This window comes from Bacillus pfraonensis, assembly GCF_050768835.1.
Taxonomy (GTDB): domain Bacteria; phylum Bacillota; class Bacilli; order Bacillales; family Bacillaceae_G; genus Bacillus_A; species Bacillus_A pfraonensis.
In genome coordinates this window covers 1-57,671 of sequence record NZ_JAHCDO010000024.1, presented here as the reverse complement: position 1 = coordinate 57,671, position 57,671 = coordinate 1, and the positions used below count along the sequence as shown (strand labels likewise).

Genomic DNA, 57,671 nt, shown 5'->3' with positions numbered 1-57,671 from the left:
TGATTGGATATTTTATCCCGGGAGTACGCCATTTGACAGCATATTTTGCGGGAATGTCTAATTTAACTGTATGGCGATTTTGTTTATATGCATATAGTGGTGCATTTATTTGGATTAGCGTTTTCATTGGGCTTGGGTGGAAGTTAGGAGAGAAGTGGCGCTTTGTTGAATATAGTTTACATCACTATGGAATATGGATTTTAATTATTACAGTAGTGGTTATAGTTCTTGTATGGCTATACATAAATAAGAAAAAAAACCGCTCATGAAGCGGTTTTTTAGCTAAAAGCGATAAAAAGGACACCTGCTGTAATACATACAACACCCATTCCAGTCATGAAATTTAATTTTTCACCTAATATAATCATTGCAAGAATAATTGCAAATACAACGCTTAATTTATCTACAGGAGCAACTTGTGAAACCTTTCCTGTTTTCAAAGCGAGAAAATAAAAGAGCCATGATGAGGCACCAGCTATACCACTTAAGGTGATAAACAGCAGTGCTTTTTTATTCATTAGAACGTCACCGATATTTTGAAATTTTCCTTGTATCATAATGACGCCTATCATGAATAGTGCCATGATGATTGAACGGATAGTTGTTGCCACATTGGCATCGATTCCTTCTAAACCAAATTTCCCGAAGATGGATACAAGTGCTGCAGCAATTGCTGATAATAATGCGAATAATAGCCATGAACTCATAGTAAAATTCCTCCAGTCTTGTATCATTATACATGAAAATAATTCTCAAACATAACATGTATTAATAAAATTTGCATACAAAGATATTTAAATGTATAAGCTATTGGTATGAAAACAAAAGGAAATATCTTCGTTGGCTCCTTTTGCTTTCACTTGGCGCGGGCCCTTTTTTACCCTGCTTTAACGGGCTGTAATACTCCCACCTCAAAACTTAAGAGTATGCGAAGAAGTTTAGGTGGGAGATAAACAGCCCATAGAAGCCCGATTGGTGAGGGCCGACAATCAGTGGAGGATGGAGAAAGCCCCCACTGATTGAAGTTTCACTTTATCTAAAAAGAAAAATTTTGAATTTATATAGAAATATAACTATAAAAATAGCAAAAGGCTCACCTGTTAGGTGGGCCTTTTGCTCTATTATTCTGCAATTTCTTCATATAAAAAGTACGTTACATTGTAAATATGTTCTACTTCATCATCTGTCATAAATAAAAGTTCATCACGCTCAATTCCTTTTTTCTTTTCGATAAACTCAATCATGTTTTTCCGTTCTTCTCTTTTCATCATTTTTATTTCTCCTCCCAATCTGTTTTAATACAGTTTATTTAAGTTAATGCTATTATATAACAGAATCTTTAGAAAGTTCCAGCTTTTTTATATTTTTTTACTAAGAACTTTTCGACAAAACAAGCCCTGTTAACAGAGCTTGTTTTCGTACTACAGTCGTAAAAACTCTGGTTGAGTCGTGCCATCGCTATCGATGTAGTAAATTGTATTTGGATTAATTTTTATCAGTACGTAGTTTGGATCTTCAGCTCCTAGCAGCCAACGTTTTAAACTATTATTCCAAAATTTATGTTTTAATGTTGGGTCTTCTTCAATTGAGGCAGTGCCTTCTACTTCAATATAATCTTCATCCCATTTCTTTCCTTCTCGTCCAAGCAGTACATGAACATTTGGGTTCTTCTCAATATCTGTTAATTTTTTTGAATTACGATCTGTTGCGACGTATAGCACAAAATCTTCATGAAAAAACATCATAAAACAGCTATGGGGTTTATTCTCACGAATGGTGGCTAACACACCTGTTCTTTGTCCTTGAATAATAGTTGCGATTTTTTCTTTTAAGTGCATTTTTTTACCCCTTTCTATTATTTGAAAGTTTTGTGTGAAAAAATTTATGATCTTATATACTTTTTTCTTCAATCCCATTTTTTAAACGTATTTGTGATGAAATGGGACAAGTTAGGAGAAGAATAAGAGTAGTAGTGAGGAGAAATACATACGATGGAAGGATGGAGGATATGTTCAATAAAATTTTCTTAATACTTGCATTGGCTGGTGTACCGCTTTCTATTCTTGGAAATACATTGCATTGGCCACAAACAATTATGTTTGCTGTATATTGCGTTACAATTATTGCTCTTGCTGCTTTCATGGGAAGAGCGACAGAAAGTTTAGCTATTGTTTCTGGACCAAGGATTGGTGGATTATTAAATGCAACGTTCGGGAATGCAGTTGAGCTTATTATTTCAATTTTTGCATTGCGAGCAGGATTAACGGAAGTTGTACTTGCTTCACTAACAGGTTCTGTTCTTGGAAATTTATTGTTAGTTGGCGGTCTTTCCTTTTTCGTAGGGGGACTCAAGTATAAAAGGCAAAGCTTTAATGTTTATGACGCAAGACATAACTCTGCCTTACTAATATTTGCAGTTGTCGTGGCATTTGTTATTCCCGAAGTTTTTTCGATGAAGATGGGGATAGAGAAAACATACCAATTAAGTATTGGAGTTTCAATTATCATGATCATCATGTATTTAGCAGCACTGTTTTTTAAGCTAGTTACACATCGTGGTGTATATCAGCATAAAAGTGATGAAGTAGAGCATGAAGAAGAACCAGAATGGTCAAAGGGGAAAGCCTTGCTTATTTTGGCGATTGCAACAGCGGCTGTAGCTTATGTATCAGAGGCACTTGTTCACACATTTGAAACAGTTGCACAATCATTTGGCTGGTCGGAATTATTTATCGGAGTTATTATTGTTGCCATTGTTGGGAACGCAGCTGAACATGCCTCTGCAATTATTATGGCTTATAAAAATAAGGTAAATATTGCAGTTGAAATTGCAATCGGTTCTACATTACAAATTGCCATGTTTGTTGCTCCTGTACTCGTATTATTATCGATGTTCTTTACAATGAAAATGCCCCTTGTATTTACAATGCCAGAACTTGTAGCAATGATTACCTCTGTCTTTTTAACAATTGCAATTTCAAACGATGGAGATACGAACTGGTTTGAAGGAGGAACATTGTTAGCTGCTTATTTCATTATGGGAATTGGTTTTTACTTGTTATAAAAAGTTTGGATAACAATGTCATGGAGAGAAAACAATAGAGGTAATTAATAGTTATTTAAATGATTTATATATTCTTAAATTAGGAAGGAGTAAAGCAGGTGAAACGAGTATGTAGCATATGTCTTTCAACTATGGTCTCGTTTATTTTATTATTTCCTTGCAGCGGTTTTGCAAAGACAACAGTAAATGTAAAGATGCCTTCATCTGTTTTGAATATTTCAAAAGGAAATACCTATCCAAATACAGTGCAAGATTTGCCGCATTTGCAGCCAAGTCAACTTGCGAAAGAATTGCTGAAAACATCGGATATTCGTATTGAAAATCCACACTTAATTCGAATGTTTAATGAAACTTCGATTTCAAATGCCCCCCTTGCAGTGGGATATAGGGCGAAAATTTATTTGGGACAATGGCCTTTAAATTATGAATCAACAGATACAACAATGAATTGGGAATATAAGCAAGTGAATCGTAATGTGTATGACAACCGTGGTGTAGAGAAATTATATCCACTTCGCTACAAACAAGAAGCACAAAAAACTGTAGAAGGCGGTTTAACAGCATATATTAAAGATGCGGAAGATGTTAAAAAAATGATTCTTTTAAAGGCAATGGAAAAGGTGCAGTTACCGCTTTCTTTTAAAACAACCATTGGTTATGGCACCGAGAATGAGCGTGTATACAATATCAGTCCTAAACAACTTGGATATTTATATGCATATACACCAGCAGTAAATGAAAAAGGAAAAGTTACATTTGGAGAAGTATACCTTGTTTTAAAAGGAAATCAAAAGAGGCTTTTGATTAAAAATATTACGTCACAAGGAATTGGGGCTGCAATTCCAATTCAAGATTATTTGTCATTTAAATTTATTTCTTCACCTCATCCACAATAATAGGATAAATACAAAAACGTCAGCGCAATTAGCTGACGTTTTTGTATTAAAGTGTAATATTTGTTTCTTTTGTTAAGAAATCTTCGGTTGGATAGTAGCTGTTTTTTACAAGGATATTCGGTCCAAGGCATTTTACAGCAGGACAGTGACAGCTTAATGACTTTGCTGTTTTTGAGCTGCACCATTTGTCATATGCTTCTTGTAATGTGTTTGTTTGTATATTACCAAGTAGTGGAATATCCCCAAAATCTGTTACGATAATATTGCCATCAAAAATATTTACATTTAAGCGGGAACGTCCATCTGGGTCATTTCGGACAGTTACATTTTTGCTTGTGTGTAATTTTTTTAATGTAGCTAAATCACATTCATCATCACTACATGCGTAGAATGGGAGTGTGCCAAATAGCATCCAAACGTTTTCATCACGAATATCTAATAAATGTTCGATCGCACTTCGAATTTCATCTTTTGTTAAAATTTCAAGGTTGCTAGCAAAATCACTTGGATACATAGGGTGTACTTCATGACGTTTACAGCCCATTTCTTCGACGATTTGACGGTGAATGTGTTCGATATGTGGTAAAGTACGTTTGTTTAACATTGTTTCTGCTGATACAAGAACACCTGCATCTGATAAAGCTTTACTATTTGTAATCATTCGCTCAAATAGTTTCGCACGTTGTTCATAAGTAGGTTTGCGATCCATCATGGCAAATCCACCTTCAACGAAATCATCAATTGTTCCCCAGTTATGTGAAATATGCAACACATCTAAATAAGGAATAATTTGTTCGTAACGGGCTAAATCTATAGTTAAATTTGAGTTGATTTGAGTGCGAACGCCTCGTTCATGGGCATATTTTAAGAGTGGTGTTACATAGTTGTCGACGGATTTTTTTGAGAGCATCGGCTCTCCGCCCGTAATACTTAGAGAACGTAAATGAGGAATCTCATCTAATCGCTTTAATAAAAGTTCCATTGGAAGCGGATTTGGATCTTTCGGCTGTAATGTATAACCAACAGCACAATGCTCACAGCGCATATTGCATAACGTTGTCGTTGTAAACTCAACGTTTGTTAATAGTAATTTGCCGTACTCTTCAAGGTCCATATACGCTTCCCATGGATCGTAAGAAGGAGTAATCGGCTTCATTGTTTGTGATATACTCATCTGAAATACTCCTTTGACTATTGAAATAACAATTTGTCCATCCTCTATAATAGAAGAATATAGACGTTTTATAAAGTGAAACTTTTTGTAACAAGAATTTCTTGATTTTCTTATTTCGTTTTAAAAGAGAAAGAAATCGCATTACATTTCTGTTTATATAGAATAAAGTACTGTGACAAAATTGATGAAAATTCATGTTCATGGTGATCATTTTTGCGGTATAATAAAAGCAACTCGAATAAAAAGGAGAGTGCCTTCGTGGGAAAAGCAATTCAAGATAAAGATTCACAATTAGTATATTTGAAAGAACGTTTAAATATGTTCATCGAAGTAATCGATACAATTGAACCAGAAGAAGTAGAATTAGAAGATGTAGATCGTCTTCTTGCAATGTTAGATGAATTAGAACTGAAATGTGAGCAATTTAAAAAAGACGAATAATATAAAGTGAAACTTTAATCGGTGGGGCTTTATTATCTCCCTCTGATTATTAACCTTCACCAATCGGGCTTTTACGGGCAATCTCCTGCCTAGCTTCTTTGTTTCCGCCAAATTTTGAAGTAGGAATTATTGCCCGAAAATAGCGGGATAAAACGGCTGCCAATTATATATTGGTAGCCGTTTTTTGCAAGTGTGCCGTTTAAATTAGAAAATATCTCGATTTCTATCCTATTAAATAGAAGGAATATGGAAAAAAGGGTATAATCAAGTTGTGAAAAATTCCATTTGATCTTAAGAGTCATGAGATAAAAAAGAAAAGACTCTAGAGAATGAAGAGTGGAAATTTCATTTCGTAACGTTTTGGTAGCGTTCACAATTGAGGGGGAAGTAACAATGGAAAAGCTTCAAGAAAGTATGTATCAACTAATTGTTGAAACATCGACGAATTTGCCGAAAGATGTTCGTCGTGCAATTCAACGAGCAAAAGAACGAGAAAATGCAGGGACTCGTTCAGCGATGGCACTTGGCACGATTACAAATAATATTAAAATGGCAGATGAAAATATCTCGCCGATTTGCCAAGATACAGGGATGCCGACGTTTAAAATCTATACACCAGTTGGTGTGAATCAATTGAAAATGAAAGAGGCCATCTATAGTGCGCTTGAGCGGGCGACAAAGGATGGGAAACTTCGTCCAAACTCTGTTGATTCTCTTTTTGGAGACAATAGTGGTAACAACTTAGGACCAGGTACACCTGTGATTAAGTTTGAGCAGTGGGAGAAAGATTATATTGATGCTCGTTTAATTTTAAAAGGAGGCGGCTGTGAGAACAAAAATATTCAGTACAGCTTACCTTGTGAATTAGAAGGACTTGGACGAGCAGGTCGTGATTTAGAAGGAATTCGTAAATGCCTTCTTCATGCAGTATATCAAGCACAGGGACAAGGATGTAGCGCAGGTGTAATCGGTGTTGGTATCGGGGGAGACCGCACGTCAGGTTATGAGTTAGCAAAAAATCAATTATTCCGTACATTAGATGACATGAACCCAGTTCCTGAATTACAAAAGCTTGAGGAATACGTATTAGAGAATGCGAACAAGCTTGGTATTGGTACGATGGGATTTGGCGGTGAAACAACTTTACTTGGTTGTAAAATTGGCGTATACAATCGTCTGCCAGCTAGTTTTTATGTATCTGTTGCATACAATTGTTGGGCGTATCGTCGCCTTGGTGTAACCATTCATCCTGAAACAGGTGAGATTATCGATTGGTTATATCAAGAAGGTGAAAATACACTTCAGCAAGAAGAAAGTCAAGAGAACAGTGAACAGCGTGAAATTGTATTGCAGGCACCAATTACAGAAGAGCAAATTCGTGAACTTCGCGTTGGTGATGTCGTTACGATTAACGGAATGATGTACACAGGTCGTGACGCAATTCATAAGCATTTAATGGACAATGATTGTCCTGTAGACTTAAACGGACAAATTATTTATCACTGCGGTCCGGTTGTTGTGAAAGATGAAAACGACAATTGGAAAATTAAAGCGGCAGGTCCAACGACAAGTATTCGTGAAGAGCCATACCAAGGTGACATTATGAAAAAGTTCGGTATTCGTGCTGTCATCGGTAAAGGTGGAATGGGAGCAAAAACATTGGCGGCACTAGCTGAACATGGCGGCGTATATTTAAATGCAATCGGTGGTGCTGCACAGTATTATGCCGAATGTATTAAAGAAGTGAAAGGTGTAGACTTCTTACAATTTGGTATTCCAGAAGCAATGTGGCATTTGCGTATTGATGGTTTTAAAGCTGTTGTAACAATGGATTCTCACGGTAACAGCTTACACGCAGATGTAGATAAAACATCACTTGAAAAATTAGCAACCTTTAAAGAACCCGTATTTAAATAAGTAAAAAATGCATCTCGAATCATTCGAGATGCATTTTTTGTTGGCATATATGGAAAAACATGCTCAGCATGAAAGAAATATTGAAAACAGAAACTACAGGTACGATGATATATGGAAAGGAGACTATTTATGAAGCATAAATGGTTATATATAGGTCTCATTTTTTCAATTATAATGGCACTTGTTCCAGTTTCGACTTTCGCGTATACGAATGCACCAAATCACTGGGGGATTCCACGAGCGAAAAATGAGACACCACCAGATGCAGGGGAAAAATTTACTAATTTAGTCCACAATAATGGTGGCTTTTATCTGGGAGATACAAAGAAAAAGGATATATACTTAACATTTGATAATGGATATGAAAATGGATATACTGCAAAAATCTTAGATGTATTAAAAGAAAAGAAAGTACCGGCCACATTTTTTGTAACAGGTCATTATATAAAAGGGCAAAAAGATTTATTGAAACGAATGGTAAATGAAGGGCATATTGTTGGTAATCATTCACAGACTCATCCAGATTTTACAACAGTAAATGATGCAAAACTTCGTGAAGAATTGCAAAGTGTAACAGATGAAATTAAGAATGTTACTGGACAAAAGGAAGTAAAATATTTACGACCACCCCGTGGGATTTTTAGTGAACGTACATTAGCGCTTGCAAAAGAAATGGGCTATTATAATGTATTTTGGTCACTTGCTTTTCTTGATTGGAAAGTCGATCAACAACGAGGATGGCAGTATGCGCATAATAATGTTATGAATATGATTCATCCGGGAGCAATTATTTTATTACACGCAGTGTCAAAGGATAACACGGAAGCATTAGCGAAAATCATTGATGATTTACGCGAGAAAGGGTATCATTTTAAAAGCCTAGATGATTTAGTAAAAAGCAATCAACCGTAAGCATGTATGCTTACGGTTTTCTCATGATATAATGATGTGTAAAAAGGATGGGGAAACGTATGTGGAGCGAACATGTTACGTTAAAGGATCCGTACCATTTTGAAGAGGTGCTCAGGCGTTTGTCTTTTGACCCACTAAATGTTGTTCAATTAGAAGAGAAAATCGTTTATATCCCACTTCTTATGGGTGAAGAACAAATTGTTGTCCGCGTACAAGGAATTGGTACGCTTCAAAATCCGCAATTTTGGATTTCAAGCCAGACAGGTGAACAAGAAAAAGTTATGAAACGCATCTATTCCATTTTTCAATGGAATGAATCTTTTCAAGATATACAAACCCATTTCAGAAACACATCATTACGTCCACTTTTTGAAACATATGCCTATACACCGCTTATTTTAGAGTTTGATTATTTTGCTTGTCTTCTTCGTTGTATTATTCATCAACAAGTTCATTTAAAATTTGCTACGGCTCTTACAGAACAATTTGTAAAACGATATGGAACCGAGAAGAATGGTGTTTTCTTTTTTCCGACACCAGAAAGGGTATCAAAAATTTCAATAGAAGAGCTCAGAAATCAGAAGTTTAGTCAGCGGAAAGCGGAATATATGGTAGGGCTAGCAAAACATATTGTGGAAGGTAAGTTAAACTTAGTGGAGCTAGAAAATCAAACAGACGAAGAAGTATCAGCACAATTGTTACCAGTGCGAGGTATCGGTACATGGACGGTGCAAAATTTTTTATTATTTGGACTCGGGCGAAAAAATATGTTTCCGAAAGCAGATATCGGGATTCAGCGTGCGCTTCAAGGTGTATTTCAATTGGAAAATAAGCCAGATGATGCACTGTTAGAACAAGTGAAACAAGAGTGTGAACCATACTGCAGTTATGCAGCGTTATATTTATGGAAAAGTATAGAGTAGAGGTGTAACAATGGTACAAAAGCAACAAGAGAGTAAGTTGGAAGTTGGCCAAACGTTTCCTGTGACAATTAAACGTCTTGGGATTAACGGAGAAGGCGTTGGTTATTTTAAGAGACAAGTTGTCTTCATTCCAGGTGCATTACCAGGGGAGGAAGTTGTTGCAGAGACAACGAAAATTCAGCGTGGTTTTGCAGAGGCGAAAGTAAAAACGATTCGTAAAGCTTCAACGCATCGTGTGAAAGCGCCATGTCCAGTGTATGATAAGTGCGGTGGCTGTCAGCTTCAGCATTTAGATTACAAAGAACAATTAAATCAAAAGCGTGATATTGTTGTACAAGCGTTCCAAAAGTATATGAATCATAGTCTGGAAGAGAAAATTCGCCCAACACTTGGCATGGAAGACCCATGGCATTATCGTAATAAAAGTCAATTACAAGTGGGACGAAAAGATGAAAAGGTTATTACGGGACTATATGAGCAAAACTCACATCGTTTAATTGATATTGCTCATTGTATGATTCAGCATAAGGCAACGAATGAAGCAACAAAAGTTGTAAAACGTATTTTAGAGAAATTAAATATTTCTATTTATAATGAGCGTAAAGGAAAAGGTCTTGTACGTACAATTGTAACGCGCGTAGCAGTTCAAACGGGGGAAGTGCAAGTTACATTAATTACAGCAAAAGACGAATTCCCGAATAAAGAGCAATTTATTGCAGAAATACAAAAACAAATGCCATCAGTAAAATCGATTATGCAAAACGTAAATGGTCGTAAAACATCCGTTATCTTTGGAGATAAAACGTTCCGCTTAGCTGGAAAAGAAGTCATTCAAGAAACACTTGGTGATTTATCATTTGAATTATCAGCACGTGCATTCTTCCAGTTAAACCCAGAACAAACTATTGTCCTTTATAATGAAGCGAAAAAAGCTGCTGCGTTAACAGGAAAAGAAAAAATCGTTGATGCATATTGCGGCGTTGGGACAATTGGACTGTGGTTGGCAAATGATGCAGCAGAAGTACGTGGTATGGATGTGATTCCAGAAGCGATTGCAGATGCAAGGAAAAATGCGAAGCGTCACGGATTTACAAATACGAAGTACGAAGCTGGTAAAGCAGAACAATGGTTACCAAAGTGGGTTAAAGAAGGCTGGCGTCCAGATGTAATTGTGGTTGATCCACCTCGTACAGGTTGTGATGATAAATTATTGGAAACCATTTTAAAAGTGAAACCAAAAACGGTTGCATACGTCTCTTGTAACCCTTCGTCATTAGCGCGTGATGTGAAAACATTAATGAAGAGCTATGAAGTGGAGTATGTACAGCCAGTGGATATGTTCCCGCATACAGCACATGTTGAGAATGTGGTTAAGCTTGTTAGAAAATAAAAAATAAAGAGCTACAAATGTTTATACATTAGGCTTTCCGAAGTTTCTACACTTTACGTGGTAATTTCGGGAAGCCTTATTTTGTATTTTAGTCGATTTCCATTAAAAGCTATTTAAAGTTTCCTTGCAGTTGATTTTAACAACTAAAGTCAACTTTAAATCTATGGTTAGAATGTTATGAAAACATATAATTATAAGTGAGGTGACGAAATGAAAGAAATTAATATTGCTAAAACACTTATTGCAAAGCGTAGAGAAAAAGGAATTACACAAGAAGAACTGGCGGCATATATCGGTGTTACAAAGGCGTCTGTTTCAAAATGGGAAACATATCAAAGTTATCCGGATATCACCTTTCTGCCTCAGCTGGCAGCATATTTCAATGTTAGCATAGACGAACTAATGGGATATGCACCGCAAATGACACAGGATGATATTAAAAAGTTATATCACAAACTGGCATCAGATTTTGCTGAAGAGCCTTTTGACGAAGTAATTGAAGAATGCAGAGCGATTATAAAAAAATATTATTCCTGCTTTCCTTTATTGCTTCAGATGGCCGGGCTGTTTGCAAATCACCATATGTTGGCGGCAGAATCGGAAAAACGGATAGAAGTTCTTGAGGAAGCTATCAGTTTATGTATTCGGGTAAAAACAGAAAGCGAGGATGTTTCGCTTGCAAAAGAAGCGGTCTCATTGGAAGCTATCTGTTATCTCGTTTTACAAAAACCACAGGAGGTCTTGGGGTTACTAGGTGAAACCATTCGTCCGCATTCTCCGGATGATGAAATGGTAGCACAGGCGTATCAAATGATGGGAAACGTGAAAAAAGCTAATGAAGTTATGCAAATTAGTATGTATCAGCACTTGATACGACTGGTTGCAGTAATACCACCGTATCTACTGCTAAATGCGCCAAATGCAGAAAAAATAGAGGAAATCTTACAACGTACTTTTGTCCTTGCAGATACTTATGGCTTAGAGAAGCTACATCCCAATACGATGGTCAAGGTATATAATACGGCTGCACAGGTGTATTGTATGCAGGGAAATTATGAAAAGGCATTGGATATGTTGCAAAAGTATTCGGCTGTCTGTACTTTGAATTTTTCCTTATATAATTTACATGGCGATTCTTACTTTGACGCTATTGATGATTGGTTCGAGGAATTTAAGCTAGGATCAAAGACTGTTCGGAACAAAGAGACTATCAAAGCAAGTATGCTGCAAGGGATTATAGAAAACCCTGCATTTGCTATTTTGGCGGAAATACCAAGATATAAGAGCATCGTTGGGACCTTAAAATTTAAATTGGGGATGAACGAATATGAAAAAAATTTATAAGAGCGCATTAAAATTTTCACTTTATATGTTACCAATAGGTATTATTGGCGGAGTACTAAGTGGATTTTATAGCTTTTTATTGATGAATCAGGAAATGCATAATCAGATATTAGCTCAGACGTCGAAAGAAATGTATATTTTGATTGTAAGTATACAAAGTGGTATTTTATACGCTGGCATTATGGGGTTTTTTGGGTATGTTTTAGCGGATAAGGTAAACCTGCTAAAAAAATTTAATTTTGCTAAGAGGAACGTTCTAATTACGGTAGGCATTAGCACTGTAGCTAGCTTGTTTTTTATAATATTGGATAACTTTATTTTTGCCAGAATGATGCCTGAAGTTGCAGCAACTTATACGAAAGATAATTATTCACTGCTTTATTTAGTAACGTCTGTTATTTATGGCGGAGTACTAGAAGAAATTATGGTGAGATTATTTATTATGTCATTGATTTCTTTTATCTTATGGAAACTGTTTGCCCGTAGTAAAGAAAAAGAAAATATCCCAGTTTGGATATTTGTATGTGCCAATATTTTATCAGCGCTATTATTTGCAGCAGGGCATATTCCGGCAACAATTCTAACCTTTGGAGCTTTGAATACTCTCCTTCTGATACGTTGCTTTTTACTCAATGGTATTTTTGGAATGATTTTTGGTTGGCTATATCAGAAGATGGGGTTGCAATATGCAATAATAGCACATGCGTTAGTGCATGCTATTCGTTATATTATACTTGCTGGCTTCCTTCTATAAAGGATGAAAGATTAAGTGTCTGATTATTCTGTTTGTTGATCGCGTTGTTAAAGAAAATAGAATATGATTGCTACCGTTTTCCGAGCGTAATTGAAATGTTTGTAAATCAGCTTCTTTACTTGCTGTTCAATAAGAAAAGTTATGAATGTATATAAGAGAATGGAGCTTGCAGTTATACTACTTTCATGTGTAGAATGTAGAGAAGCTTATTTGCAAGTAGACTTAAGTCATAAAAAGATATGATAATTTATTTAAAATAAGGATACGTTCCCTCACAAAGTAGGAGTTATGTGAGGGATTATATTTTATTTAGCCATTAGAAAGCAAGGAGAATATAATGAATAACTACAAATTAACAATTCAATACGACGGTGGACGCTATAAAGGTTGGCAGCGACTTGGAAATAATGATAATACGATTCAAGGCAAAATCGAAAGTGTATTATCAGAAATGATCGGACAAGAGATAGAAATCATTGGTTGCAGCAGAACAGATGCTGGTGTACATGCTCTTAATCAGGTAGCTAATTTCAAGATTGAAGAGAAATTATCAGAACCGAAAGTTAAAAAGTATTTAAATCAATACTTACCAAACGATATTAGTATTACTGATGTAGAGTTAGTTCCAGAACGCTTCCATGCTCGCTACAACTCAAAATCGAAAACGTATTTATATAAAATTTGGAATGAGGAACATACAAATCCGTTTATGCGTAAATACAGTATGCACGTTCCGAAAAAGTTAAATATTGAAAGTATGAAGAGAGCAGCTCAATATTTCATTGGTTCACATGATTTTACTGCTTTTTCGAATGCCAAATCGAAAAAGAAATCTATGGTTCGAGAAATATATATGCTTGATGTCACGGAAAGTGAAGGTTTTATCCAAATTCGAGTGAGCGGAAATGGATTTCTTCACAATATGGTGAGAAAGATCGTTGGAGCATTAGTAGAAGTTGGCTTAGGTCAGTTAGATGCAGATGCGATCCCGCAAATTTTAGAGGCGAAACAACGAAATCAAATTAATTGTCTTGCAGATGCAAGTGGATTGTATTTGGAGAAGGTAGATTTTTAGATAATTTTGTAGTTGATATAGATATAAATCAAAAAAGGAAGGGGGAACAACCCTTCCTTTTTTTGAGTGTACTTATAGAAATTGTAAAGAAATCAATATGATATATAGGTCTTCTTAGCTGTTTAAATTATATTTTTTTAATCGATATTGCAGGTTTTGCCTACTAAGTCCTAAAAATTTTGCTGTTTGTGAGATATTCCCTTTATTTTCTTTAAGAATTTGATCAATGTATTCCTTTTCCATTTCTTTTAGTGTGTTCTTCAAAGGTTTAGGTGTATCATTGGTATTCTGACTATTTATTGGCGGATGGAAGCCATATTCTCTTTTGGTTAGTTCATAAAAGCGTGTAGGGATATGGACTGTTGTGATGATTTCTTCCTCTTCTATTAAGTTCATAGTGCCTTCAATCATATGTTCTAACTCCCTTACATTACCAGGCCAATCGTAGTTATAAAAGCAGTCTTTTACGTTTGAATCTATTCCTTTTACTTTTAAGCCAAATTCGATATTATATTTTTCAATAAAATGATGAACAAGCATGGAGATATCTTCTTTTCGCTCTCTTAAAGGTGGAAGAAATAAAGTTACAACGCTTAATCGATAATATAGGTCTCTCCTTAATCGATTGTGTGTTATAGCTTCAACAGGGTCTTCATTAATGGTTGCTATGATTCGGACATCTACTTCTTTTTCTTGTGCTCCTCCGACTCTGCGTATTGTTTTATCTTGTATAGCACGCAATAATTTAGCTTGAAGAGCTGGACTTAATGAGTTAATTTCATCTAGCAATAAAGTCCCACCATTCGCTTCTTCAAATAAACCAGGTTTATCTATTGCACCTGTAAAAGCGCCTTTGTTCGTTCCGAATAATAGACTTTCCATTAGGGTCTCTGGTATAGCAGCGCAATTTTGTGAGATAAAAGGCTTTGTTGAACGATGACTTTTATTATGAATACTTTGCGCAAATAATTCTTTCCCAGTTCCTGTTTCTCCTACGATAAGTATGGAGGATGATGTACGTGTGACTTTTTTTGCTTCGGTAATGATCGATTGAGTTTCCCTAGAATTACCTATTATATGATTAAAGGTAAACTTAGTATTTTGTCTTCGAGTAAGACTTGTTTTCATCATTGGCTTTAATTGGGTAATGTCTTTTGAAATTTCAACAGCCCCTTTGATTTTTCCATTTTCTATTATGGGGAAGGTATCATTAATTGTTGTAATCTCTTTTCCTTTATTATTAAAATAAGTCTGTTTTACGTTTTTTTTAGTTTTTCCGAGTTTTAGTGCCTCTATAAGAGTGCTAGTTTGATTCTCTTCAAATGCAAATACCTCCAAAGGATTTTTATATAGTATGTCTTTACGATCCATCGATTCTATTTCCATCATTTTCCGATTGTAGATTATCGTTTTACTTTCCTCATTAATAATATGGATCCCAATATCAAGTTCATTGAGTAAATTTTCATATAGCATATTCATCTCAACTAATTTTTTGAAATTGATTTCTTCTGTATGCATGTATCATCTTCTCCTCGTTATACCCTATGAAGACTGACTTTTTATAATTTTATTAAAATTCTTGTAAAACCGCAAAATTTTTTTGCACTTTTTCTATTAAAAATTTTAAAATGCTAGAAAAATTTTTGCGCTTATTAAGCTTTTTACCGTATGAAATTCTAATTTTATATAAAAATTGGGGTTGGTATGTATCTTGCATGAATAGAAGTTAACAGCACTAAGTTTAAAGATTAGGGTTGAGTTGAAAGTTCTATAGGATGTGCAACTTTTCAGCAGCACTTAATAAGAGAGAGGAGGTTATAAAATGAAGGCGGTCATAGAAAACGTGTACAGTCCTTGTTATGGGAAAGTAGAGAAATTGTTTGTTAAAGAGAATTCCTATGTATATGAGTGGGAGAAATTAGCGTTAATTGAAACAATAGATAAAGAGAAAGTAGAAGTTAAAGTGGGAATCAGTGGTGATATCGTATTGTTAGAAGTAGAAGAGGGACAAAGTATTACTAATAAAACACGATTAATAGCAGTAAGAGATGACATGTTAATAACAGGTAGTGATTAATACAGCCTTTAGACATTACTAGTTTCTAGTATCCTTTATATTTTTTTAAAAAAATTAAAGCGTTTACATAAATGTGTCCTTACAAAACTAAAAGGGGGATTTATATGGCAAATCAAAACCATGAATTAAAGCGGGAGTTGAAAAGTCGACATTTATTTATGATTGCACTTGGGGGAGTTATTGGTACCGGACTTTTCCTAGGGTCAGGTTATACAATTCATGAGGCTGGACCTGGAGGAGCAATTGTAGCTTATCTTGTTGGGGGATTTGTAATGTATTTGACGATGCTCTGTCTTGGAGAGCTGGCGGTTGCTATGCCTGATGCAGGATCTTATCAAACATATGCTACAAAGCATATTTCACCTGCGGTTGGTTATGTAGTGGGGTGGATGTCATGGTTAAACTGGTCCGCTACGATAGGAATTGAGTTGATAGCAGTTAGTATCTTAATGAAACGTTGGTTTCCAGATGTATCATCGTGGATTTGGTGCGTAGTTTTTGCTGTTTTGCTTTTTGCTATTAATGCACTATCTTCAAGAAGTTTTGCAGAGGTCGAGTTTTGGTTTGCAAGCATTAAAGTAATTACGATTATTGCATTTATTATTTTAGGCGGGGCAGCTATGTTTGGTTTCCTAGATATGAAAGGAAATGAACCAGCGCCAATGCTTTCTAGCTTTACTGATTATGGAGGATTGTTTCCAAATGGGTTAACAGCTATTTTAATTACAATGATTGCAGTTAATTTTTCCTTTCAGGGAACAGAATTAGTTGGTATCGCGGCTGGAGAGAGCGAAAATCCAGAGAAAACCATTCCAAAAGCTATTAATAATACAGTTTGGCGTATACTCGTTTTCTTTGTACTGTCCATTTTTATACTTGCGGGACTATTCCCTTGGCAACAAGCAGGAGTGATAGAAAGTCCATTCGTAGTTGTATTTGATAAAATTGGTATTCCTTATGCTGCAGATATTATAAATTTCGTTATTATTACAGCGGTACTATCAGTAGCAAATTCTGGATTATATGCAACTTCTCGTATGCTATGGTCTATGTCTAATCAAGGGATGATTAGTCCGGTTTTTGGTAAGTTATCTAAAAATGGTGTTCCAATTTATGCATTAATTGTAAGTACCATTGTTGGTTGTCTCTCTTTATTATGTGGTATATATGCAGAGGATACAGTTTATTTATGGCTTCTTTCCATTGCAGGATTCGGTGCAATATTGGTCTGGGCATCTATTGCTTTATCTAATCTCTTGTCTAGAAGAACATACTTAAAGCAAGGGGGAGATATTAAGGACTTGAAATTTAAAACACCATTGTATCCATTTGTTCCACTTCTTGCTTTGGGATTAAATTTAACGGTAATTGTTAGTATGGCGTTTATTCCGGAACAACGAATGGCACTGTATTGTGGTATTCCATTTATGATCGTTTGTTTATTGTTTTACCGTGTTACGAAAAATAAGAAAAGTAAAATGGAACGTATTGAAAAGACGGATACAACAGAAGTGCAAAGTTTGTGAGGAGATTCTAATTTATGAATGAGTAAGAGAAGGTTTATCTTAAGTTATAGATTAAAAGAGACAGTTAAATTGTAAACTGTTTCTTTTTTTGTGAGAATAAAGTTGGAAACATACTTTATATGTAAAGGGGAACTAGCAATGGATCAAGTAGTTTTACAGCTATTAAAACAAATCGATTCACGAAAAGAAGAGCTACTAGAACTTACAAAAACATTAATCCGCTTTGAAACGCCAGCACCACCAGCAAGAAATACAAGTGGAGCACAGCAATTTGTCACTGATTTCTTGAAAAAACGTGATTTTACAATTGATAAATGGGATGTCTATCCGAATGATCCGAATGTTGTTGGTGTAAAAAAGGGGACAGCTAGCGATTCGCATAAAAGTTTAATCATTAATGGACATATGGACGTGGCAGAAGTATCAGTTGATGAGAACTGGGAGACGAGCCCTTTTGAACCATTTGTGAAAGATGGATGGCTAGTTGGGCGTGGTGCAGCTGATATGAAAGGTGGATTAGCTGGAGCCTTATTTGCGATTCAACTTTTGCAAGAAGCTGGAGTTGAATTGCCTGGAGATTTGATTTTTCAGTCAGTAATTGGAGAAGAAGTAGGAGAAGCAGGTACACTTCAATGTTGTAAACGTGGATATGATGCTGATTTTGCAGTAGTTGTGGATACGAGTGATTTACATATGCAAGGCCAAGGAGGCGTCATTACAGGATGGATTACAGTAAAAAGTCCACAAACATTTCATGATGCAACGCGCAGGCAAATGATTCATGCTGGTGGCCGTTTGTTTGGAGCAAGTGCGATTGAAAAAATGATGAAGATTGTACAAGGTTTGCAAGAGTTAGAAAGGCACTGGGCGGTAATGAAAACATATGAAGGGTATCCATCAGGAATAACAACGATTAATCCAGCTGTTATTGAAGGTGGGCGTCATGCGGCTTTTATTGCAGATGAATGCAAGCTCTGGATTACAGTACATTTCTATCCGAATGAAACACATGATCAGGTTGCAAAGGAAATTGAAGAGTATATTGGCAGGGTGGCTGCGGCTGATCCATGGCTTCGTGAAAACCCACCACAGTTTAAGTGGGGCGGAGAATCGATGATTGTTGACCGGGGTGAAATATTTCCTTCACTAGAAGTAGACAAAGAGCATCCAGCAGTACAGAAACTTGCTGCGGTACATGAATCTACATTACAACGCAGTGCAACTCTAGATATGTCAGCAACAGTAACAGATGGTGGGTGGTTTAGTGAGTTCAATATTCCGGCTGTCATTTATGGGCCAGGTACGTTAGAAGAAGCGCATTCTGTAAATGAAAAAGTTCAAATTAATCAATTAGTAGAGTTTACGAAGGTTATTACTGCTTTCATATATGAATGGTGTCATACACAAAAATAAGAAAAATTTAAGGTTTTGCTAATAAAACGGTAAGGTACATCATGTAAGATAAGAAGTACCTGTCGTGGAGACGTACAAACTGGGTGTTTGTACGTTTTTTTAGTCCCTAAAATATATGAATGATAAAATAATACTAAATATAGTAAAGGGGAAATGTAAGTGAATCTGAATCAACAGGCAATTAAGTTACTCGAAAAAAATGAATATGAAGAGTCGCTTGAATTGTTCAAAAGGGCGGTGCAAGTATCAAGAGATGTTCAATCGTTGAACAATCTTGCTTGGATTTATAGCAATGAAGAAGATGATATTGAAACTGCCTTTGAATTGATGACAGAAGTTATAGAGATGAAGCCATCCTCGCATTTTCCATATAATCTTCTAGGGGAAATTTATATAAAGAAAAAAATGTGGGAAGATGCTTCTAATATTTTGCTCCAGTCTATTGCAATTCACCCATCCATTGAAGCATACAAAATTTAGGTATAGCTAAGTATTATCTTGGAGAGTTAAAGGGTGCTTCGGAATATTTTCTTATGGACGCAAGCAACTCAGGTTATTATATGTACAGCCATGTTAAATGCTTAATTGAACTTGGGAATACGGCAGAAGCAAAAAAAAAATTAGATTTGTTTTCAGAGGAAGATAATGATTTTGTAGGAGAAATTGAAGTGGCAGAATTATATGTAGAATTGGGATATTTCAAAGAAGCAATCACGTGGTTTGAAAAAGGGTGGAAAGATTATTGGAAAGAGCCTAGTTGGATAAGCAGATATATATATTCCCTACTGAAAATGGGTTCCATAACTTATGCTGAAGAAATAATCAGTAAAGTAATTGAACAAACGGATGAATACATTCAGTCTACTTTAGACGAGGTATGTGATGCAGGGTGGACAGAAGATGATAAAGAAGAGTATGTTGGAGAGCTAATTTGTAATAAGAGAAAATATGATCATATGATAGAAAGGATTATGTCAGGGGATATTCCACGAATGAAATTTGAAGTACCGATTGCCACAGGATGCTATCTATTTGGCTGTCAACGTCATAATCATCCCGAATATCGCGGATAATCAATCATTATAAGTTGAAAAATGAAAAGAACTATTTCAAATGTTAGTGAAACTAAAAAATTTGGAATAGTTCTTTTTGTCTTTAATAAAAGTTTTAAGTTTTCTTTTTTATTTCAGCCAATTTCTCTTTTGCTAACTCCACCGCAATTGCATCGTCTAAATAGCCGATAGGGAATATATAATCTGGAATAATATCTGTTGCTAAAACAAAATAAAGTAGGGCACTGCCAATAATAGCGTGTTCTTCTAAAGAAATAGATTCTTTACAAAATTGACGATACATATCAGTTAATTGCTCAATGAAAGGTCCTGTACTATCAATTTGTTCTAATTTTGTTGAAAAACTCTCATGAATACGCCTTTGGCCTTCTGTTGTTTGTGCGTACCGTTCATAATTTTCAAGTTCTTGTTTCACCCGAGTTGTTGTGTACTCATAATCAAATAAGTTAGAGGATTGTAATATTTGTTGGATTGAATCAAGCGATGTATACATATCTGTTGTTTCTTTTTTTTCATGAGGAGGTTCTGTATACATTGCATCAAATAATATTTGCGGTGGAACTTGCAAACATTTTGCAAATTTTTGTAGATGTTTTTGTTTTGCCTGTTGTTTTCCATTTATAATTCTTGAAATTGTTGAAGGATCAATGTCCGTAAGTGTTCCTAATTGGCGCATAGAAAGGGCGCGTTCTTTTAATAATTTTTTTAATAAAGCACCAAGTTTATCATTTTGATTTTGAGTGGACATAACCTGAGCACTCCTTTTGTTTCTAAAATGTTGAAAAAGTGTAGAGCTTTTTATTACAAGTATATGAAGCTGACAGGCACAGTTGCTCAACATTTGCATAATATGCAATGAAAAGTGAACAGAAGGAGTGAGTGTTGATGAGTACGGCTAGTTTATTTTCAATCTTTCTAATTGGGATTGCTTCTAATTTAGATAATGCAGGTGTAGGAATTGCATATGGTATCCGTCAGGTTCGAATTTCTTGGTTTAATAATTTTATCATTGCTTTTTTAGGATTTCTCTTTACCCTATTAGCAGGCTTTTTTGGAAATTGGATTTCATTGTTTATCTCAGATTTTATGGCGAATCTTATTGGAGCGATTGTACTTAGTGTAATTGGGGTATTCGTTTTATGTCAGCCATTACTAAGTAAGCAAGATGATGGAACGCAGAAGAGCGGGAATATGTTTATGGGGATATTACGTAATCCAGAAAGTGCTGATTTTGATAAGTCCAAAACAATTAGTTTTTCTGAAGCACTTGTACTAGGTGTTGCATTATCAATTAATAATATAGCTGGGGGATTTGATGCAGGAGTAACCAATTTGAATCTTTGGTGGACTGCAATTGTTTCTGGAGTTTTTAGTTTCATATGTATCAGTGGTTTTTCATATGTAGGGAAGAAATTTTTGGCGGAATACTTAGGAAAATGGGCAACAATTATTGCTGGGATTTTATTGATTCTGATTGGAATCGATCAATTGATGTAAAATGAGATTGGAAACAATATTTGAGTATTTCCTTGGAAATATAACAAACCACTGCATATATCGACATACTTTTCTTCATACTAACAGTGATTTCTCTTTAAGAAAGGGGTATGAATATGGGACGTGGTAAAGCTTTTGACCATAAGAAAAAAGGGCATGATCATCAACCGCCTAAAGGAGCATTCATTCATAAAGATGTGAATGAGCATACATTAGAAGAGGAAGAACTGCCGGTTAATATTGAAACGTATAAAAATAGCTTAAAGAAACATTAAAGCACCTATACAGGTGCTTTTCACCGTATATCTTCGATTAGCTGTTGTGATTCTTCATACATTTCATATTCACCAAGCACTTGAATACAACGCCATTTTAACTCTTCAATACTTGGCTCAAGTTCTTCGGGGAGGACATGATGAATGTCTTCAAGCCCCATGCCAAAATGAATAAGCTCTAGAACTTGATCATCAATATTTCGATCCATTAATAATTCTAATACTTCTAAATTGAATATGTATCGATAAGCTTCATCGGGGGAAACAACTTTTAGTTTTAAGCTTTCTACAATACTAAGTATAAAAAGAAGAATGGTTTTCTCTAGGACAGGTTGTTCCTCCATTTGAAAAATGAGTTTCATTTCTTTTACACCTCCACCGTATAGCGTTAGGTTGTACTATATTATTCGGGAAGGGGGAGCAAATATGCATAATAAAAAAAGTTATCCTATCGAAGTGGGGGAGGATAACTTTTTTATTTGTTGGAATTTGAAATTTAATTATAAATAATGACGAAAATCGTCATTAGGAACCCTTTTTAAAAAATACTCCAACCTTCTTGAGCAGAAAGTAATTCCAATATTTTAAATCCAGCGATACTATTTCCATTTGCATCTAGAGCTGGTCCGAAAATACCGATGCCCATTTCTCCTTTGACGCAGCCGAAGATCCCACCAGCAACACCACTTTTTGCGGGGATTCCAACACGAATCGCAAATTCTCCAGATTCATTGTACATGCCGCAAGTCACCATAAACGTTTTACAAATTTTTGTGATATGTTTTGGGATGATTTGTTTTTTCTTATATGGATCGTAGCCATCCATTGCAAAAATTAAACCAATACGTGCTAAATCAATGCAAGTTACTTCAATTGCACATTGGCGTGTGTATAAGTCCATTAATTCTTCGATATTACCATCAATGATGCCGTTTTGCTTCATATAGTAGCAAAGAGAGCGATTTAAGTAAGCAGTTTCTAGTTCAGAGATGGCTACTTTGGAAGAGTAGTTAATTGTAGGATTGTCTGTAATATCACGTACAAAGCAAAGAATTCGTTCCATCTTCTCTTCGTTACTATCTCCTGTAAGCATACTTGTAATAGCTAACGCGCCTGCGTTAATCATTGGATTAAGAGGTTTAGAAGGACTAGTTGTTTCTAGCTTAATAATAGAATTAAATGGGTCACCAGTTGGTTCCATTCCAACTTTAGAGAATACATATTCTTCACCACAATCTAAAAGTGCAAGGGCGAGTGTGATTACCTTTGAAATACTTTGAAGAGTAAAAAGTGTCTGCGAGTTACCAGCATGGACGTATTCGGTCTCTTTATGGTAGATAGCAATCCCTAAATCGTCTGGATTTGCATTTCCTAGTTCGGGGATATAAGTAGCAAGTTTCCCTTTTTTTGTATAGGGTTTTACTTGTTCTAGCAACTGTTGTAAGTTGTTTGTCTCGATGCACTGCATAATACCAACACTCCTGTTCCTTTTTCACTAAGTTTACGTTTCCCAATAAACTCGGAAATAAATAATAACATGAAAAAGTGGAATGATAAAATGAAACTTTTATCTTGAAGACAAATTGAAAAATAGATATAAAACCTTTTTTAGGTAGGAGAGAGGATCGGGCCACACATAGAAGCGTTCAGAGCTTTTCCCTACCCCATGCAAAAAACACAGAGAGAAAACGAAAGCGGGTCATTTGTTTGTTCTGTGGAGTAGTGGACTACATGTTAAAAAATCAAAATGGTTATATATTTCGTCCTCATTTTTTTATTTAAGTCATTAATTGAAAGGAGAATTTTCCTTTTATATAACAGTTTGGAAATAGAAAAGATATCCATAAAAAGTTCATAAATAAAAACTACACATCTATACAACTATATGTTATTATGATTATGTGATAGAAAGCGTTTTCTAAACGTATTTATAATGGTAACGATTTCATAAATTGAATAGGAGGAATTACAATGTTGCAGTTTTTACAACGTATTGGTAAAGCATTAATGCTTCCAATCGCAGTGCTACCAGCAGCAGGATTATTGCTTCGTTTAGGACAACCAGACGTGTTCGATATCCCTGTTATGGCACAGGCCGGTGCAGCAATCTTTGATAACTTAGCACTTATTTTTGCAATTGGTGTTGCAATCGGTTTGTCGGTTGATGGTAGTGGTGCTGCAGGTCTTGCAGGCGCGATTGGTTATTTAGTTATGAAGAATACAACTGATACATTAAGTAAAGGGTATTCTGCTGCAGAGCTAAATGATAAATTAAAAGGTGTTCAAGACTTATTAGGATCAGTTGATCCAAGTAAGTTAGCGGATACAATGACAAAAGTTTCAAAAGCGGCAGCGTTAACGCCAAAGATAAATATGGCCATACTAGGCGGTATTATTGCTGGGGTTGTTGCTGGATTATTATATAACAAGTTCCATAAAATCAAATTACCAGAATGGTTAGGGTTCTTTGCAGGAAAACGTTTTGTACCAATTATTACTTCTATTGTTATGCTTCTTCTAGGATTGGTATTCGGTCAAATTTGGCCAACAATCCAAAGTGGTATTGATGCAGTAGCACACGGCATTGTAAACTTAGAGGCAATTGGTGCAGGGTTATTCGGTTTATTAAACCGTCTACTAATTCCAATTGGTTTACACCATGTAATGAACACATATTTCTGGTTTGTACTTGGTGACTTTACAAATGCAGCCGGCGATGTTGTTCATGGTGATATTGCACGCTTCTTTGCACAAGATCCATCAGCTGGTATGTTTATGACTGGTTTCTTCCCAATCATGATGTTCGGTTTACCAGCAGCATGTTTTGCAATGATTGCAGCAGCTAAACCAGAAAAACGTAAAATGGTTACAGGTATGTTAGGTGGTCTTGCCTTAACTTCATTCTTAACTGGTATTACAGAACCAATTGAATTCTCATTCATGTTCTTATCTCCAGTATTATACGGTATTCATGCTGTATTAACAGGTATTTCATTATTTGTTACTACAACGCTTGGCATTCATGATGGATTCTCATTTAGTGCCGGTGCGATTGATTACTTCTTAAACTTCGGTATTGCAACAAAACCGTTATTATTAGCGGGAATTGGTTTAATCTATGCAGCAATTTACTTCGTAGTATTCTATTTCTTAATTAAGAAATTCAACTTGAAAACTCCAGGTCGTGAAGATGACGAAGAGTTAGCTGAAGAGGGAGATGCTCCAGTTGCAGGTTCTATTGGTGAAACTTATGTTGCGGCATTAGGCGGAAAAGACAACTTAACAGTTATTGATAACTGTGCAACTCGTCTGCGCCTACAAGTGAAGGATGCAAACTTAGTAAATGAACCAGCATTAAAACGTGCTGGTGCAAAAGGTGTTATGAAATTAAGTAACACAAGCGTACAGGTTATCGTAGGTACAAACGTTGAATCTGTAGCTGATGATATGAAAAAACATGTATAAATAATGGTGAAAGAGGATGTTCAAAAAGGTTGATAAAATCGCCCTTTTTGAGGGCATCCTCTTTTTTATAGAATTTTTATCGCCAATCTTACTTTTGAAAATTTTCTTTTTCCTTTTTTGTACATATTTGTTGGTAATATGTTCGTCACATGATAAAGTAAGGATGATATAAAATGAAATTTCCATTAGTTAGGAAAATTTAGAGGTCATACTTTTTTATGAAGTGATTAAATTATTGGTGAATAAGGGGAAAAAAGAACCATGAATGAAGAAAAAGATAGTGTCAGTATGAGAGCTCGTCGACCGATTACATACATAAAAAGAACGGTCATTCTCATTGTATTGTTTTCGCTTGTATATTTCGGATATACAAAAATTACTGCACATACTAAAAAAGAGAATACGTTAAAAGCAACGACAGAAGTAAAGAAAGAAACGGAACAAAAACCATCAGAACAAAAACCATCAGAACAAAAGCCATCAGAACAAAAACCATCAGAACAACCTCTAGAAGACACGCAGCAAGCCAAGGCTGCGGAAAAACCTGTCGAAGAACCGCCACAAGAAGTTAATGAGAATGCTGAGTTAGATGAGTATTTAAAGAGCAAAAATTTTAGTGGAACAGCAGTTGTTGTGAAAAATGGTAAAGTACTTTTAAATAAGGGATACGGGATGGCAAATCAGGAGAAAAAAATACCGAATAATTCACAAACAACATTTTATATTGGTTCAATTTCAAAGGCATTTGTAGCTACAGCGATTATGCAGCTAAAAGATCAAAATAAAATTCAAACAGAGGATACAATAGCAAAATATATTCCTGATTTTCCGAGGGGTAACGAAGTAAAGTTAGTTCATCTATTGACACACACATCAGGAATTCCTGAATATGAGGCAGGAGAAGATGATATTTCTCATGAGGAATTGTTGAAGCGAATTGGGCAGCAAAAACGTTTATTTAATCCAGGTGAAAAATGGAAGTATTCGGATTCAAATTACTCAATACTTGGTTACATCGTTGAAAAAGTTAGCGGGCAACCGTTAGAAGAGTATATTAAACAACATATTTTTGATGTTGTAGGGATGAAACAATCAGGTTTCGGAACGGAATTAGAGAAAACAAAGTATCCGTCGACTGGTTACAAGGTTGTAAATAATAATATGACAGTTCCTGCTATTCCAAATATGTCACAATTATATGGAAATGGTGATATATATACGAGTGCAAATGATTTATATTTATTTAATGAAGCGCTATTTTCTGGGAAGCTAATATCTAAAGAAAGCTATAATCAAATGTTTACAGCATTTAAAAAAGATTATGGATTTGGTTGGTATGTAAATCCGGGAAGTTACTCTAATCACGGTGTAATGCCTGGATGGAATTGCTTAAATGGATTTAGTAGAAGTGGGAATGTGTATGTTATTTTATTATCTAATATTCAAAATAACATTAAATCATTTGGTACGCTTAATAATGATATTTACACAATGCTACAGCATATTGAAGTGTAAGAGATTATCCTTGGGGGTAGTCTCTTTTTTACGAGTTGAGGAAGGATATATTTATTGAGATAATGGAAAAAATGGGGAGAAGGGTGATGTTATGAGTATTCATAAGCACCATGCACGAAATGCGAGACGAACTTTATATTTAGCTATTATTGTATGGATTATTATCATGATTGGATTTGTAGTGGAATATCAAAGCGGAACACTTTTTAGTTCAGAAAAGGAGAATCTGAAAGTAATAAGTGTTGTATTACCAGCATGTATGTTCCTGATTTATAGTTTGATAGAAAGAAGCAGAGCGAAAAAAATAGAAAGAATCATTCAAGATAAAGAAAGCTCTCTATTGTTGGATCAGCGGAGGTTTGTCGTTCGTAGGGAAACTAATTTTTTTACGACAATTACATACTTTGGACTAGATGGAAATACAATGGGGATGCTCAAAGAAAAGTATGATTCCCAGATTCAAACGATATGGAAAAGTATCTTATCCTTTTTCTTTAAAGGAATGTATGAGCAACAATTTTATTTATTCAATGAATTAGGAGAAGAGCTGTTAGTAATCAAGAAAAAAAGAGGTGTACGAAACTCATATACCTTTTATAGCTTAATGGGAGAGAAAATTGGGGAAATCAATCAATTGTTAAGTTTAACAAGATGGGAATGGTGCTTCTTATCAGTTGAAGGAAAAGAGATTGGGAAAGTAACAGGAGATTTATCTGCGACATTGCAACAGGGGAAATGGCAAGATGGCACTTATATCGATGTGAAAGAGGATGGCATTCCATTAGAAGCGGTTCAATATTTCTCAGCAAGTGGAGGATCACTTATTACAGTATCTGTAGCGGAACATGCGGAATTAGAATCAGCGATATATTACGCTGTGGCTGCAATTATAACTTTGAAAAATTAAAAACATCTAAAACGTTATCTTCGTTATTCTAGATTATGCCTTAATTTAATCACAAGCTATATCTTATTCATTATGAAAAGAAGTGTACCAAACAGGTACACTTCTTTCTATTCTGTTTTAGAAAAAATATAACAGAATAAGATATAAGGGTATTACAGTTTGAAATGGGTATGACTCTTTATACCACAGAATAGGATTCATTTATAAGGATACCAAAAAAATACAATTAAGGAAAGTGTTAATTTAAAAGAGTTTTAATTGGAGTTAACACTATGTGTATAGTAATTTGCTCAATATTTCACAAACATGTCACAACTATCTCGTTCGCTTTTTCAAAAAAGTAGTATTCTAAATGTGTAAGCTGTTATATAAAAAATCTTAGTCCTGTACTAATCAAAAATGGAGGAGATTAGGATGACTCAAGTATTAGAAACTGTAAAAAATGCATGGACAAACTTTAAAGGTGAAAAATGGAAAGCAGAGATTGATGTTCGTGATTTCATTTTAAATAATGTAAACGTTTACGAAGGGGACGAATCTTTCTTAGCGGGAGCAACAGAAGCAACAAAACAACTTTGGAATCAAGTAATGGATTTAACGAAACAAGAACGTGATAATGGCGGCGTCCTTGATATGGATACAAGCATTGTTTCTTCTATTACATCTCACGGTCCTGGATATTTAAATAAAGATACTGAAAAAGTAGTTGGTTTCCAAACAGATAAACCATTTAAACGTTCTTTACAACCATACGGTGGTATTCGTATGGCAGAGCAAGCTTGTGAAGCTTATGGATATGAAATGGATAAAGAACTTAGTCGTATTTTCAGAGATTGGCGTAAAACGCATAACCAAGGTGTATTCGATGCATATACACCGGAAATGAGAGCGGCTCGTAAATCAGGTGTTATTACTGGTCTTCCAGATGCATATGGCCGTGGGCGTATTATCGGTGACTATCGCCGCGTAGCGTTATACGGTGTAGATCATTTAATTGAAGCGAAAAAAGCAGATTTGAATTTAACTGGCGGTGTAATGAGCGAAGATACAATGCGTTTACGTGAAGAGCTATCTGAACAAATTCGCGCACTGCAAGAATTAAAACAAATGGCAGCTTCTCATGGTTTTGATATTTCTAAACCAGCAACAAATGCACAAGAAGCATTCCAATGGTTATATTTCGCTTATCTTGCAGCGATTAAAGAGCAAAACGGGGCAGCAATGAGCCTAGGTCGTACTTCTACATTTTTAGATATCTTCATTGAAAGAGATTTAGAAAAGGGTACATTAACAGAAGAAGAAGCGCAAGAAATTGTCGATCATTTCATTATGAAATTACGTCTTGTAAAATTCGCAAGAACACCTGATTACAATGAATTATTCTCCGGTGATCCAACTTGGGTAACTGAATCTATTGGTGGTATTGCACTTGATGGTCGTCCATTAGTAACGAAAAATTCATTCCGTTTCTTGCATACATTAGATAATTTAGGACCAGCACCAGAACCAAATTTAACAGTTCTTTGGTCTAAACAACTACCACAGAAATTTAAAAACTACTGTGCGAAAATGTCTATTCATACATCTGCAATTCAATATGAAAATGATGATATTATGCGTCCGGAATATGGCGATGACTATGGTATTGCATGCTGTGTATCTGCAATGAGAATTGGCAAACAAATGCAATTCTTCGGAGCACGTGCAAACTTAGCGAAAGCATTATTATATGCGATTAATGGTGGTAAAGACGAAAAATCAAAAGCACAAGTTGGACCTGAATATGCACCAATTACTGCTGAAGTATTAGATTATGAAGAAGTAATGCATAAATTTGATATGACAATGGAATGGCTAGCAGGTTTATACCTAAATACATTAAATGTAATTCATTATATGCATGATAAATACAGCTATGAACGTATTGAGATGGCACTTCATGATACGAATGTTCTTCGTACAATGGCAACAGGTATCGCAGGATTATCTGTAGTAGCTGACTCTTTAAGTGCAATTAAATATGCGAAAGTAAAGCCAATTCGTGATGAAAACGGGATTGCAGTTGACTTTGAAATTGAAGGAGATTTCCCCAAATACGGTAACAATGATGACCGTGTAGATGAAATCGCAGTAAACCTTGTAAAAACATTTATGAACAAGCTTCGTAAACATAAAACATACCGTAATTCTGTTCATACCATGTCAATTTTAACTATTACATCTAATGTTGTATATGGTAAGAAAACAGGTAACACTCCAGATGGTCGTCGTACTGGGGAACCATTTGCGCCAGGTGCAAACCCTATGCATGGACGTGATACAAAAGGTGCACTAGCATCACTATTATCTGTTGCAAAATTACCATATGAAGATGCACAAGATGGTATTTCTAATACATTTTCAATTATTCCAAAAGCACTTGGTAAGGAAGATGATGTACAAATTCGCAACTTAGTATCTATGCTTGATGGATATGCAGTGAAAGAAGGACATCACTTAAATATTAACGTATTTAATCGTGAAACATTAATGGATGCAATGGAACATCCTGAAAAATATCCACAATTAACAATTCGAGTATCTGGTTACGCTGTTAACTTTATTAAATTAACTCGTGAACAACAAATTGATGTAATTAATCGTACAATGCATGAAAGCATGTAAGTAAAGAGTTTCCTTCTGCTTTTAATAAAAAAGCAGAGGGAAGCTGTTTCAATAAAGGAGGAAGTAACATGGTAAAAGGAAGAATTCATTCTGTAGAATCTTGTGGTACTGTTGATGGCCCAGGAATTCGTTATGTCATATTTACACAAGGATGTTTATTACGCTGTCAATATTGTCATAATGCTGATACGTGGGAAATTGGTAAAGGAAAAGAAATAACAGTTGAAGAAGTGATGCAGGATGTTACATGTTACCTTCCCTTTATTGAAGCTTCCGGAGGCGGCATCACAGTGAGTGGTGGGGAACCTTTACTGCAGTTAGATTTTTTAATTGAGTTATTTAAGAAATGTAAAGAAATCGGAATTCATACGACAATTGATTCTTCAGGCGGTTGCTATTCTGAAGAACCAGAGTTCCAAAGAAAACTAGATATTTTAATGGACTATACAGATTTAGTATTATTAGATTTAAAACATATCGATTCTAAAAAGCACCGTAAATTAACTGGTAAAACGAACGAACACATTTTACAATTTGCTCGTTATTTATCTAATAAACAAAAAACAATTTGGGTGAGACACGTATTAGTTCCAGGTGTTACTGATAGTGAAGAAGATTTGCAGAGATTATCTAACTTCATTCAAAGTCTTTCTAACGTAAAGAAAGTAGAAGTCTTACCATATCATAAGCTTGGTGTATATAAATGGGAAGCCCTTGGACATAAGTATCCTCTTGAAGGTGTAGAACCTCCAACAGAAAAAAATGTTCAAAATGCAAAAAATATTTTACAAGCAGTCTAATCCAAATGGATTAGACTTTTTGTTTTCTTTTCATAAAATCTAGAGTATATCTGAAGAAAAGAGTATACTGAAAGTAGAATATCCATATTTTTGTAAAGAAATAAGAGGATAAATTTACATAATTGTAAAGGGAAAACCAAATAGTAACAAGAATTAAGAAGTAGCAGGGCGAGTATCATGAAGTATGATCATTTGTAAGTTATTGCGAAAGCTCTTATAGGAAAGTATAATATAAAGATATGAGCACAGATAGGATTAAGGGGTCAATCTTATATGCTTTGCATATCCACGACAGGTACATAGCTAACATGAAAGTGTTGGAATCCAAACATGTAATTTTTTTTAGGAAAATGTTTTTCCTATTGTCGTATATGCAATACGGGAAAGCGAAAAAGCTAGGAGTGGATTTGTTTGATAAAAAACCCCAAGGTTTTAATATTAACTGCACATTACGGTAATGGTCATGTGCAAGTAGCAAAAACATTAGAACAAACATTTCGTCAAAAAGGAATTGAAGATGTGATTGTTTGTGATCTATTTGGAGAATCACATCCGGTCATAACGGACATTACAAAATATCTATATTTAAAAAGTTATACAATAGGTAAAGAGTTATATCGTTTGTTTTATTACGGTGTAGAGAAAATTTATGATAAAAAAATCGCATCGTGGTATGCAAACTTTGGGAGAAAGCGTTTAAAAGCACTCTTGCATGCGGAAAAACCAGACATTGTTATTAATACATTTCCGATTATTGCCGTACCAGAATTGAAAAAACAAACAGGTTTTTCAATTCCTGTTTATAATGTGCTAACAGATTTCTGTTTGCATAAAATATGGATTCATCGTGAAGTAGATCGTTATTTTGTCGCAACAGATCATGTGAAAAAAGTAATGGTTGAAATCGGTGTGCCTTCAGAGCAAATTGTGGAAACAGGGATTCCGATTCGTAGAAACTTCGAGTTAACTATGAATTCAGAACTTATATATAATAAATATCAGTTATCTCGAGAGAAAAAGATTTTGCTTATTGTAGCAGGGGCTCATGGTGTATTAGGAAATGTAAAGGAATTATGCCAATCATTTATGTCAGTGCCTAATCTGCAAGTAGCTGTTGTGTGCGGAAAAAATGATGCTCTCAAACAGGAATTGTTAGTACTGCAGGAACAGGATCCTGAAGTACTAAAAGTATTTGGCTATGTAGAAAACATCGATGAGTTATTCCGTGTCACTTCTTGTATGATTACGAAGCCGGGAGGCATCACATTAAGTGAAGCAGCAGCTTTACAAGTACCTGTCATTTTATACAAACCTGTACCAGGACAAGAAAATGAAAATGCACTATATTTTGAGAAAAAAGGAGCAGCAGTTGTAGTTCGTGAAGATGCTGAGATTTTTGTGAAAACGAAAGCGTTGTTAGAAGATGACATGAAGCTTTTACAAATGAAAGAAGCGATGAGAAGCATTTATCGTCCAGAACCAGCCTCTCATATTGTTGATACAATTTTAGAAGAGAATCATGCACAATCTAATCACATGCCAATGAAATCTCCAGCTCTTGCTCAATCTTTTACGTAATGTGAAACCCTCTTTTTGTTTGAAAGAGGGTTTTTGTTATGTTATCCACAAAAGAATACGCTCTCAATAGAAGGTAAAATCAGAATATTAACAATGATATCCACATAATCCACAATTTTCTGAAAAAATATCCACAAATTAAGTGGATTATATGTGATTAAATACATATCTATCCTCAATAATCGTTAAATTTATACACAATTCTATTAATTCTGTGGATAAAGTTTTCCACAAAAATACTCCTTATTATATAAGGAGTAAATCTTTAATCTGTATAAATTTGATAGGAGGGAGTAAAAAATCCCTCAAGTTTCACTTTATAATTACACACCTTTAGGACGATATCCTGCTGCGCGATCCGCTCTGCGAAACTCTCGCTGATAAAGAACCTCTTGTGTACTATTTAATGTATTTCTTGCTTTTTCACGTTTCTTTCTATCCATTACAGATCACCTCGTGTCATAAAGTTATTACCTATCGTTTCCAATGACACAAGGAGATATACATAATCAACAAGTATATTCATTTTATAATTATATAAATACGCATTGAAAGACCGACATACAACCATTCCTTTTAGGTGTGAGAGTATCCGCTCATGGAGAGGTTTAGGCTCATGCTATATGTCCGAAAATTAAAATGGATATATATTATTACGCTTCTTTTAAATGATGTGTATCTTGGAATGTAGTGTCGCGCATTGTAGAAAGGGTATATTGATCCTTTGGAATTTCATATAAGTTATATACTTCTTCGATTGCGTTAATTTGATCATAAACAGCTTTTCTAGTTTCATTTGCTAGGTTTACATATGATAGTTTTTCAGCTGCTTTTATCGAACGAATATTTACTTTGCGAATGCGCATAAAGATTGTTTCGATATCTAATTCATAGAAAAGCTCGCTGAAAAAAGCATCTTTTGCTAGTTTATTATATCCTTTGCCATGATAAGGTTTTCCTAGCCATGTACCAAGAAATCCAGCTTTTTCTTGCACATCAAATAAAGTAATTGTGCCGATAGGGTTTCCCCATTCATCTAAAATGGTACGTGAGATTAATTCACCACGTTCTTCAGCCTCAATTGTTTGTTTTGTTAAAAATAGAAATTCTTCATACGAATAAGCCTTTTGACGCACAAAAGGGAAGACAGCTGGATCCACCATTAAATCGTATAGAACGTGGCTGTCGTGTAAGTCGCGTTTTTTTAACATACTAACTCCTCCTCACATGAGGGTAGCATGACGAAAAAACACCCCACCCTCGAAATTTTTATATCAATCTTTAAAAAATTTCGGGGTGGGAATCGAACCCACTAGAACCAGTCTATAACGCTGGTGGCGCACCATTTGCCTTCCCCATTCATCAATTTGAAATGAATAATCACGACACAAATTGATTATGGTTTCATTCAGTTTATAATCGTATAATACTTTATCTAGTCAAAAAAATAAACTAGTTTTTTTTATTTTTTTTGTAAATTATTTTTCCGTCAATCATAGTTAGTATGGGTTTGGCTAAATAATGAAATGGGTGATGGGTCCATAATACAAGATCGGCATCTTTTCCAACCTCAATACTTCCAATCCTTTTCTCTAAACGTAAGTTTCGGGCGGGAGTGATTGTAATTCCTTCTAATGCGGTTTTTTCATCTAATCCTTCCCTGACTGCGATGGCTGCACAAACATTTAAATACTGAATTGGAGTATAGGGATGGTCTGTTGTAATAGAAACTTCTATCCCATGCTTGGATAGAATATGGTACGTATCCCATGATTTGTTTTTTAATTCAATTTTTGATCGGCGTGTTAATGTCGGACCGACACATATTTTTAAGTTTTGGTTAGCAAGTTCTTTTGCAATAAAGTGTCCTTCTGTACAGTGTTCAATACGTAAATCAAGATTAAATTCTTTTGCGAAGCGAAGAGCGGAAAGAATGTCATCTGCCCGGTGAGCATGCATACGTACTGGAATTTCTCGGCGCAGTGCTTTTAGAATAGGAAGCATTCGAAAATCTGCTTCATTTCCATAATGTTGTGCTTCGTAAAAGGATTCACGAAGTAATCCCATAATCCCCATACGAGTAATTGATTCCTTTGTACCATTACTATGAACTCGTTTTGGGTTTTCTCCAAATGCAATTTTTAATCCAGCAGGTTCTTGAATAATCATATGATCGATACACATTCCAGCAGTTTTAATCACACATGTTGTTCCGCCAATAATATTTTGACTTCCAGGCATAACATGGGCAGTTGTAACGCCACTTTGAACTGCATCTTGAAAAGCGATATCAAAAGGATGGATACCATCTAAAGAACGTATATGAGGGGTTAATACTTCGGACGTTTCATTAGCATCATTTCCAGCCCATCCAGTCCCTTCATCGTATAGTCCAAGGTGAGTATGCACATCGATAAATCCTGGTAAAAGGTGAAGTGCTCTTGCATCGATAACAGTCATGTCTTGAGTTGGCTCAATATTTGGTTTTACTGCAGTGATTTGATTGTTTTTAACTAATACATCTCCTTGAAATTTAGAAGAAGTAATAGGGTATACAGTGGCTTGCTTAAATAGCGTTTTCATAGAGACCTCATTTCCAGTGGCTCATAACTTTTAAATTGAACAATCTTAATGAGCGTATTTCAGAAGTACTACAGTGTATGCAATATAATATTTTGTAATGCATGCTTTAATGTGGGAAAAGAATATTGGTATCCATGCTGCATTGCTTTGTTAGGCAATACATGTTGTCCTTGTAACACAAGCATACTCATTTCTCCAAGTAAAGCATGTAGTGCAAATGCTGGAACGGGAAACCAATGTGGGCGATGCATGACAGTTGAAAGCACCTTTCCGAACTCTTTCATTGTTGTAGGATGTGGAGCCGTAATGTTAAGAGGGCCTTCTATTTCTTTTGTGGTTATTGCAAAATCAATCATACGAATGACATCATCTAGATGAATCCAAGATAGCCATTGATTACCTGAACCAATTGTCCCACCAATAAATAATTTGTAAGGGAGCAACATTTTAGGAAGGGCACCACCATCTTTTCCTAAAACAATTCCAAAGCGGGTATAGACGGTTCGAATTCCGAGAGAAGTTGCTTTAGATGCTGCTTCTTCCCAGAGTTTTACTGTGGTTGCTAAAAAGTCACTGCCATTTTCTTTGTTCTGTTCTGTAAAGATTTTTGTTTCAGATGTACCATAATAGCCAATTGCGCTAGCGTTAATAAAAGTATGGGGTTTCTTTTGTAATGTTTGTAATTGCTTAATGAGACTATTTGTTGTATGAAGACGACTCGCTACAATGTTTTCTTTCTGTCTTTTCGTCCAGCGACCATTATTAATAGCTTCTCCAGCTAGATTTACAACAACATCAATAGAAGTGAGAGGAAATTTATGTGAGTGAGTATTCCATTTAATGTAGTGAATGTTAGAATTGAGAGGATTCTCTCTTTTTTTTCGGGTGAGAATGTAAATTGTATATCCTTTTAGGCTTAAAAAATTAGCTAATGCTTTACCGATAAAACCAGTTCCACCAGAAATTGCGATCTTCAACTAAATTTCCTCCCTATTATATATATTTCTGAAAAACAAATTTGTTTCGTAACTATGCTAAAATAGTGGTGAGGTGAAGAATATGGCTGTCATTACAAAAATAGAAGTACAAAAGCGAACGAAAGAACGATTTAATATTTATATTGATAAAGGACAAGGCGAAGAATATGGATTTAGTGTAAATCAAGTCATCTTAATCAAGCATGGGTTGCAAAAGGGTTTAGAAATTGATGAAGTAGAATTAGCAAATATTTTGTACAATGAAGAAGTGCAAAAAGCATATTTGCAAGCAATTTCTTATTTATCCTATCAAATGCGGACGAAACAAGAAGTAGAAGAATATTTACGAAAAAAAGAAGTTGGACAAGCCATCATCTCTGAAGTTATATCGAAATTATTACGTGATCGCTATATTAATGATAGAGAGTATGCCATTTCGTATGTGCGAACTCATAGTAATGTGAATCAAAAAGGACCGACTATTATTAGAAGGGAACTTCTTGGTAAAGGTGTCCAGGATATAATTATTACTCATAGTTTACAAGAATATCCGAAAGAGAAGCAAATTGAAAATGCTCTTGAACTTGTGGAAAAAAAGAAAAAATCCTATCAAAAGCATTCTTTTTTACAAATGAAACAAAAGTTAGAAGAAATGTTAGTCCGTAAAGGATATAATCGTGATGTGATTCAAATTTGTCTAGAAGAATTAAAAGAGGACAAGGATGAAACGCAACAACAAGAAGCGTTGTTATATCATGGAAATAAGTATCATGAGAAGCATAAAAAGCATGATGGATGGACATATGAAAATAAAATGAAACAAGCATTATATCGAAAAGGATTTTCCATCGATGAGATAGAGACATTTTTACAAATGAAACGTGAAGAGGGATGAGAGAAGAATATGATGAATATGCCGAAACGTTATAGTGAGATGACACCACATGAGCTAAGAGAGGAAATTGGTATCTTAAAAGAACAGGCTGTGAAGGCAGAACAGCTTGGTATAGTAAATGAGTTTGATGTATTAATGAGAAAAATGGCAATGGCTCGTGCTTATATGACGGATATAAATGCGTTTCAGACTGGTGAAACGTATGAACTGATAGAAGAACCGGGTATATTATTTACGATTACGTATTTCAATGGAGTATTTGCTTGGGGACGTAAACAAAATGAGACAGAGGAAATTGGTATTCCTATTTCGTTATTACAGAAGAAATAAAAAACCAGAGAGCCTTGGCTGCTCTGGTTTTCATTTTTCGTAGTTGTTAAAGGAGATAGGCAGTTAAATCTGGCGCTTTCTCATCTCATTCGCCAAAATAATGAGAGACTGGGTTTGCTGCGTCTGTCCATTCACTTGCGCTTTTGCATGTTTCGGACGTGCCCAGGTAGGGTTGAATAATTCAGAACGACGATCTAAATGATTACGGTAGCTCATCTTTATCACCTCATGTAGGAAGTTAATCGTAATAACCCTTTAGAACTGACTATTTGTTTTACTCTTCCTGATGATTTGCGGCACGCATACGTTCTTGTGGGTGTGTATTAATCGTACCGTTAGGCCTTTTTGAAGCAAAACGATCTTTTGCTTTCGGTTGACCGTCGATATTGTTATTATTTCTGGCCTCAGACCAAATTTCAGATTGTTTACCCAAGAAGAACGCCCCCTCATTGTAAAATGATACTTACTAAGAAGTATCATTAATAGAATGTGCAAAGCAAAAGAAATTATGCTTAAAAAATAAAGGGGGATTTGCTCTTTCATCATTCTGCTGTGGTTGTTAGGCACGAGATAAAGTACAAAATCAATAAAAGGAGAAATAAATAATGAATGATAAGTATGAAATATTAACAAAAGAACTTTTGGAAAAAAATAGTTTTTTGTCTTATTCACAGGCACGCGCATGGATTGAGTTATTATGGGAGGACTTCCAAGTAACATATGCAAAATCTGGGCGTTATCAGGGTGAAGAAATGACGGAACAAATTGTAAGAACATGGATTAATAACCATGGTGAACGTCTTCATGAAATTCGTACGAATAATCCGAAATATAGTCATTTAATTAATCAAGACGACCATTTAAAGCATTAAAAAAAGCGACCGAGTTGGTCGCTCTTTTTAATGTGGAATCAATTCTAATTTTTTACGAAGCTTTTCTTCACTAAAAATCCATCCAGTATAGGAACTAATGATATTTAAATTTTGATCCAGTTGGACAATTGCAACGAATGGATAGTAGTCTTTACTACGGTAGCGTAAATCGATAAAACGCACTTCATAATAGTTTTCATAATCAAAGATATCCCAGCGATATACAGGTGAAAAAGATAAAAAAGCAGAAATATTTTCATCTTTTTGTGCAGCCTGCATAATTTTATTGTCTGGAAGTGGAATACGATCAAATTTATCATGCACCATAATATGGCCGCGGTGCCAACGAGCAACATAGTATTTGTCTTTTGTAGTAATTGCTAAATGATAATGGTAAAAGCGATAGGAAGGAGAAATAATGACTTCCTCTACATCTTCAAATCGTTTGTAAACTACACTTTTGATATTTTGTCTCATTACAATTCGACCGACATAGTAGACAAACATTAATATATATGCAGCTAAAGCAGTATACCCTTTATGGGAACCGACAAGCATGCAGGCGATAGCGAGTATATGGATAAAGAAAATGACAGCATCAAATGTATTAATTACACCTAATGCAACCCATCTTTTTGTAAAAGGCCGTAACGCTTGCGTACCATAAGCGTTAAAAATATCAACAAATACGTGAAGAAAGACGGCGATAAATGACCAAAGTAGTAGATGAAGATAGGACGATTCTGTAAAGAAGGCAAAGGCAATTCCGCTTATAAGAAAGGACCAAAGAATAACAGCAGGAATGGAATGAGTAATTCCACGATGGTTTCGTATATATTTTGCATTGTTACGTAATTTTAAGACAGTATCAATATCAGGAATATTGGAGCCGGCAATCGTTGCAAGCATAACTGCTTGTGGTCCGAAATCACTTTGGCTAATGGCTGGATCTAACGTTGCTAAACCACCTAATGTGACGCCCATAACAAGGTGAGTGGCTGTGTCCATGAAAACACACCTCCATTTTTTTATTAATGTAACTCTTTTTATTCGATATCTCAAGGCATTTGCCTTCTATTTCCTATATCATCTTACTTAAATTTTTTCCTAAAATCTTTATAATAGTACGTATATGCAAAAAAATGAGGGGGATCAAGTTTGGCACTTGAAATATTAGATGATTTTAACATAGAGAAGTTTCAACACGATTTAATTAGTTGGTTTGAAAAAGAACAACGTGACTTACCGTGGCGTGAAAATAAAGATCCGTATCGTGTTTGGGTTTCTGAGATTATGTTGCAGCAAACACGAGTAGAAGCTGTAAAACCATATTACGCAAATTTTATGGGAAAGTTTCCAACATTAGAAGCATTGGCTGATGCAGAAGATGAAGAAGTATTAAAAGCATGGGAAGGGCTTGGTTATTATTCTAGAGCACGGAATCTACATGCAGCAGTGAAAGAAGTAAAAGAAGTATATGGCGGGAAAGTACCAAATGATGTGAAAAAAATTGAAAAGTTAAAAGGTGTTGGTCCTTATACAAAAGGTGCGATCTTAAGTATTGCATACGGTATACCAGAGCCAGCTGTAGATGGCAATGTAATGCGTGTTTTATCCCGTATATTGTCAGTGTGGGATGATATTGCGAAACCTAAGACACGAAAAGTATTTGAAGAAATTGTACATGAAATTATTTCAAAGGAAAATCCCTCCTATTTTAATCAAGGCTTAATGGAGTTAGGTGCGCTTATTTGTATTCCGAAAAATCCAGCTTGTTTACTTTGTCCTGTTCGTGAGCATTGCCGTGGATATGAAGAAGGTGTGCAAAAAGAGTTACCTGTCAAAAGTAAGGCGAAAGCTCCTAAAATGGTACCGCTTGTTGCAGGAGTGCTGCAGACAGAAGATGGGGATTATGTAATTAACAAAAGACCGAGTACAGGATTACTTGCCAACATGTGGGAATTTCCAAACGTTGAAATAAGTGAAGGAATTCGAAATCATAAACAGCAGCTGGCTGATTATATGAAAGAAAATTTTTCTCTTTCTGTTTCAATCGATGAATATGCAATGAACGTTCAACATACATTCACCCACCGTACGTGGGATGTATTTGTATTTTATGGAAAAGTAGCAAGTGTTATTAAAGAAACAGATACATTAAAGGTTGTATCGAAAGAAGACTTTGAGAAATTACCTTTCTCTAAATCGCATCGTACGATTTATGAAGAATGTGTTGAAAAACTCCAACCATAATAGTTGGAGATGGAACGTGTTCCCGAATTAGGGAACACGTTTTTTAGTCGTAAGAAATTTTTGTACCGTGTGTCCAATCCGCTTCGCTTTTTTGAAGACCGCCCCGTGATTCAATTTCTTTTATAATTTCTTTGTAGATCGTTTGGCCTTCTACGTTTAAATAGGGCATGATTTGCTGTAAGGAATGGTGAAAATAAGCTAATTCATCTTGTTTCCATTTTTCTTTCGAAATCATAGATAGTTCTGTCATATCGCGTCCAACGTACATGTGTACACCTCCATCATATGTAGTTTGAATGAGCCTGGAAAGATATATGCACCAATTAAAAAATAATTTTACGGATATCTTTTAGAGTGGTTGGTTACATTATTGGTTGTGGAGGTGAGAAAGATGAGTAAAAAACAACAAGGTTATAACAAAGCAACTTCTGGTGCTAGCATTCAAAGTACAAATGCTAACTATGGTACAGAGTTTGCGACTGAGACAAACGTACAAGCAGTAAAACAACAAAACGCACAATCAGAAGCAAAGAAAGCACAAGCATCTAGCGCTGGTGTTCAAAGTGCAAATGCTAGTTACGGCACAGAGTTTGCAACTGACACAGATGTACAAGCAGTAAAACAACAAAATGCAAAATCAGCAGCGAAAAAATCGCAATCTTCTAGCACGAATCAATAACAAAGAAAAACACTTCTCGATTCAAGAGAAGTGTTTTCTTTGTTTGTCATATTATGACGAAAACGAAAGTTTTGTTACTAGTGAAAATCTAATGTTATGCAAATCGATTACTTTGAGAATTTTGTTGAGAGAGCCGACATAACTTCTAATAAGTCAACAAATGTAGCCAAAGGAGAAGAAGGTAGGAGATTAGAAAATATGTAGTAGCGATGTATCCTGTTATTCGAGGTAGTAAGCCCCCCACCTCAAGATTTAAAGGAAAACGAGGAGGATAGATGGAGGGCTGCCTGTAAATGCCCGCTTCGTGAGAGTTGATTAAAGCTTCACTTTATTAAAAACAGGAGGTAAATAATGAATTTATTTGATAAGTTGGTAGGAGAGCAGTTGCAAACAATGGATGAGTTACTGAAGTTACAAGCGCATCTAGAGAAGTACCAACAGATTGAAACAAGTGAGCAAGGGAAGTGTGATAAAAAAGATTTGCATTTTATTCGGCAAGAAATACATAAAACGGAACAAGCTTTGAAGCTTTTGCATGAAAAATTTGAGCAACAAACAAATGAAGTGATTCATTCTTTTGAAACTGAAAAAATAATTTCTAACTAAAGGATTGTATATTTTGATACTTTAGTTGGAAAAGCCCTTTCTTAATTTATGAAGAAGGGCTTTTTGTTGCATCATAACTTGTCGATGGAGAGTAATTCGTTCGTGTTTATGGAATTTGGATTGTATCGGTTTAGTTTTAAAATTTTGACAAAAAAGTTATAATAGAAAAAAAGTGAATTCGGCTCAATACGTTTTTAACAGGAAAAATACTAGTTAAGGCAACTTTAGAAGAGCGTTCACAGTGAAAGAAGGGAGCACGTATGGGATTTCCCAAAGAAGGAGAAAAAGTACAAATACATAGTTATAAACATAATGGCTCCATTCATAGAATGTGGGAAGAGACTACAATTTTAAAAGGGACACAAAGTCTTGTAATTGGTGCAAATGATCGGACTGTAGTAACCGAATCAGATGGTCGGACATGGATTACGCGTGAGCCTGCAATTTGTTATTTTCATTCAAATTATTGGTTTAATGTAATCGGTATGTTACGAGAAGAGGGAGTATATTATTATTGTAATTTAAGTTCTCCATTTGCATATGATTCTGAAGCATTAAAGTATATTGATTATGATTTAGATATTAAAGTATATCCAGATATGACATATACTCTTTTAGATGAAGATGAGTATGAGAAGCATAGTCAGATGATGAATTATCCTCCAGTGATTGATACGATATTAAAACGAAATGTAGAGTATTTAACGCAGTGGATTCATCAAAGAAAAGGGCCATTTGCGCCGGACTTTGTTGATATGTGGTATGAACGATATTTAATGTATAGAGATTAAAGTAAACCTGCAGGGAGTTTCCCGGCAGGTTTGTCCTATTGAAGGGGGATTACATGCAAGGAATAAAAAGATATTTACAATTTGTAAAACCATATCGCTGGCTTATTACAATTACAATTATTATTGGACTCATTAAGTTTGGAATTCCGCTGATTATGCCGTGGCTATTAAAGTATATTATTGATGATGTGATTCAAGGGAGTGGATCACTTCAGGAAAAAACATCACAATTGATAACAGCAATCGGCATTGCCTTTTTTATTTTTGGTGTACTGAGACCACCTGTTGAATATTATCGTCAATATTTTGCGCAGCGTATTGGTAATACAGTACTTTATGATTTACGAAAACATATTTTTGGACATCTGCAAAAATTGAGTTTACGCTATTATTCAAATACAAAAACAGGTGAAATCATTTCACGTGTGATTCATGATGTGGAGCAGACGAAGGATTTTGTTATTACAGGACTTATGAATGTCTGGCTTGATACAGCTACGATTTTTATTGCAATTGTAGTTATGTTTTCGATGAATATAAAATTAACCCTCGTTGCATTGCTTATTTTGCCGATTTATGCAGTTGCAGTGAAATACTTTTTTGGACGTCTTCGTAAATTAACCAAAGATCGTTCACAAGCATTGGCAACGATGCAAGGTTACTTACATGAGCGTATTCAAGGGATGCAAGTGACGCGTAGTTTTGCATTAGAAGAGTATGAAAAAGGGCAATTTGATAAGAAAAATAATGAGTTTTTAACGAAAGCATTAACACATACAAGTTGGACAGCGCGAACGTTTTCTACGGTGAATACGTTAACGGATTTGGGACCATTACTTGTTATTGCGTTCGCGGCATATGAAGTGATTCAAGGTTCTTTAACACTTGGAACGATGGTTGCTTTTGTTGGGTATATGGACAGTTTATATAGTCCATTACGCCGCCTTGTTAACTCTTCTACAACACTCACACAATCATTTGCCTCAATGGATCGAGTGTTTGAGCTGTTAGATGAAAAGTATGATATTGTAAATATTCCAAAAGCAATTAAACAAAATAAGCTTTCAGGTGAAATTGTATTTGATCAAGTTTCATTTCGATATAATACTGATGAAAAAGATGTATTACATCACCTTTCTTTCTCAATTCGTCCTGGAGAAAAAGTTGCCCTTGTTGGAGCGAGTGGAGGGGGAAAGTCATCTCTCGCTAGTTTAATTCCAAGGTTTTATGATGTCTCTAGCGGTGCCATTTATATAGATGGTGTGAATGTAAGAGATTATAACGTAAGAAATTTACGTAGTCATATCGGGATTGTTTTGCAAGATAACCTTCTATTTAGTGATACGATTCAATCTAATATTTTATATGGAAACCCGAAAGCAACGAAAGAGGAAGTCATTGCAGCTGCAAAAGCAGCACAGATTCACAATTTCATTATGAATTTGCCAGATGGTTACGATACAGTTGTTGGCGAAAGAGGTGTGAAGTTGTCTGGTGGGCAAAGGCAACGCGTAGCAATCGCACGTGTCTTTTTGAAAAATCCTTCTTTACTTATACTAGATGAAGCAACATCAGCTTTGGACTTAGAGAACGAAAGGCATATTCAAGAGGCTCTTCAAACATTAGCTGCGGACCGTACAACTATTATCATTGCTCATAGACTGGCAACCATCACACATGTAGATACAATTATATATATTGAAGATGGTGAAATAAAAGAAAAGGGTTCTCATGAACAATTAATGCAAAAACAAGGATTTTATTATAATTTATATCAAATTCAACATATAGAAGAAACAGCCCCTTTGGCTTAAAGGGGCTGTTTCTTTATTCGTCTTCTTTTTTTTCATCAATTTGTAGTTCATCTTCTGGTTTGTGATACGTATAAAAACTATCTACAAGTAAATCTAAATGTTCAACCTCTTCACTGTAATTAATAATTGAAGAAATAAGAGGGAAGAGATGTAACCATATTTTATATGATTCTTCATCTTCTTTATTTTGATAGTCCATAAATATATCGATTAATTCTTGTTTACCAGTTTCTACTTCATCAAGCATCTCAACAGACTGTTGTTTTTTGGCTTTACCAATAAACTTTAACAAAACTTGTTCGTGATAGTGTGTTAATGAATCTAATTCATTTTGAATGGATTCTTGAAATGGTTCAGGCATATATCGCAATTCATTTTCAGTACGGTGTAATGCTTTTAATGTACTTAATGCACGGCTAGTTGTTGCTAACATTTGCCTAAATAAGACGAGCTTACGAATTTTTGCGAATTGTACTTTTTTCGTATAGCTTCTTTCTTCTTTGTACAGTAAGTAGTAATGATTTAATTTAATCATTTTTTCTTTCATACGATCAATGTCTGTTTTCAATGTTGTGAAATCAGAAGCTTGCCTGCTGTTCATACGAATCCATTTTACAATTTCTTCTGTATTATCGACGATACGATGATACAGTTTTGTTTCGTATTTTGGCGGCATAAACATTAAGTTTACAAGTGAAGCTGCGATAATCCCGACCATAATCGTTGCAAAGCGAAGTAAGGCAAAATCAAAGAAATCAGTACCTTGATATTCCATAATCGCAATGACCGTCACTAAAGCGATAGATATTGTATTTTCTAAACGTAATTTTAGTGTGAGAGCAATAACTAATATACAAGTTAATCCAATAATAAAAGGATTGTGTCCAAAAGCAAAGGCGAATCCAATAGCGAATACTGCGCCAATTACGTTTGCTTGGATTTGTTCGAGTGCTGTCAAATATGAGCGGTATACAGATGGCTGTACAGCAAAAATTGCTGAAATTCCCGCGAATACAGGACTCGGTAGTTGGAGCAAAGTACAAGCAAATAAAGCTAATGTAATGGCAATACCCGTTTTTAAAATGCGAGCACCAAGTTTCATACCCTTTTTTATATCCTTTCTCTCTTGTCATTATGAGTGATACAACATGATACTATACATTCATTACAATATGTTAGCAAGTGATATTTTATAGGATGTTCAAAAAGTCCGGTTTAGATAGCCTTCGCATGTCTTCGTTGCCTTGCCAGTCCGGTACTCATGTAGTATAAGCTACATTCCGTTCCTCCTGTCTGCGGCGCCTCGACCTGCTCGGCTCTCTAAATCCTCCTTTTTGAACGTATATTTTAATGGATGTTCAAAAAGTCCGGTTTAGATAGCCTTCGCATGTCTTCGTTACGTCGCCAGTCCGGTACTCATGTAGTATGAACTACACTCCGTTCCTCCTGACTTCCGTGCCTCGACCTGCTCGGCTCTCTAAATCCTCCTTTTTGGACCTGTGTTTGTAATGAAAAAACCTGCTGAATTTCAGCAGGTTTTCAAATTGTTATTATAGATTACTATGTGATACTCACTTCGTCAATTTTAAGTAAATGAAAATTTGGTTGCATCATTCAGTCGAAATAGATGGGTCTGCTTGCTCTTTTTTTGGAAGGACTTCATAAAAGTGAAGCTGAATGTTCTCTAATAACGGTGTTAAGAGAGCAACTTCTTCATATTGTTCGTGCTCATTTAATACGCGAATGTAGTCTAATAATAATTCGGTAATGTCTGATTCCCCGTTTTTGCTAAGTGGACATAATGTTACATTCGCTCCCTTTGCGATTCTTCGGCGCAGGGCAGATTCTGTTAAACCGAGTTCAGGTTGATGACGTAAATAAACGATACCACCAGTCATACCTGCACAAATCCATGGACCGGGATCACCAAGAACGAGAGCGCGACCGTTTGTCATATATTCAAAAGCGAAGCCTTTAATATTTGCATGAACGCCTAGGTTCCCGTGTTCTTTTTCTCGAAGTGGTTTTGTGATTCTTCCCCCGATGATCATATCTGCTCCAGATAAGCGGATGCCAGCACGTGCATCGGCGTTACCTTGCGCATATAAAGTTCCTTTTTGTGCACCGTATCCAAAACCTTTTCCGACAGAACCGTTATAGTATGTTCCATCTTTTCCTTTTGCTTTTGTGATATAAATACCGCCCCCGAATGATGTTTTTCCGATGCCATCTTGTGCGCCGCCATTTACATGAATAAATAAGTTTTCGCTATTGTAGGCACCTAAGCCATTTCCGGGAACGGAACCATTTGTATATTTTAATGTAATTGGTTCAAGCATATTGTTGTCATATAATTTACTGCGGACTCGGTAGCATGACTCAAGACCACCCATAACGCGTTGATCTACACCAACACCAACTAACTCTTTTGATTGGAAAGAATTAGCTACTGCATAATGATGTTGTTGTTTTTCCTCTGTCATAGTGTACGAGGTATTGTCTAATGTTTGTAATAAATTTTGTAAATCTAATAGTTCTATACCTCGCATTTGTTCTAGTAAATCAGAACGACCGACAATTTCTTGTAAGTTCGTATAACCGAGATTACCTGTTAAGCGTTTAAGTTCTGTTCCGAAAGTGTTAAATAAGTTCAATAAACCTTCTACAGCATTTTCAAATTGACGTGGAACAAAACGGCGTAGTCCATGTTCTTTTGCCTGAGCTTCTGATTCAATTTGTGTTGCAATACCGACATGACACGTATCTAAGTGACAGCCACGGCACGTTGTACAGCCAATTGCAATCATGGATAAAGTGCCAAAGCCAATACGGTTTGCGCCAAGAAGCATAATTTTCAGTGCATCATTTACACTTCTGATACCACCGTCTGCCCAAATCTCTACGTTGTGTCTCATATTTGCTTCTAATAGTGCGTTATGAGCAGCCTTTACGCCAATTTCAACGGGAAGACCTACGTGTTGCAAGGCGTGAATACGTGCAGCACCTGTGCCGCCATCAAATCCGCTGATATTAATAAAATCAGCACCAGCTTTTGCAATTCCTACAGCAATTGTTCCGATGTTAGGAACAACTGGAACTTTGACAGCGACTTTTGCGAGTTGATTAGCAGTTTTAATTTCGGTAATCATTTGTGCTAAGTCTTCAATTGAGTAAATATCATGGTTATTGGAAGGAGAGATCAAGTCTGAACCAATTGTTGCATTACGTGCTTCGGCAATTTTAGAAGTGACTTTTGACCCTGGCAAATGTCCACCTTCACCAGGTTTTGCTCCTTGCCCAATTTTAATTTCAATTAAATTTGATGAGTTTAACAATTCGGCATTTACGCCAAAACGCCCTGATGCAATTTGTTGGCCACGTGTATGCGGGTATTTACCAATCATGTCTTTAATCTCTCCGCCTTCGCCATTTAAACTAATCATATTGAGGCGATCGGCTGCTTCTGCATAAGCTCGGAATGCAATTTCATTTTGTGAGCCAAATGACATCGAACTAATAATGAATGGCAAGTCATGGTTTTTTACGCCAATTGAAACGCGTTCAGTTGGCACTGGTTGCTCAGCTTCTTTTATTTGGACGAGGTGGCGAATTGCAATGGGGTTCTTATCTTCTACTTCAGCTAATTTCTCGCGATAATTATCGTAAGCATTCCCTTTGGCTACATCACCAATTGATTTCCAAATGCGAGGAAAGACATGAAATGTTTTTCTCATTCTAACTTTTGGATTACTATAATCAAGTGCCCTGGCTTTTGCATCTTCAGCTAAAGAAGTAAGTGAAAATGCCACAGTGCGTGATCCTAAAAAGTTTGTAATTTGTAGTATGTTTGCAATTTCTTCGTGTAAACCAATTGAAGAGAAGAGGCGGCCATAACCACGCAGCTCATGGATACCGATAGTCGAAATAACTTTTTCAAGCCCTTTGTTTAACGCTTTATATAAGTTAGCAATTGGTTGTGTTGATCCATCATTTACAGTTGCGAACATTAAATAGGGATTAATAACATCTGCCCCTAACCCATATAGTGTAACAATATCGTGTAAAGAACGGAGAGCGCCAGATCTTACAACGATGGAGCATTGGCGTCGTAATTTATGTTCAGTAAGTTTTTGGTGTACTTTAGCTGTAATTAAATGCGGATCAATCCATAAGTGTTCGTTTTGATGAGCTTTAGCATCATCAAGTAATAGCAGAGAAGCACCTTTTTTTATAGCTGTTATAGCTTCTATACTAATTCTGTCTAATGCATCATGTAAGGTTTCTGATGCTGTGAACGTAACAGAGAGTTTGTAAACTGCACTATGAGTTGCAAATAGCTGCACAAGTTGCTCATATGAGATGGTTTCCAAGTCTTCTGCAATTTCCTGTGCTAAATTACCTTCTACTATAATTGGTGACAAAAGTTCGGTAACAAAAGTTTGCTGCTGACCACTAAATAAGCTAGGACGTTCTCCTAGTACTGTACGTGTAGAGAAGTGTTCAATTTCTCGGTCTCGGTCGATTGCTGGATTTGTAACAACAGCAACGCTTTCTTTTATAAAGTCAGCAATGTTTCGTCTGTCCGGATCAAGTGCAGCGAGAGGTGCATCATGGCCGAGTGAACGAATGGGTTCAACCCCTTTTGTTGCCATTTGTTCGAGAAGTTGGATATGCTCACGATCCCAGCCGAAAGCTACATATTGCTCTGTTTCAACTTGAGAGAGGTTAGATAACCCTTCAATTTTTTTCACGACCGGAGTAGATAAGTTAAAATGATAATCTGAAAAATGAATACGCTGTTTCATCCGTTTGTACACTTCTTCTTGATATGTTTCATATTCATAGAGAACGAGGTCACCTTGTGTATTCCACTTTAAACCTACTTTTTCTCCAGGGGCAAGTGACTTTGGCTCTGCTACGTATTCGGATGGCGATACAACACCTGGTTCAGAAGAAAAGATATAGGAACTTTCTGTTTCTACTTTCCAAACTGGTCGTAAACCAAGTGAATCTACACTAAAAACAGCTTCATCTTTATAACGTGAAATAATCCCGGCTGGCCCCTGAGCGAAATGTCCCCATGCTTCACGAATATACATATATAAATCTTGCATATGTGGCTCGTATAATTTAATCTCATTAATAATTGGTGGGAATAATATATCCATTGCTTCAAATAGACTGTAGTTGTAGTGAACGAGAAGTGTTTCTAAGGTGCGGTTTAAATCTTGAGAATCGCTGCCTCCAGCAGTAAGAGGTACATCAATCATTTCGGCTTGGTCACGTAATTTGGAAATGGTATTAATTTCTCCGTTATGGCCAAGGATGCTAAATGGTTGCACGCGAAAAAAATTAGATAATGTATTTGTGGAATAGCGATTATGCCCAAGTGTCATCGTTGATGCAATAAGTGGGTGTTGTAAATCGTCATAGTAAGCAACAAGTGTATCGCCAGCACCAAGAACTTTATACACAACATGATCGTGACTTAATGATGCAACATGAATTGCTGTATTTTTCTCAATTTCAATTGTTAAAGTGAATAGTACTTGATTCAAGTTTTCAGTGGGTGTTTCTGAAAGAATGGCAATTTGCCAAAATAAAGGTTCTTCTTGTTTACCAAGAGGACCAAGGGCATCAGAGTTTATCGCATCATCACTTTCGAAAATCACAGTGAGATTTTGATTGTCTAATTTATTACGAATACTGTTTTTTAAAAGAGTAGGATTTTCTTTTTTGTTTAGAAAAAAATGTCCAACGATAAAGTGGGGATGATCCACAATCGCTGGATTATATCCACTATTTTTTAATTTTTCTTTCCAAAGTGCTTTCGGTAAGTCGATATGAACGCCAATACCATCGCCCTCACCATTAATAAAGCCTGCGCGATGGTTCATTTTTACAAGTGATTGTATACAAAGATCGATATTTTCTTTTGTTGGCACATTCTGTTTTTCCATAACGGAAACGATTCCACACGCATCGTGTTCTGCATTTGCATAATTTCGAAATAAAGACGGTGTCCATTTATTTGTATTGTTAGGCATCCGTCAATCCCCCCTCTGTTATAAAAGTTGTGAATAGTCTGATTTTTAAAGACGTATAATGCCTTATAGACAACAGAACAATAATATAAACTTAGAGATAAAACAGATAATTATGAATAATTATACTATTAATGCGCGATTTATGAAATAGAAAAAAGAAAAAAATAGAGGCTGGCCTCTATTTTTTCTATTGGTCATGTATTTTCTTATACGTTTGCTAAGGCAGCAAATGCTCTGCCAACGGCTTCGATTGTATATTCAATATCTTCTTTAGTATGTTCTGTTGTTAAGAACCAAGCTTCGTATTTAGATGGAGCTAAGTTAATACCTTCATTAAGCATAAGTTTGAAGAATTTACCGAACATTTCTCCGTCTGTATTTTGAGCAGCGTCATAATCTTCAATTGTATCTGTTGTGAAGTATACAGTTAACGCACCTTTTAGACGGTTTACTGTAATATCGATACTATGTTTTGTGGCTTGTTCTAAAATGCCTTTTTCAAGCATTGCGCCAAGTTCATCTAATTTTTCGTATACGCCTTCTTGCTTTAGTACTTCTAAGCATGCGATACCAGCTGCCATAGATGCTGGGTTTCCAGCCATTGTACCAGCTTGGTAAGCAGGGCCGAGCGGTGCAACTTGTTCCATAATTTCCTTCTTCCCGCCATAGGCACCGATTGGAAGACCGCCGCCAATTACTTTACCAAGTGCTGTTAAATCGGGTGTTACACCAAGTAAATCTTGAGCGCCACCATACATGAAGCGGAAAGCTGTAATTACTTCATCATAAATAACAAGTGCGCCAGCTTCGTGGACAAGCTCATTTACTTTTTCTAGGAAGCCGGGTTTAGGTTCGACAATTCCGAAGTTCCCAACGATTGGTTCTACAAGAATAGCTGCTACTTCATGTCCCCATTTATCTAGTGCCTCTTTTAATGTTTCTACATTATTAAATGGAACGGTAATCACTTCTTGTGCAATACTTTGCGGTACACCAGCAGAATCAGGAGTACCAAGAGTAGACGGACCAGAACCAGCTGCTACAAGTACTAAATCTGAATGACCGTGGTAGCAACCAGCGAACTTCATAATTTTTGTGCGGCCTGTATAAGCGCGAGCCACGCGAATTGTTGTCATAACAGATTCTGTACCAGAGTTTACGAAACGAACTTTATCCAAAGCAGGCATTGCTTCTTTTAACATTTTTGCAAATTTTACTTCTAAGGCTGTTGGTGTTCCGTATAAAACACCATTTTCAGCTGCTGTTTTAATTGCTTCTGTTACGTGAGGATGAGCGTGTCCTGTAATGATTGGACCGTATGCTGCTAAATAATCGATATATTTGTTACCATCTACATCCCAAAAATAAGCACCCTTTCCGCGTTCCATTGCAACAGGTGATCCACCACCAACTGCTTTGAAAGAACGAGAAGGACTGTTAACACCACCAACGATATGTTCTAACGCTTCTTTATGTAATGCTTCTGATTTTGTGAAATTCACTACAATTCATCTCCTTACAAAAATCTATGTATTATTCTAACATGTTTTTCAAAAAGACGTATTGTTTGTGATAGGAATGGCAGTTGGGTAAACTATTCGTTGTGGTATCGAGGAAGGGGGTCCGATTATGAAATCGGTAATTGAAGTACAAGGATTACGTAAAGAATTTACAGCATATTCAAGTCGCTCTGGTTTAAAAGGTGCGTTTCGCGATTTATTAAATCGTAATTATAAAATAGTGCCAGCAGTGAATGATGTTTCGTTTACTGTAAAACAAGGTGAAATGGTTGGTTATATTGGTGAAAATGGTGCTGGAAAATCAACAACCATTAAAATGCTAACTGGGATTTTAACACCAACGTCCGGTCAAATCACAGTAAATGGTATGAACCCACATAAACAGCGAGAAGAATTTGTAAGAACGATTGGTGTTGTATTTGGTCAACGTTCGCAGCTTTGGTGGGATATTGCAGTACAAGAATCATTTCGTTTATTAAAGAAGGTTTATGGTGTATCAGATAGACAGTACAAAGAACATATGGAACATGTCATTGAGACATTAGATATTGGACCGTTGTTAGATAAGCCGGTGCGTAAATTATCACTTGGTCAAAGAATGCGTTGTGAATTAGCAGCGGCGTTAATTCATAATCCACCACTTTTATTTTTAGATGAGCCAACTATTGGACTAGATGTTCTCGTAAAATTAAAAATCCGTGAGTTTTTAAAGGAAATGAATGAACGTTATAAAACAACAATTTTATTAACAACACATGATATTACGGATATTGAAGCTTTATGTGAACGCGTCATTATGCTGGATGAAGGAAATATTATGTATGATGGATCATTAGAAAAACTTCGTTCGCAGTGGGGAGCAGAAAAAGAAATACATTTTCAATTTACTGCACCAGTTTCATACCAACAATTATCAATGCTAATGCCAGATAATCATGTAGCTTGGTCACAAGGAAAAGAAGAATATACGTGGATTGCAAAAATACCCAATGAAGAAGTTATAATTTCTATGCTCATTTCCAAAGTAGTTCAAGCTTTTCAAATTAAAGATTTAAAAATTAATGAAGTGTCGACAGAGGAAATTATCCGTAATATTTATGAAGAGGGTATGATTCATGGGTAAGTATATTGAAATGATTCGTGTTCGTTTTTTAATGATGCTTGCTTACCGAACAAACTATTATAGTGGAATTTTAATTTATACGATTAATATCGGAGCGTATTATTTTTTATGGCAAGCGATTTACAGTGGGAAAGAGAATATTGAAAGTTTATCAATTTCTCAAATGACAACTTATATTGCCATTGCATGGATGGCTCGGGCTTTTTATTTTAATAATATTGACAGAGAAATTGCAATGGAAATTCAAGAAGGACGTGTAGCCGTCGAATTAATTCGTCCATATAATTATTTAGGAATGAAAGTTATGCAAGGTCTTGGAGAGGGAATTTTCCGTTTTGCATTCTTTTCTATTCCAGGTATGATTATTGTTACACTTTTATTTTCGTTACAGATTACAACCGATTTTCAAACGTGGTTATACTTTTTCCTATCGTTAGTTTTCAGTTTTATTATTAATACGCAAATTAATTTAATGACAGGTATGCTCACTTTTTTCTTATTTAATAACAGTGGAATTATGTATGCGAAACGTGTGGTTATTGATTTATTTTCAGGTTTATTACTACCCATCAGTTTTTATCCGTTATGGGCCCAAAAAGCAATGGTATTTTTACCGTTTCAAGCAATCAGTTATATTCCGAGTATGATTTTCTCAGAAGGTATACAGGGAAGTAAGTTGTATCAAGCTTTATTATTCCAGATGATTTGGGCAGTTGTACTTATTATTCCAATTGTGCTGATGTGGAAAACGGCAAGAAAACGCCTGATTGTACAAGGGGGATGATGGGATGCTATATATAAAACTGTTTTTACAATATGCAAGCCAATATATAAAAACGAAACTCGAGTATCGCGGCGATTTTATCGTTGGGTTATTATCTGATTTACTATTACAAGCTGTAAATTTAATTTTCATCCTTGTTGTTTTTGGACATACACAAGCGTTAAAAGGATGGAGCCGAGAAGAAGTTATTTTTATTTATGGATTTTTCTTAGTACCGTTTGCTATCTTTTCTGCTTTCTTTAATATATGGGATTTTAATGATAGGTATATTATTAAGGGAGAAATGGATCGCGTTTTAACAAGACCAATTCATAGTTTATTTCAAATTATATTAGAAAGAATGGAACTGGAGTCTTTAATTGGTGCAGTTACTGGGATTATTGTAATGGGGTATGCGGCAGTAGAGCTTCAATTATCTTTTTATTGGTACGATTTCTTTCTTTTCTTGTTCATGGTAGCAGGTGGTGCACTTGTATATGGCGGGATATTTGTGACGCTTGCCAGTATCGGTTTTTGGTCAGATGCGAAAAGTTCGATTATGCCCCTTATGTATAACATAGGAAATTATGGACGCTATCCAGTAAATATTTATAACCGCGTGATTCGGTTTATTTTAACGTTTGTATTACCATTTGCATTTGTTGGCGTATACCCAGCAGCATATTTTCTAAGAAAGACAGAATGGAATAGCTATGCATTTGCGACACCGATTGTTGGTGTGATTTGTTTTACAATTGCAATCACACTTTGGAATTTTGGAGTGAAGAAATATCGCGGTGCGGGAAACTAACAGCGGGTATAAAAGCTTCGTTTACCATGGGATAAATTGTTCTTTGTCCTCATACATATAGGGTGAGGTGGAGGACATGTTGTGGGGATTTATTTTATTAATTTCAGCCATTGCTGTGTTAAGAAGTATTCAAATATTATGGAGCTCATACTCAGATTCAAAGCGTTTCTTTTCTTTGTATAATCTAACTTCATTATTTCTAATTTATACAACGGTACTTATCGCATTTGGATTAAGTTATGTTGTATTAGAGGAAAGTGGATTTGCTGCCTTGAGAGAAGATGGAGAAAGTTTAAATGTTCATTCTTTCCAACTGGTAGAAGTATGCTTATATTTTAGTGCGGTTACTTTATTATCAGTTGGATATGGTGATGTAACTCCTGTTGGAATTGGGCGGTGGATTGCAATTATTGAAGCGTTGATTGGATATACACTGCCGTTTGCATTCGTAGTTCGGACTGTGATAGACAATGAAAAATAAGATAACATTTGTTATAGTAAAGGAAAAGACAAGGAGTGATAAAGATGGTCGCAATAGGAGAAGTGGCACCAGTTTTCACACTAGAAGGAAGTAACGGAGAGCAGATTAAACTGTCGGATTTTCACGGGAAAAATGTAGTATTATATTTTTATCCGAAAGATATGACGCCAGGATGTACAACAGAAGCGTGTGATTTTCGTGATGCATATGGATTATTCCAAGAAAAAGATACAGTTATACTAGGAGTAAGTCCCGATCCAGCAAATAGACATTTGAAATTTATTGAAAAGTATGATCTGCCATTCGTACTTTTAGTAGATGAGGATCATAAAGTGGCAGAATTATATGACGTGTGGAAACTGAAAAAGAACTTTGGCAAAGAGTACATGGGGATTGAAAGATCTACGTTTCTTATTAATAAAGATGGTGAACTAGTTAAAGAATGGCGAAAAGTAAAGGTGAAGGGACATATTGAAGACATCCTTTCGTATTTAAATTAAGGTTCTGTACGAGTAAGAGTAAAAGTAAAAGAAATTTATTATGATGTGAGTATTAGGCATACGTCTACACCCTTTTGCTGATGCTTCATACATTAAAAGGGTAGGGCATACCTCCTCAGATGATAGTATTCCAAGTGCGATTATTTCGCACTTTTTTCTATGTAAATGTATAAATGATGGACAAATATACATAAAAATAAGTGTAGGTGAAAAATAAACCACACAGTTATAGTAGAAATATTGACGATTGACAAGAAAAGGAGTACACTCTTTATAAGAATTATAAAATAATAATCCGTATAGAATCGGGGTGCATGACGGTGGTCAAAGAAGAATTAAAAGAAGCGCTAGAAATGCTGAAAAATACGGGTGTACGCATTACTCCACAGCGTCATGCTATTTTAGAGTACCTTGTGGAATCTATGACGCACCCAACAGCGGATGAAATTTATAAGGCGTTAGAAGGTAAGTTTCCAAATATGAGCGTTGCAACTGTTTACAATAACTTACGTGTATTTAAAGAAGTTGGGCTTGTTAAGGAACTAACTTATGGAGACGCTTCAAGTAGATTTGACTATGTTACAAGTCAACATTACCATGTGATTTGCGAAAAATGTGGTAAAATTGTTGATTTTCCTTATGAAGGTTTGGAACAACTTGAAAATGAAGCTGCGAAAGCAACCGGCTTTGTTATTAACAGTCATCGTTTAGAGATTTATGGCGTATGTCCAGAATGTCATAAGGCGTAATATATAATAAAGAAAGAGGCTGACGGCTACGTCGACCTCTTTCTTTATTATATAAACGTGTTTTATGCTTTATAGTTCTTCTTATTATATTTCTCATCAAACTCTTTTCCTTCTAAAGTACGATCAAGCGTTAAGGGCTGATTGCAATGCATACATGCGTCTACTCGGCCAAGCATTTTTGTAGGTTTGTTACAACTTGGGCACATGATTTGCACAGTTTTTGTAGATAACATACCAATCCAAAAATAAACGACAGTGCTAGCGATAACTGCTAAAAAGCCAACCATCATAAAAATGGTCATAATAATAATATTTTCGCGGAAAAATACACCTAAGTATGCAATGAAGAGTCCGATAAATACTAAACTTAACGCAAAGGTTCGAATTTTATTGATTTTGTTCGAATATTTAATCCCCATTCCCATCACGCTCCTATAGCAACAATATAACACACAATTTTGAATTTTTGGTTTAAAAGAAGGGGCTTTATTAAAAATATGAAACGAAAAAAGAAATAAACGGGCTGTGAAATTTTTTTGCGAAAAGTATTGACCATGTATAAACTGCATGATATATTAATAACCGTCGCTGATGCGAAACGGCAGAAAGCGAAAAAAGAAATTAAAAAACTTGGTTGACATCGGAAAATGAAGATGTTAACATAAGGAAGTCGCAAATGAGTGGCAAACGAGTTCTCTGAAAACTGAACGAAACAAACAACGTGAAACGTCAATTTTTATTTATGATGCTAGACAAACTTTATTGGAGAGTTTGATCCTGGCTCAGGATGAACGCTGGCGGCGTGCCTAATACATGCAAGTCGAGCGAACCGATTAAGAGCTTGCTCTTATGAAGTTAGCGGCGGACGGGTGAGTAACACGTGGGTAACCTGCCCATAAGACTGGGATAACTCCGGGAAACCGGGGCTAATACCGGATAACATTTTGCACCGCATGGTGCGAAATTGAAAGGCGGCTTCGGCTGTCACTTATGGATGGACCCGCGTCGCATTAGCTAGTTGGTGAGGTAACGGCTCACCAAGGCAACGATGCGTAGCCGACCTGAGAGGGTGATCGGCCACACTGGGACTGAGACACGGCCCAGACTCCTACGGGAGGCAGCAGTAGGGAATCTTCCGCAATGGACGAAAGTCTGACGGAGCAACGCCGCGTGAGTGATGAAGGCTTTCGGGTC

The 57,671-nt window shown here is 35.7% G+C and carries 56 protein-coding genes, 1 rRNA gene and 1 pseudogene (1 of these 58 running past the window's edge); 38 read left to right on the top strand and 20 right to left on the bottom strand.

What is annotated here, in order from left to right:
- Positions 1-269 carry the final stretch of a DedA family protein gene (locus tag KFD70_RS21370; RefSeq protein WP_336453300.1) on the top strand. The gene continues 328 nt to the left of window position 1, outside the view, so 269 of the gene's 597 nt are visible here — the last part of the coding sequence; its start codon lies beyond the left edge, outside the window; it ends in the stop codon at positions 267-269.
- A gap of 9 nt (positions 270-278) precedes the next feature.
- On the opposite strand, the gene KFD70_RS21365 is transcribed toward KFD70_RS21370, so the two are convergent.
- The 3 genes from KFD70_RS21365 to KFD70_RS21355 all read right to left on the bottom strand — a co-directional run bounded on the left by KFD70_RS21365 (position 279) and on the right by KFD70_RS21355 (position 1,838).
- Complete coding sequence (locus KFD70_RS21365; protein ID WP_336453301.1) at positions 279-707, bottom strand: EamA family transporter; 429 nt, start codon at positions 705-707, stop codon at positions 279-281.
- A gap of 414 nt (positions 708-1,121) precedes the next feature.
- Positions 1,122-1,268 carry a BH0509 family protein gene (locus tag KFD70_RS21360; RefSeq protein WP_000817786.1) on the bottom strand — a complete coding sequence of 49 codons (147 nt, stop codon included), beginning with the start codon at positions 1,266-1,268 and terminating at the stop codon, positions 1,122-1,124.
- Between the two features lie 153 nt (positions 1,269-1,421).
- Positions 1,422-1,838, bottom strand: coding sequence for a pyridoxamine 5'-phosphate oxidase family protein (locus KFD70_RS21355; RefSeq protein ID WP_336453302.1), 417 nt, complete (start codon positions 1,836-1,838; stop codon positions 1,422-1,424).
- Between the two features lie 170 nt (positions 1,839-2,008).
- Here KFD70_RS21355 and cax point away from each other — a divergent pair, with 170 nt between their 5' ends.
- Positions 2,009-3,064 carry a calcium/proton exchanger gene (cax, locus tag KFD70_RS21350; RefSeq protein WP_336453303.1) on the top strand — a complete coding sequence of 352 codons (1,056 nt, stop codon included), beginning with the start codon at positions 2,009-2,011 and terminating at the stop codon, positions 3,062-3,064.
- 98 nt (positions 3,065-3,162) lie between these two features.
- Positions 3,163-3,960 (top strand): YfkD famly protein, encoded by a 798-nt coding sequence (locus KFD70_RS21345; protein WP_336453304.1) that lies wholly within the window; start codon positions 3,163-3,165, stop codon positions 3,958-3,960.
- A gap of 46 nt (positions 3,961-4,006) precedes the next feature.
- Here KFD70_RS21345 and yfkAB read toward each other — a convergent pair whose 3' ends face one another.
- Positions 4,007-5,134: a radical SAM/CxCxxxxC motif protein YfkAB gene (gene yfkAB / locus KFD70_RS21340; protein WP_336453305.1), complete on the bottom strand. Its 1,128-nt coding sequence runs from the start codon at positions 5,132-5,134 to the stop codon at positions 4,007-4,009.
- 258 nt (positions 5,135-5,392) lie between these two features.
- Between yfkAB and KFD70_RS21335 the strand changes: the two genes are divergently transcribed.
- From KFD70_RS21335 to truA, 8 genes are all read left to right on the top strand, one after another.
- Positions 5,393-5,575: an SE1561 family protein gene (locus KFD70_RS21335; protein ID WP_002174720.1), complete on the top strand. Its 183-nt coding sequence runs from the start codon at positions 5,393-5,395 to the stop codon at positions 5,573-5,575.
- A gap of 393 nt (positions 5,576-5,968) precedes the next feature.
- Positions 5,969-7,492 carry a class I fumarate hydratase gene (fumA, locus tag KFD70_RS21330; protein WP_336453306.1) on the top strand — a complete coding sequence of 508 codons (1,524 nt, stop codon included), beginning with the start codon at positions 5,969-5,971 and terminating at the stop codon, positions 7,490-7,492.
- Between the two features lie 129 nt (positions 7,493-7,621).
- Positions 7,622-8,404 (top strand): delta-lactam-biosynthetic de-N-acetylase, encoded by a 783-nt coding sequence (pdaA, locus tag KFD70_RS21325; protein ID WP_336453307.1) that lies wholly within the window; start codon positions 7,622-7,624, stop codon positions 8,402-8,404.
- A gap of 59 nt (positions 8,405-8,463) precedes the next feature.
- Positions 8,464-9,327 carry a DNA-3-methyladenine glycosylase family protein gene (locus tag KFD70_RS21320; RefSeq protein WP_336453308.1) on the top strand — a complete coding sequence of 288 codons (864 nt, stop codon included), beginning with the start codon at positions 8,464-8,466 and terminating at the stop codon, positions 9,325-9,327.
- A 10-nt stretch (positions 9,328-9,337) separates the two neighbouring features.
- A complete protein-coding gene (gene rlmD / locus KFD70_RS21315) occupies positions 9,338-10,717 on the top strand; it encodes a 23S rRNA (uracil(1939)-C(5))-methyltransferase RlmD (protein ID WP_336453309.1) in 1,380 nt (459 codons plus the stop codon).
- Between the two features lie 210 nt (positions 10,718-10,927).
- Positions 10,928-12,061, top strand: coding sequence for a helix-turn-helix domain-containing protein (locus KFD70_RS21310; protein WP_336453310.1), 1,134 nt, complete (start codon positions 10,928-10,930; stop codon positions 12,059-12,061).
- Positions 12,045-12,815, top strand: coding sequence for a CPBP family intramembrane glutamic endopeptidase (locus KFD70_RS21305; RefSeq protein ID WP_336453311.1), 771 nt, complete (start codon positions 12,045-12,047; stop codon positions 12,813-12,815). Before KFD70_RS21310 ends, KFD70_RS21305 begins: the two co-directional genes overlap by 17 nt.
- Positions 12,816-13,152: 337 nt before the next feature.
- Positions 13,153-13,890, top strand: a complete 738-nt coding sequence (truA, locus tag KFD70_RS21300) for a tRNA pseudouridine(38-40) synthase TruA (RefSeq protein ID WP_336453312.1) — start codon at positions 13,153-13,155, stop codon at positions 13,888-13,890.
- Between the two features lie 114 nt (positions 13,891-14,004).
- On the opposite strand, the gene KFD70_RS21295 is transcribed toward truA, so the two are convergent.
- The gene (locus tag KFD70_RS21295; RefSeq protein WP_336453313.1) at positions 14,005-15,411 is read right to left on the bottom strand and encodes a sigma-54 interaction domain-containing protein; all 1,407 of its coding nucleotides are present in this window, start codon (positions 15,409-15,411) and stop codon (positions 14,005-14,007) included.
- Positions 15,412-15,715: 304 nt separating this feature from the next.
- Between KFD70_RS21295 and KFD70_RS21290 the strand changes: the two genes are divergently transcribed.
- The 4 genes and pseudogenes from KFD70_RS21290 (at position 15,716) to KFD70_RS21275 (ending at position 19,982) form a co-directional block, all read left to right on the top strand.
- A complete protein-coding gene (locus tag KFD70_RS21290) occupies positions 15,716-15,970 on the top strand; it encodes a biotin/lipoyl-containing protein (RefSeq protein WP_336453314.1) in 255 nt (84 codons plus the stop codon).
- Positions 15,971-16,074: 104 nt separating this feature from the next.
- Complete coding sequence (locus tag KFD70_RS21285; protein ID WP_336453315.1) at positions 16,075-17,496, top strand: amino acid permease; 1,422 nt, start codon at positions 16,075-16,077, stop codon at positions 17,494-17,496.
- 138 nt (positions 17,497-17,634) lie between these two features.
- On the top strand, positions 17,635-18,909 hold the full coding sequence (locus KFD70_RS21280) for an acetylornithine deacetylase (RefSeq protein ID WP_336453316.1): 1,275 nt from the start codon (positions 17,635-17,637) through the stop codon (positions 18,907-18,909).
- Between the two features lie 159 nt (positions 18,910-19,068).
- A pseudogene (locus KFD70_RS21275) lies at positions 19,069-19,982 on the top strand (tetratricopeptide repeat protein).
- Between the two features lie 94 nt (positions 19,983-20,076).
- Here KFD70_RS21275 and KFD70_RS21270 read toward each other — a convergent pair.
- Complete coding sequence (locus KFD70_RS21270) at positions 20,077-20,730, bottom strand: helix-turn-helix domain-containing protein (protein WP_336453317.1); 654 nt, start codon at positions 20,728-20,730, stop codon at positions 20,077-20,079.
- Positions 20,731-20,867: 137 nt separating this feature from the next.
- Here KFD70_RS21270 and ytaF point away from each other — a divergent pair, with 137 nt between their 5' ends.
- Entirely contained in the window at positions 20,868-21,479 is a 612-nt protein-coding gene (gene ytaF, locus KFD70_RS21265) for a sporulation membrane protein YtaF (RefSeq protein WP_336453318.1), read from the top strand.
- Between the two features lie 116 nt (positions 21,480-21,595).
- On the top strand, positions 21,596-21,754 hold the full coding sequence (locus KFD70_RS21260; protein WP_000532411.1) for a hypothetical protein: 159 nt from the start codon (positions 21,596-21,598) through the stop codon (positions 21,752-21,754).
- A 20-nt stretch (positions 21,755-21,774) separates the two neighbouring features.
- Here KFD70_RS21260 and KFD70_RS21255 read toward each other — a convergent pair whose 3' ends face one another.
- A complete protein-coding gene (locus KFD70_RS21255) occupies positions 21,775-22,116 on the bottom strand; it encodes a DUF3969 family protein (protein WP_336453319.1) in 342 nt (113 codons plus the stop codon).
- A gap of 176 nt (positions 22,117-22,292) precedes the next feature.
- A complete protein-coding gene (gene glsA / locus KFD70_RS21250; protein ID WP_336453320.1) occupies positions 22,293-23,222 on the bottom strand; it encodes a glutaminase A in 930 nt (309 codons plus the stop codon).
- A gap of 503 nt (positions 23,223-23,725) precedes the next feature.
- Between glsA and nagE the strand changes: the two genes are divergently transcribed.
- The 6 genes from nagE (at position 23,726) to KFD70_RS21220 (ending at position 32,683) form a co-directional block, all read left to right on the top strand.
- On the top strand, positions 23,726-25,219 hold the full coding sequence (gene nagE, locus KFD70_RS21245; protein WP_336453321.1) for an N-acetylglucosamine-specific PTS transporter subunit IIBC: 1,494 nt from the start codon (positions 23,726-23,728) through the stop codon (positions 25,217-25,219).
- Positions 25,220-25,480: 261 nt separating this feature from the next.
- Positions 25,481-26,734 (top strand): serine hydrolase, encoded by a 1,254-nt coding sequence (locus KFD70_RS21240; RefSeq protein ID WP_336453322.1) that lies wholly within the window; start codon positions 25,481-25,483, stop codon positions 26,732-26,734.
- Positions 26,735-26,825: 91 nt separating this feature from the next.
- On the top strand, positions 26,826-27,641 hold the full coding sequence (locus KFD70_RS21235; protein WP_336453323.1) for a sugar ABC transporter ATP-binding protein: 816 nt from the start codon (positions 26,826-26,828) through the stop codon (positions 27,639-27,641).
- A 414-nt stretch (positions 27,642-28,055) separates the two neighbouring features.
- Positions 28,056-30,305, top strand: coding sequence for a formate C-acetyltransferase (pflB, locus tag KFD70_RS21230; RefSeq protein WP_336453324.1), 2,250 nt, complete (start codon positions 28,056-28,058; stop codon positions 30,303-30,305).
- A gap of 68 nt (positions 30,306-30,373) precedes the next feature.
- The gene (gene pflA, locus KFD70_RS21225) at positions 30,374-31,105 is read left to right on the top strand and encodes a pyruvate formate-lyase-activating protein (protein WP_336453325.1); all 732 of its coding nucleotides are present in this window, start codon (positions 30,374-30,376) and stop codon (positions 31,103-31,105) included.
- 411 nt (positions 31,106-31,516) lie between these two features.
- Positions 31,517-32,683: a diglucosyl diacylglycerol synthase gene (locus KFD70_RS21220; protein ID WP_336453326.1), complete on the top strand. Its 1,167-nt coding sequence runs from the start codon at positions 31,517-31,519 to the stop codon at positions 32,681-32,683.
- A gap of 323 nt (positions 32,684-33,006) precedes the next feature.
- Here KFD70_RS21220 and KFD70_RS21215 read toward each other — a convergent pair whose 3' ends face one another.
- The 4 genes from KFD70_RS21215 to KFD70_RS21200 form a co-directional block, all read right to left on the bottom strand.
- Positions 33,007-33,126, bottom strand: a complete 120-nt coding sequence (locus tag KFD70_RS21215) for a YfhE family protein (protein WP_003194890.1) — start codon at positions 33,124-33,126, stop codon at positions 33,007-33,009.
- Positions 33,127-33,336: 210 nt separating this feature from the next.
- Positions 33,337-33,894, bottom strand: coding sequence for a GNAT family N-acetyltransferase (locus KFD70_RS21210; protein WP_336453327.1), 558 nt, complete (start codon positions 33,892-33,894; stop codon positions 33,337-33,339).
- A 241-nt stretch (positions 33,895-34,135) separates the two neighbouring features.
- Positions 34,136-35,266: an amidohydrolase gene (locus tag KFD70_RS21205; protein WP_431613311.1), complete on the bottom strand. Its 1,131-nt coding sequence runs from the start codon at positions 35,264-35,266 to the stop codon at positions 34,136-34,138.
- Between the two features lie 68 nt (positions 35,267-35,334).
- Complete coding sequence (locus KFD70_RS21200; RefSeq protein WP_336453329.1) at positions 35,335-36,243, bottom strand: TIGR01777 family oxidoreductase; 909 nt, start codon at positions 36,241-36,243, stop codon at positions 35,335-35,337.
- 82 nt (positions 36,244-36,325) lie between these two features.
- Here KFD70_RS21200 and recX point away from each other — a divergent pair, with 82 nt between their 5' ends.
- Both recX and KFD70_RS21190 read left to right on the top strand, forming a co-directional pair.
- Complete coding sequence (gene recX / locus KFD70_RS21195; RefSeq protein ID WP_336453330.1) at positions 36,326-37,138, top strand: recombination regulator RecX; 813 nt, start codon at positions 36,326-36,328, stop codon at positions 37,136-37,138.
- Positions 37,139-37,150: 12 nt separating this feature from the next.
- Complete coding sequence (locus KFD70_RS21190) at positions 37,151-37,468, top strand: YfhH family protein (RefSeq protein WP_336453348.1); 318 nt, start codon at positions 37,151-37,153, stop codon at positions 37,466-37,468.
- Positions 37,469-37,531: 63 nt separating this feature from the next.
- Here KFD70_RS21190 and KFD70_RS21185 read toward each other — a convergent pair whose 3' ends face one another.
- Positions 37,532-37,684, bottom strand: coding sequence for a YpzG family protein (locus KFD70_RS21185; protein ID WP_000122139.1), 153 nt, complete (start codon positions 37,682-37,684; stop codon positions 37,532-37,534).
- A 58-nt stretch (positions 37,685-37,742) separates the two neighbouring features.
- On the bottom strand, positions 37,743-37,901 hold the full coding sequence (locus KFD70_RS21180) for a small, acid-soluble spore protein K (RefSeq protein WP_017153990.1): 159 nt from the start codon (positions 37,899-37,901) through the stop codon (positions 37,743-37,745).
- Positions 37,902-38,073: 172 nt separating this feature from the next.
- Between KFD70_RS21180 and KFD70_RS21175 the strand changes: the two genes are divergently transcribed.
- Positions 38,074-38,340 carry a YfhJ family protein gene (locus tag KFD70_RS21175; protein ID WP_174102951.1) on the top strand — a complete coding sequence of 89 codons (267 nt, stop codon included), beginning with the start codon at positions 38,074-38,076 and terminating at the stop codon, positions 38,338-38,340.
- A gap of 27 nt (positions 38,341-38,367) precedes the next feature.
- Here the strand turns inward: KFD70_RS21175 and KFD70_RS21170 are convergent, their stop codons facing one another.
- A complete protein-coding gene (locus KFD70_RS21170; protein WP_336453331.1) occupies positions 38,368-39,348 on the bottom strand; it encodes a metal-dependent hydrolase in 981 nt (326 codons plus the stop codon).
- 150 nt (positions 39,349-39,498) lie between these two features.
- Between KFD70_RS21170 and mutY the strand changes: the two genes are divergently transcribed.
- Entirely contained in the window at positions 39,499-40,593 is a 1,095-nt protein-coding gene (mutY, locus tag KFD70_RS21165) for an A/G-specific adenine glycosylase (RefSeq protein ID WP_336453332.1), read from the top strand.
- A 43-nt stretch (positions 40,594-40,636) separates the two neighbouring features.
- Here mutY and KFD70_RS21160 read toward each other — a convergent pair whose 3' ends face one another.
- Positions 40,637-40,861 (bottom strand): hypothetical protein, encoded by a 225-nt coding sequence (locus tag KFD70_RS21160; protein ID WP_336453333.1) that lies wholly within the window; start codon positions 40,859-40,861, stop codon positions 40,637-40,639.
- Between the two features lie 123 nt (positions 40,862-40,984).
- On the opposite strand from KFD70_RS21160, the gene KFD70_RS21155 reads away from it, so the two are divergent.
- From KFD70_RS21155 to KFD70_RS21140, 4 genes are all read left to right on the top strand, one after another.
- A complete protein-coding gene (locus KFD70_RS21155; protein ID WP_017153984.1) occupies positions 40,985-41,272 on the top strand; it encodes a gamma-type small acid-soluble spore protein in 288 nt (95 codons plus the stop codon).
- Between the two features lie 351 nt (positions 41,273-41,623).
- Complete coding sequence (locus KFD70_RS21150; protein WP_336453334.1) at positions 41,624-41,878, top strand: YgaB family protein; 255 nt, start codon at positions 41,624-41,626, stop codon at positions 41,876-41,878.
- 260 nt (positions 41,879-42,138) lie between these two features.
- Entirely contained in the window at positions 42,139-42,669 is a 531-nt protein-coding gene (gene ntdP / locus KFD70_RS21145; protein WP_016112990.1) for a nucleoside tri-diphosphate phosphatase, read from the top strand.
- Between the two features lie 53 nt (positions 42,670-42,722).
- Positions 42,723-44,483 (top strand): ABC transporter ATP-binding protein, encoded by a 1,761-nt coding sequence (locus KFD70_RS21140; RefSeq protein WP_336453335.1) that lies wholly within the window; start codon positions 42,723-42,725, stop codon positions 44,481-44,483.
- A gap of 13 nt (positions 44,484-44,496) precedes the next feature.
- Here the strand turns inward: KFD70_RS21140 and KFD70_RS21135 are convergent, their stop codons facing one another.
- The 3 genes from KFD70_RS21135 to hemL all read right to left on the bottom strand — a co-directional run bounded on the left by KFD70_RS21135 (position 44,497) and on the right by hemL (position 52,032).
- Complete coding sequence (locus KFD70_RS21135) at positions 44,497-45,585, bottom strand: aromatic acid exporter family protein (protein ID WP_336453336.1); 1,089 nt, start codon at positions 45,583-45,585, stop codon at positions 44,497-44,499.
- Positions 45,586-46,093: 508 nt separating this feature from the next.
- Entirely contained in the window at positions 46,094-50,530 is a 4,437-nt protein-coding gene (locus tag KFD70_RS21130; RefSeq protein ID WP_336453337.1) for a glutamate synthase-related protein, read from the bottom strand.
- 206 nt (positions 50,531-50,736) lie between these two features.
- Positions 50,737-52,032 (bottom strand): glutamate-1-semialdehyde-2,1-aminomutase, encoded by a 1,296-nt coding sequence (hemL, locus tag KFD70_RS21125; RefSeq protein WP_336453338.1) that lies wholly within the window; start codon positions 52,030-52,032, stop codon positions 50,737-50,739.
- A 127-nt stretch (positions 52,033-52,159) separates the two neighbouring features.
- Here hemL and KFD70_RS21120 point away from each other — a divergent pair, with 127 nt between their 5' ends.
- The 6 genes from KFD70_RS21120 to perR all read left to right on the top strand — a co-directional run bounded on the left by KFD70_RS21120 (position 52,160) and on the right by perR (position 56,477).
- Positions 52,160-53,173, top strand: a complete 1,014-nt coding sequence (locus tag KFD70_RS21120) for an ABC transporter ATP-binding protein (RefSeq protein ID WP_336453339.1) — start codon at positions 52,160-52,162, stop codon at positions 53,171-53,173.
- Positions 53,166-53,957: an ABC transporter permease gene (locus KFD70_RS21115; protein ID WP_336453340.1), complete on the top strand. Its 792-nt coding sequence runs from the start codon at positions 53,166-53,168 to the stop codon at positions 53,955-53,957. Before KFD70_RS21120 ends, KFD70_RS21115 begins: the two co-directional genes overlap by 8 nt.
- A 4-nt stretch (positions 53,958-53,961) precedes the next feature.
- Complete coding sequence (locus KFD70_RS21110; protein WP_336453341.1) at positions 53,962-54,747, top strand: ABC transporter permease; 786 nt, start codon at positions 53,962-53,964, stop codon at positions 54,745-54,747.
- 76 nt (positions 54,748-54,823) lie between these two features.
- Complete coding sequence (locus KFD70_RS21105) at positions 54,824-55,228, top strand: ion channel (protein WP_336453342.1); 405 nt, start codon at positions 54,824-54,826, stop codon at positions 55,226-55,228.
- 44 nt (positions 55,229-55,272) lie between these two features.
- A complete protein-coding gene (bcp, locus tag KFD70_RS21100; protein WP_336453343.1) occupies positions 55,273-55,728 on the top strand; it encodes a thioredoxin-dependent thiol peroxidase in 456 nt (151 codons plus the stop codon).
- Between the two features lie 320 nt (positions 55,729-56,048).
- Positions 56,049-56,477 (top strand): peroxide-responsive transcriptional repressor PerR, encoded by a 429-nt coding sequence (gene perR / locus KFD70_RS21095; RefSeq protein WP_174102965.1) that lies wholly within the window; start codon positions 56,049-56,051, stop codon positions 56,475-56,477.
- 62 nt (positions 56,478-56,539) lie between these two features.
- Here the strand turns inward: perR and KFD70_RS21090 are convergent, their stop codons facing one another.
- Positions 56,540-56,896: a YgzB family protein gene (locus tag KFD70_RS21090; protein ID WP_174102966.1), complete on the bottom strand. Its 357-nt coding sequence runs from the start codon at positions 56,894-56,896 to the stop codon at positions 56,540-56,542.
- Positions 56,897-57,236: 340 nt separating this feature from the next.
- Between KFD70_RS21090 and KFD70_RS21085 the strand changes: the two genes are divergently transcribed.
- Positions 57,237-57,671 (top strand): 16S ribosomal RNA (locus KFD70_RS21085); the annotation flags it as partial.

Excerpts from the sequence above, each read along its gene's own strand:
- KFD70_RS21365 (WP_336453301.1), bottom strand. The coding sequence starts at position 707 with ATGAGTTCATGGCTATTATTCGCATTATTATCAGCAATTGCTGCAGCA.
- KFD70_RS21360 (WP_000817786.1), bottom strand. The coding sequence starts at position 1,268 with ATGAAAAGAGAAGAACGGAAAAACATGATTGAGTTTATCGAAAAGAAA.
- KFD70_RS21355 (WP_336453302.1), bottom strand. The coding sequence starts at position 1,838 with ATGCACTTAAAAGAAAAAATCGCAACTATTATTCAAGGACAAAGAACA.
- cax (WP_336453303.1), top strand. The coding sequence starts at position 2,009 with ATGTTCAATAAAATTTTCTTAATACTTGCATTGGCTGGTGTACCGCTT.
- yfkAB (WP_336453305.1), bottom strand. The coding sequence starts at position 5,134 with ATGAGTATATCACAAACAATGAAGCCGATTACTCCTTCTTACGATCCA.
- fumA (WP_336453306.1), top strand. The coding sequence starts at position 5,969 with ATGGAAAAGCTTCAAGAAAGTATGTATCAACTAATTGTTGAAACATCG.
- pdaA (WP_336453307.1), top strand. The coding sequence starts at position 7,622 with ATGAAGCATAAATGGTTATATATAGGTCTCATTTTTTCAATTATAATG.
- KFD70_RS21320 (WP_336453308.1), top strand. The coding sequence starts at position 8,464 with ATGTGGAGCGAACATGTTACGTTAAAGGATCCGTACCATTTTGAAGAG.
- rlmD (WP_336453309.1), top strand. The coding sequence starts at position 9,338 with ATGGTACAAAAGCAACAAGAGAGTAAGTTGGAAGTTGGCCAAACGTTT.
- KFD70_RS21310 (WP_336453310.1), top strand. The coding sequence starts at position 10,928 with ATGAAAGAAATTAATATTGCTAAAACACTTATTGCAAAGCGTAGAGAA.
- KFD70_RS21305 (WP_336453311.1), top strand. The coding sequence starts at position 12,045 with ATGAAAAAAATTTATAAGAGCGCATTAAAATTTTCACTTTATATGTTA.
- truA (WP_336453312.1), top strand. The coding sequence starts at position 13,153 with ATGAATAACTACAAATTAACAATTCAATACGACGGTGGACGCTATAAA.
- KFD70_RS21295 (WP_336453313.1), bottom strand. The coding sequence starts at position 15,411 with ATGCATACAGAAGAAATCAATTTCAAAAAATTAGTTGAGATGAATATG.
- KFD70_RS21290 (WP_336453314.1), top strand. The coding sequence starts at position 15,716 with ATGAAGGCGGTCATAGAAAACGTGTACAGTCCTTGTTATGGGAAAGTA.
- KFD70_RS21285 (WP_336453315.1), top strand. The coding sequence starts at position 16,075 with ATGGCAAATCAAAACCATGAATTAAAGCGGGAGTTGAAAAGTCGACAT.
- KFD70_RS21280 (WP_336453316.1), top strand. The coding sequence starts at position 17,635 with ATGGATCAAGTAGTTTTACAGCTATTAAAACAAATCGATTCACGAAAA.
- KFD70_RS21270 (WP_336453317.1), bottom strand. The coding sequence starts at position 20,730 with ATGTCCACTCAAAATCAAAATGATAAACTTGGTGCTTTATTAAAAAAA.
- ytaF (WP_336453318.1), top strand. The coding sequence starts at position 20,868 with ATGAGTACGGCTAGTTTATTTTCAATCTTTCTAATTGGGATTGCTTCT.
- KFD70_RS21260 (WP_000532411.1), top strand. The coding sequence starts at position 21,596 with ATGGGACGTGGTAAAGCTTTTGACCATAAGAAAAAAGGGCATGATCAT.
- KFD70_RS21255 (WP_336453319.1), bottom strand. The coding sequence starts at position 22,116 with ATGAAACTCATTTTTCAAATGGAGGAACAACCTGTCCTAGAGAAAACC.
- glsA (WP_336453320.1), bottom strand. The coding sequence starts at position 23,222 with ATGCAGTGCATCGAGACAAACAACTTACAACAGTTGCTAGAACAAGTA.
- nagE (WP_336453321.1), top strand. The coding sequence starts at position 23,726 with ATGTTGCAGTTTTTACAACGTATTGGTAAAGCATTAATGCTTCCAATC.
- KFD70_RS21240 (WP_336453322.1), top strand. The coding sequence starts at position 25,481 with ATGAATGAAGAAAAAGATAGTGTCAGTATGAGAGCTCGTCGACCGATT.
- KFD70_RS21235 (WP_336453323.1), top strand. The coding sequence starts at position 26,826 with ATGAGTATTCATAAGCACCATGCACGAAATGCGAGACGAACTTTATAT.
- pflB (WP_336453324.1), top strand. The coding sequence starts at position 28,056 with ATGACTCAAGTATTAGAAACTGTAAAAAATGCATGGACAAACTTTAAA.
- pflA (WP_336453325.1), top strand. The coding sequence starts at position 30,374 with ATGGTAAAAGGAAGAATTCATTCTGTAGAATCTTGTGGTACTGTTGAT.
- KFD70_RS21215 (WP_003194890.1), bottom strand. The coding sequence starts at position 33,126 with ATGGATAGAAAGAAACGTGAAAAAGCAAGAAATACATTAAATAGTACA.
- KFD70_RS21210 (WP_336453327.1), bottom strand. The coding sequence starts at position 33,894 with ATGTTAAAAAAACGCGACTTACACGACAGCCACGTTCTATACGATTTA.
- KFD70_RS21205 (WP_431613311.1), bottom strand. The coding sequence starts at position 35,266 with ATGAAAACGCTATTTAAGCAAGCCACTGTATACCCTATTACTTCTTCT.
- recX (WP_336453330.1), top strand. The coding sequence starts at position 36,326 with ATGGCTGTCATTACAAAAATAGAAGTACAAAAGCGAACGAAAGAACGA.
- KFD70_RS21190 (WP_336453348.1), top strand. The coding sequence starts at position 37,151 with ATGAATATGCCGAAACGTTATAGTGAGATGACACCACATGAGCTAAGA.
- KFD70_RS21185 (WP_000122139.1), bottom strand. The coding sequence starts at position 37,684 with ATGAGCTACCGTAATCATTTAGATCGTCGTTCTGAATTATTCAACCCT.
- KFD70_RS21175 (WP_174102951.1), top strand. The coding sequence starts at position 38,074 with ATGAATGATAAGTATGAAATATTAACAAAAGAACTTTTGGAAAAAAAT.
- KFD70_RS21170 (WP_336453331.1), bottom strand. The coding sequence starts at position 39,348 with ATGGACACAGCCACTCACCTTGTTATGGGCGTCACATTAGGTGGTTTA.
- KFD70_RS21160 (WP_336453333.1), bottom strand. The coding sequence starts at position 40,861 with ATGTACGTTGGACGCGATATGACAGAACTATCTATGATTTCGAAAGAA.
- KFD70_RS21155 (WP_017153984.1), top strand. The coding sequence starts at position 40,985 with ATGAGTAAAAAACAACAAGGTTATAACAAAGCAACTTCTGGTGCTAGC.
- KFD70_RS21150 (WP_336453334.1), top strand. The coding sequence starts at position 41,624 with ATGAATTTATTTGATAAGTTGGTAGGAGAGCAGTTGCAAACAATGGAT.
- ntdP (WP_016112990.1), top strand. The coding sequence starts at position 42,139 with ATGGGATTTCCCAAAGAAGGAGAAAAAGTACAAATACATAGTTATAAA.
- KFD70_RS21140 (WP_336453335.1), top strand. The coding sequence starts at position 42,723 with ATGCAAGGAATAAAAAGATATTTACAATTTGTAAAACCATATCGCTGG.
- KFD70_RS21135 (WP_336453336.1), bottom strand. The coding sequence starts at position 45,585 with ATGAAACTTGGTGCTCGCATTTTAAAAACGGGTATTGCCATTACATTA.
- KFD70_RS21130 (WP_336453337.1), bottom strand. The coding sequence starts at position 50,530 with ATGCCTAACAATACAAATAAATGGACACCGTCTTTATTTCGAAATTAT.
- KFD70_RS21120 (WP_336453339.1), top strand. The coding sequence starts at position 52,160 with ATGAAATCGGTAATTGAAGTACAAGGATTACGTAAAGAATTTACAGCA.
- KFD70_RS21115 (WP_336453340.1), top strand. The coding sequence starts at position 53,166 with ATGGGTAAGTATATTGAAATGATTCGTGTTCGTTTTTTAATGATGCTT.
- KFD70_RS21110 (WP_336453341.1), top strand. The coding sequence starts at position 53,962 with ATGCTATATATAAAACTGTTTTTACAATATGCAAGCCAATATATAAAA.
- KFD70_RS21105 (WP_336453342.1), top strand. The coding sequence starts at position 54,824 with ATGTTGTGGGGATTTATTTTATTAATTTCAGCCATTGCTGTGTTAAGA.
- bcp (WP_336453343.1), top strand. The coding sequence starts at position 55,273 with ATGGTCGCAATAGGAGAAGTGGCACCAGTTTTCACACTAGAAGGAAGT.
- KFD70_RS21090 (WP_174102966.1), bottom strand. The coding sequence starts at position 56,896 with ATGGGGATTAAATATTCGAACAAAATCAATAAAATTCGAACCTTTGCG.